This window comes from Variovorax sp. CCNWLW235 (assembly GCF_037204085.1).
GTDB lineage: Bacteria > Pseudomonadota > Gammaproteobacteria > Burkholderiales > Burkholderiaceae_C > Variovorax.
This window is the reverse complement of sequence record NZ_JBBCBW010000004.1, coordinates 1-56,429: the sequence shown is the minus strand read 5'-3', so window position 1 is coordinate 56,429 and position 56,429 is coordinate 1. Positions and strand designations below refer to the sequence as shown.

The window sequence follows — 56,429 nt, the reverse complement described above, 5'->3', positions numbered from 1 at the left end:
CTGCTGGTTTTCGACGAGGTCTACAAGACGGCGAACGTGTCGAGCGCGGCCGAGCGGCTGGGCATTTCCCAATCGGCGGCCAGCACGGCGCTGGCCCGGCTGCGAACGCACTTCGGCGACAAGCTGTTCGTGCGCACCTCGCGCGGCATGGAGCCCACGCCCTATGCGCGGCAGATCCAGCCGCTGGTGCTGGACATCCTCGACCGGCTGAACCGGGCCAAGGGCGGGCGCGCCAGCTTCGACCCGGCCACCGCGGCGCGCAGCTTTCGCATCTGCATGACCGACATCAGCGAGGTGGTGCTGCTGCCCGGCTTGCTCGACCATCTGCGGCATGCGGCGCCGGGGGTGCGCATCGAGACCGAGATCATCTCCACCGACAGCGGCCGGCGGCTGGAAGACGGCGCGGTCGACCTGGCGGTGGGCTTCATGCCGCAGCTCGATGCAGGCTTCTACCAGCAGACGCTCTTCATGCAGAACTTCGTTTGCCTGGCGGCGCGCAACCATCCGCGCATCGGCGAACGGCTCACGCGCAAGCGCTTCGAGACCGAGGCGCATGCGGTGGTGGCCTCGTCGGGCACCGGCCACGCCATTGTCGACAAGACCATCGCACGGCTGGGGCTGAAGCGAAATGTGGTGACCAGCCTTTCGAGCTTTCTGAGCGTGGCGCGCATCGTGGCGCACACCGAACTCATCGTGATCGTGCCCAGCATCCTTGGAAAGGTGCTGGCCACGCAGGAGCCGGTGAAGCTGCTGGAGCCGCCCTTCGAGTTGCCCGCCTATGCCGTGAAGCAGCACTGGCACGAGCGGTTCCATGCGGACGCCGGCAACGCATGGCTCCGGCGCACGCTGGCAGAGCTGTTCGGCGGGGGCTGAGCGTGCGCGCGGCGCCGACCGGCGGCGCGCATTTGCGGTGCCGGGCGCTCGCATAATCGGGGTTCCCACCAACACAGCCCACGAAAAGGCGGCGCATGTCCTCCATCACACTTCGATTTCTGGCCGAGCCCAGCACCGTCAACTTCGGCGGCAAGGTTCATGGCGGCACCGTCATGAAGTGGATCGACGAGGCCGGCTACGCATGCGCCACCAGCTGGGCCAAGCGCTACTGCGTGACGGCGTTCATCGGCAGCATCCGCTTTCACCACCCGATCATGATCGGCGACCTGGTCGAGGTGGAAGCCCGCCTGGCCTACACCGGCACCACCAGCATGAACATCTCGGTGGAGGTGCGCAGCGGCGACATGAAGGGCGGCACCATGGACAAGACCACCGAATGCCTGATCGTCTTCGTCTCGGTCGATTCGCACGGCCGGCCGCTGCCGGTGCAGGCGTACGTGCCGGGCACCCCCGGCGAAATGGCGCTGGCCGAAAGGGCCAAGGCCCACCTGGAAGCCAGCCGCGCAGCCGGAAAGGCCTAGCCCCGCGAAGGCTGCGTTCATAGACGTGAAGCTCTAAAGGCAGAGGCGTCTTGCGGCTAGAGTAGCCCGATTGTTTTCACAGGAACATTTCGCATGGCTACCCAGGACGACGAGAACGGCAGCAACAAGGGCGCCGACCGCATCAAGGATTCCGCGCAGCAGATCTGGCTGGCAGGGCTCGGTGCCTTTGCCAAGATGCAGCAGGAAGGCAGCAAGGCTTTCGAGGCGCTGGTGAAAGACGGCGCCGGCATGCAGAAGAAAACCCAGGCCGCCGCCGAAGAAACGCTTGCGCAGGCGCAAACGCGCATGGCCGGCTTTGCGAGCGAATTCGGCACCAAGGCCGCCGGCCAGTGGGGCAAGCTCGAGAACATCTTCGAAGAGCGCGTGGCGCGCGCCCTCGAAAAGCTGGGCCTGCCTTCGGCCGCCGACTATGCCGCGCTGCAGGCCCGCGTGGCGGCGCTCGAAGCCGAACTGCAGCGCAGCGAGAAAAAGCCGGCCACCGCCCCCGCGCGGGCAAGCCGCAAGACGGCGGGCCGCAGTGCGGCGCCCGCTGCCGCCCCCAAGAAGACCGTGCGGCGCAGCACCAAAGCCGGCTAGGCACGCGAGCCCGGCCACGGCCGGGTGCCTGCCCCCTTCTTTTTGCGGCACTGCACAACGCGTGCTGCCGCAAAACATTGCCCCGCGTTGTTCAAGGTGCGGTGCACATACGCTAGAGTGTCCCCACAAGAGACAAAACGGGGACTGACATGGCCAAGAAGGCGCCACGCCGCACAGCGCAACGCATTCTCGAAGCCGCACTGGAGCTGTTCAACCGCTTCGGGGAGCCGAACGTCTCCACCACGCTGGTGGCGGGCGAGCTCAACATCAGTCCCGGCAACCTCTACTACCACTACCCCGCCAAGGAAGAGCTGATCAACAAGCTCTACGAGAGCTACGAGGCCGAGCTCAACGAGCTCCTGCATGCCAGCGAAGGCGTGCACGACGTGGAAGACGCCTGGTTCTTCATGCACAGCCTGTTCGAGCTGATCTGGCGCTACCGCTTTCTCTACCGCGACCTGAACGACCTGCTCAGCAAGAACCGTCACCTGGAGACGCAGTTCCAGCTGGTGCTGAAGAACAAGGCGCGCGCCATCCGCGTGCTCATTGCAGGGCTGAGCCGGTCCGGGCACCTCGACATCGACGCGCACGAGGTCGACACGCTGGCGCAGAGCATGGTGGTGGTGCTGACCTACTGGCTGAGCTACGAATACGTGCGCAACCCGCGCGAAGCGCTCGAACCCGCGCATGCGCAAGGCGCCCTGATGCGCGGCGGTCAGCACACGCTCCACCTGCTCGCGCCCTATCTCGGGAGAGACCAGCGGAGGCATTTGCTGACACTCAGCAACGCCTACAGCGGCGAAGATCCGGCAAGCGATGCGCCGTCGGTTGCACCCATCGATCTGGCGGCCTAGATGACCATGCCCCACCCAGACTTCAAACCGCTTTCGCTGATGTCCGCCGGCCCTGTTGCCGCGGCGGCACCGGCGGAACCCTGGACGCCGCTGCCCTACGCCGACGTGCCGCGCTACGACGCGAGCACGCTGCTGTCGCAGTGGCTGCGCCTTCATGCCGGCCACCCCTTGCCGCCGCCCGAGAAGGAGCATCCGCTGGCGGACGGCTGGGCGCTGTACCACAGCGGAGAGTTCGAACGCGCCGCCGCGCTCGGCCTGCTACACGGCCCCGAGGGCCTGGTGCTGGCCAACCAGGCCACCGCCATCTATGCCAACTACCTCGAGCCCCGCGAGGCGGTGCGGCTTTCGATGTTCCGCCAGGTTATCGAACGCGCCGGCGCGCAGGCCACCGCCGAGCCCGACAACTGCCAGGCGCTTTACTGGCAGGCCTACGCCCTCGGCCGCTACAGCCAGGGCATCAGCGTGGCGCGGGCCTTGGCGCAGGGCCTGGGCAGCAAGCTCAAGGGCGCGCTCGAACGCGTGATCGAGCTGCAGCCGGACCACGCCGACGCGCACATCGCACTGGCCGCCTTCCATGCCGAAGTGATCGACAAGGTGGGTGCGCTGGTCGGGCGCATGACCTACGGCGTGCGGGCCGAAGCATCGGTCGAGCTGTTCGAGCGCGGCCTCGCGCTGAACCCCCATTCGGCCAGCGCGCTGATGGAATACGGCCGCGCGCTGCTCATGCTGCATGGCGACGCGCGCATGGGCGAGGCCACGCAGCTGTACGAAAAGGCCGCGGCGCTGGAGCCGGTGGATGCGAAGGAACGGCTCGACGTGGAACTGGCGCGGGCGGGACTCGCCGACTGACGCGCCGGAGGGCTGGTACCCGCAGGTACCGCGCCACTTAAGATGCGTACTCTTCGCTTTTCAACAGACCGCCCATGTCCGACCTCAACGCCCAATTCGAAGCCGCCCAGGCCAACTCCAAGCTGCTGGCCGAGCGGCCCGACAACCCGACGCTGCTCAAGATCTACGGCCTCTTCAAGCAGGCCACCGAAGGCAACAACACCGCCAAGAAGCCCAGCTTCAGCGACATCGTCGCGCGCGCCAAGTGGGACGCGTGGACCGCGCAAAAGGGCTTGAGTGCCGACGAGGCCAAGCAGAAGTACATCGACCTGATCGAGTCGCTGCGCGGCTGACCTCCACCCTTCAGCCGACGATCCCGCGTTCGTGCAACGCGGCGATCTGCTCGGCGCTCAGGCCGATCTCCTTCAGCACGGCATCGGTGTCCGCGCCGAGCGCAGGTGCGTTATGCCGGTGGCCGGCCGGCGTGAGCGACAGCTTGGGCACGAAGCCCGGCACGGCCAGCGTGCTGCCGTCCGCCATGCGCACCTGCTGCAGCATGCCGCGCGCGGCGTAGTGCGGGTCGGCCGCAATATCGGCAATGGTGTAGATGCGACCCGCCGGCACGTGCGCGGCATCGAGTGCGGCAAGCACTTCGTCGACCGTGCGCTGCGCGGCCCATTCGCCGATGGCGGCATCGAGCATTTCCACCTGCGCCACCCTGCCGGTGTTGCCGGCCAGCGCCGGATCGGCGGCGAGGTCGGGCCGGCCTATGCATTCCATCAACCGGCGGAAGATGCTGTCGCCATTGCCCGCCACGATGGCATAGCCGCCGTCGGCACAGCGGTAGGCGTTGGTGGGCGCAATGCCGGGCAGCGCGCTGCCGGCCGCCTCGCGCACCGCACCGAACGCGCTGTATTCAGGCAGCAGGCTTTCCATGCAGTTGAAGACGGCCTCGTAGAGCGCCACGTCCACCACTTGCCCCCTGCCCTTCGGATATTCGGCGCTCACCGTGGCGTGGCGGTGCTGCATGGCCATGAGCACGCCGATCACGCCGTGCAATGAAGCCAGCGTGTCGCCGATGGAAACGCCCACGCGCACCGGCACGCGTCCGGGCTCGCCCGTGAGATGGCGCAGCCCGCCCATGGCCTCGGCCACCACGCCGAAGCCGGGGCGGTCGCGGTAGGGGCCGGTCTGGCCGTAGCCGCTGATGCGCAGCATCACGAGCGCGGGGTTCGCGGCCAGGAGCTCATCGGGCCCCAGGCCCCAGCCTTCCATCGCGCCGGGACGGAAGTTCTCGATCAGCACGTCGGCCTCGGCCGCAAGCTGCCGCACGATGGCCTGGGCTTCGGCCTGGCGCAAGTCGAGCGCCAGCGAGCGCTTGTTGCGCGACTGCACCTGCCACCAGACCGAAGTGCCGTCTTTCAGCAGGCGCCACGTGCGCAGCGGATCGCCCGCGCCGGGCGGCTCGATCTTGACGACCTCGGCGCCGAAATCGGCCAGCGTGCGTGCCGCGAAAGGCCCGGCGATGAGTTGGCCGAGCTCGACGACCTTGAGGCCGGCCAGGGGACCGGCGGCTGCTGGTTTGGCGGGCGAAGAAGAGGTGTGGGTCATGACACCCGAGTGTGCCGTGGCGCCAGGCGGCGCTCGTGGGGCGGGAAAACACCTATGAATTCTTGACAAGGCATCTCCGGTCTTTTCCGCAGTGCAGCAATCGCCTTGCAGGAACGGCTCTCCCCCGAGGAGAAAGCGGCTTGCTGCACCGCAATGCGTGCGTGTTGCATCTCACCTGAACGTCAAAAAAGTATCAGTTTCGGTCTCTAACTCTGGTTGTGGGCGTCCGGGACGATTCGTACAGTCCGCCCACTGTCATACGCTGCAAACCACAACAAGGAGACGAGAAAACGCCATGCAACCCGATCTGGAAATCGTCGAAGTCCGCGGAGATGAATCGTTCACCGCCTGGGCGCACGGCTATCCGTATCGCACGGTGCGCTGGCATTTCCATCCCGAGTACGAAATCCAGCTGATCGTGGAAACGCGCGGCGTGTACTTTGTGGGCGACCATGTCGGGCACTTCGAGCCGGGCAACCTGGTGCTGATGGGCCCCGACCTGCCGCACAACTGGATCAGCGACGTGCCCGCGGGCCAGAGCGTCGAGCGGCGCGGCATCGTGATCCAGTTTCCGGCCGGGCTGGTCGACCGGATGGCGGGCACCTTTCCGGAGTTCGCCCGCATCGTCCCGCTGCTGGCCGAGGCCGGCTCGGGCCTTCTCTTTTCGGCGGAAACAGCCGTCACGGCCAAGCCGATCATGGAAGCGCTGCTCGAAGCACGCGGACTGCGCCGCGTGATCCTGCTGCTGTCGCTGCTCGAACTGCTGGAAGGCAGCAACGACCGCCAGCGGCTCGCGAGCCCGGCGTTCAAGCCCGATCCCAAGGCCTTCATGTCGCACGCCATCAACAACGTGCTGGCGCACATTGCGGCCAACCTGGGCGACGACCTGCGCGAGCCGATGCTGGCCGAGCTGGTGGGCCAGAGCCCGAGCGCCTTCTCGCGCTCGTTCCGCAAGCACACGGGCCAGTCGTTCGTGCGCTATGTGAACCGCCTGCGCATCAGCCGCGCCTGCGAGCTGCTTACCAGCAGCGAAAAACCTGTGCTCGACGTCTGCATGGACGTGGGCTTCAACAACGTGTCGAACTTCAACCGCCAATTCCTGCTGCACAAGCGCATGCCGCCGACGAAGTTCCGCAGTTTCCATCGCATGCAGGCCGCGGCCTCGCGTGCGGCAAATCCGCCGTAGCCGGCTTTCTTCCCTGTTCCCGTGCCCTCATCGGCGCGGCGCTCCGAGCGCCGCGTGGGGGCGCCTTTGCCCCGAGTTTTTCGACAGCCATCACAAACCAGGAGACACAGCACCATGAAGAATTTTCTCAAAGCCACCGCCATCCTTGCCGCGCTGGTCTGCGGCGCCTCCGGCGCGCAGGCGCAAACGCCCAAGCAGCCGCTGCGCATCGGCATGACTTTCCAGGAGCTGAACAACCCCTACTTCGTGACGATGAAGCAGGCGCTCGAGGAAGCCGCGGCCAGCATCGGCGCAACCGTGGTCACCACCGACGCGCGGCATGACGTTTCCAAGCAGATCGGCGACGTGGAAGACATGATCCAGAAGAAGATCGACATCCTGCTGCTGAACCCGACCGACTCCACCGGCGTGCAGTCGGCGGTGCGCTCGGCCAAGAAGGCAGGCGTGATCGTGGTGGCGGTCGACGCCAACGCGCAGGGGCCGGTCGATTCGTTCGTGGGCTCGAAGAACCTCGACGCGGGCCGCCTGGCCTGCGAATACCTGGCGAAGAACATCGGCGAGAAAGGCGACGTGGCCATTCTCGACGGCATTCCGGTCGTGCCGATCCTCGAGCGCGTGAAGGGCTGCCGCGAAGCACTCGCCAAGTACCCCGGCATCAAGGTGGTGAGCACGCAGAACGGCAAACAGGAGCGCGCCACCGCGCTCACCGTGACCGAGAACATCCTGCAGGCCAACAAGGATCTGAAAGGCATCTTCAGCGTGAACGACGGTGGCTCGATGGGCGCGCTCGCCGCCATCGACGCAAGCGGCAAGGACGTGAAGCTCGCGAGCGTGGACGGCGCGCCCGAAGCCATCAAGGCCATGCAGAAGCCCAACTCGAAGTTCATTGCCACCACCGCGCAATACCCGCGCGACCAGATTCGCCTGGCCATCGGCATTGCGCTGGCCAAGAAGTGGGGCGCGAACGTGCCGGCCGCGGTGCCGGTGGATGTGAAGCTGATCGACGCCGAGGGCGCGAAGACCTTCAGCTGGTAACCCGCGCCGGCCATGAGCTCCCCCGCAGAAGAAGGCCTCGAGATGCTCCGGCTGGAAGGCGTGTCCAAGCGCTTTCCGGGCGTGAAGGCGCTGTCGGGCATCGACCTGTCGATCCGCAAGGGCGAGGTGCATGCGCTGCTCGGCGAGAACGGCGCGGGCAAGTCGACGCTGATGAAGATTCTCGGCGGCATCTACCAGGCCGACGAGGGCCGCATCTTCATCGAAGGCCGCGAGCGGCAGTTCGCGGGCTACGCCGATGCGATTGCCGCGGGCGTGGGCATCATCTTCCAGGAGTTCAGCCTCATTCCGTACCTGAACGCGGTGGAGAACATCTTTCTCGGCCGCTATCTGAAGAACCGGTTCGGGCTGCTCGACAGGGCCGCCATGAAGCGCTCCGCGCGGGCGATCTTCGAGGAGCTGGGCGTGCAGATCGACCTCGACGTGCCGATCTGCCGGCTCTCGGTGGCGCAGCAGCAGTTTGTCGAAATCGGCAAAGCGCTGTCGCTGAAGGCGCGGCTGCTGGTGCTCGACGAGCCGACCGCCACGCTCACGCCCAATGAGGCGGGGCATCTGTTCAAGATCATGCGGGAGTTGCGCGCCAAGGGCGTGGCAATGATCTTCATCTCGCACCACCTGGATGAGATCTTCGAGGTGTGCGACCGCATCAGCGTGCTGCGCGACGGCGCGAATGCAGGGCATGCGGAGGTGGGCGCGACCGACGTGAATGCGCTGGTCGAGATGATGGTCGGCCGCAAGATCGAGCACAACTTTCCGCCCAAGCCGCAGCCTGCGCCGCGCGGGCGCAAGGTGCTCGAGGTGCCGGAGATCCAGCTCGCCAAGGGCGGGCCGGTGAACAGCTTCGATCTGCACGAGGGCGAGATCCTCGGCTTTGCGGGGCTCGTGGGCTCGGGGCGCACCGAACTCGCGCTGGGAATGATGGGCGCCGACCGCGTGCACCGCAAGACGGTGCTGCGCAACGGAAAGCCGGTGCGGCTCAACGACCCGACGCAGGCGCTGGAGAACGGCATCGGCCTGCTGCCGGAGAGTCGAAAGGTCGAAGGGCTGATTACCGACTTCACGATCCGCTTCAACATTTCGATGAACAACCTCGGCAAGCACAAGAGCGCCGGGCTGGTGAGCCAGAAGTCGGAGAAGCAGTCGGCCGCCGAACTCTCGAGGCGCGTGGGCGTGAAGGCACCAGGCATCGAGACGCGCGTGGCCACGCTCTCGGGCGGCAACCAGCAGAAGGTGGTGATTGCGCGCTGGCTCGACCACGACTGCGAAGTGCTGATCTTCGATGAGCCGACGCGCGGCATCGACGTGGGCGCCAAGGCGGAGATCTACAGCCTGATGCGCGACCTCACGCAGCAGGGCAAGGCCATCATCATGATTTCGAGCGAGCTGCCCGAGATCGTGGGCATGTGCGACCGCGTCGCCGTGTTCTCGGGCGGATCCATCGTGGCCACGCTCGAGGGCGACTCCATCAACTCCGGCGACATCATGCGCCACGCAACGACAGGGGGCTCGCAATGAATGCAACCGCCATCCACCCCACATCGCCCACGCCCGACGGCGGATTGTTCACGCAGCTTCGCCGCTCCACGGCCTTTCTGCCGCTGGTCGGCCTGGTTGCGATCTCGGTCTTCATGATCGTTGCAACCGACAACTTTCTATCGTGGGGCAACCTGCAGAACATCGCGCTGCAATCGTCGATCAACGCGATCATCGCGGTGGGCATGACCGCCGCCATCCTCACCGGCGGCATCGATCTCTCGGTGGGCGCGGTGGTGGCGCTGTCGGGCACGCTGGCCTCGGGAATGATGGTGCAGTTCGGGCTGCCGCCGATGCTTGCGGTGCCGCTCGGGCTGGCGGTGGGCGTGGTGATCGGCCTCTTCAACGGCTACTGCGTGGCTTACCTGCGCATGCCGCCGATCATCGTGACGCTGGCCACCATGGGCATTGCACGCGGCATCGCGCTCATCTACACCGGCGGCTACCCGATCGACGGATTGCCGGAGTCGTTCGCCTTTCTCGGCGGCGGCGTGCTGGCGGGCATCAAGGTGCCGATCCTCATCATGCTGGCCACCTACCTGGTCGCATATGTGCTGCTGAACATGGCGCCGTTCGGCCGCTATGTGTATGCGATCGGCGGCAATGAGGAAGCGACGCGGCTCTCCGGCGTGCGCGTGTCGCGCTACAAGCTGCTGGTGTATGCGCTGAGCGGTTTTACCGCCGCCGTGGCCGGCATCGTGCAGGCGGCGCGCGTCACGAGCGGGCAACCCGGCGTGGGCGTGGGCTTCGAACTCGACGCCATCGCGGCGGTGGTGATGGGCGGCACGTCCATTGCCGGCGGGCGCGGCGCCATCGTGGGCACGCTGGTCGGCGCGCTGCTTCTGGGCGTGCTGAACAACGGACTCAACATGATCGGCGTGTCGCCGTACCTGCAATTGATCATCAAGGGCGGCATTGTCTTGCTCGCGATCTTCATCAGCCGAGAAGCCAAGCGCTGACTCCCCTGTCTTGCTCCTTCCCCTTCCGGGGGAAGGCTGGGATGGGTGCAGGCAGGGCGTGCCCAGTAGTGACGCCGCTTGCCCCCACCCCTGCCCTCCCCCGGAAGGGGAGGGAGAAATTTCCAACACCCCTCTGACCACAAGGAACCCATGTCGTACCAAAAACTCCAGCCCGGCGCATCGGGCGCGATCGGAAAGCTCGCCGCCATGCAGGCCGTCGTCTGCCATGGCCCGAAGGACTACCGGCTCGAAACCGTCGACGTGCCCGCCATCGGCCCGAACGAGCTGCTGATCTCCATCGCGGCCTGCGGCATCTGCGCCTCCGACTGCAAATGCCATTCGGGCGCGAAGATGTTCTGGGGCGGCGACGGCCAGCCCTCTTGGGTCAAGGCGCCCGTGGTCCCCGGCCATGAATTCTTCGGCTACGTGGAGGCACTCGGCGAAGGCGCAGCCGAACACTTTGGCGTGGAGAAAGGCGACCGCGTGATCGCCGAACAGATCGTGCCCTGCGACAAGTGCCGCTTCTGCACATCGGGCAAGTACTGGATGTGCGAGGTGCACAACATCTTCGGCTTCCAACGCATCGTGGCAGACGGCGGCATGGCCGACTACATGCGCCTGCCGCCGACCTCGCGCGTGCACAAGATTCCCGATGGCATTTCGCTGGAAGACGCGGCCATCATCGAACCGCTCTCGTGCGCGATCCACACGGTGAACCGCGGCGACATCCAGCTCGATGACGTGGTGGTGATCGCAGGCGCCGGCCCGCTCGGGCTGATGATGGTGCAGGCGGCGGCACTCAAGACGCCGAAGAAGCTGATCGTGATCGACCTCGTGCCCGAACGGCTCGCGCTCGCGAAGCAGTTCGGCGCCGACGTGACGATCAACCCCAAGACCGAGAACGCCGACGCCATCGTCAAGGGCCTGACCGAGGGCTACGGCTGCGACGTCTACATCGAGACCACGGGCGCGCCCATCGGCGTGACGCAGGGGCTGGACATGATCCGCAAGCTCGGCCGTTTTGTCGAGTTCAGCGTGTTCGGCTCGGAGACGAGCGCCGACTGGTCGATCATCGGCGACCGCAAGGAGCTCGACGTGCGCGGCGCGCACCTGGGCCCCTACTGCTACCCGATTGCCATCGACCTGCTGGCGCGCGGGCTCGTCACGTCCAAGGGCATCGTGACGCACGACTTTCCGTTGACCGAGTGGGAGCGCGCCTTCAAACTGGCCAACTCTCTCGATTCGATCAAGGTGCTGCTCAAGCCGCAGCCCAAGTCCTGAAAGACGGTGTTGCCATGAAGTACGTGATCGGCGTCGACATCGGCACGCAGAGCACCAAGTGCCTGCTGGTCGGCATCGACGGCAAGGTGCTTTCGCAAAGCAGCATGGCCTACCAGCCGGAAACGCCGAAGCCGCTGTGGGCGCAGCAAGACTGCGAGGTGTGGTTCAACGCGGTGTGCGAGAGCGTGCGCGCCTGTGTCGCGAAGAGCGGCATCGCGCCAGCCGATATTGCCGCCATGTGCGTGAGCAGCCTCTACGGCGGCGCGGGCATTCCGGTCGACGAGGCGATGCAGCCGCTGCATCCCTGCCTGATCTGGATGGACCGCCGTGCCACCGCAGAGGTCGACACGGTGAACGCGACCGTCGACGTGGCGCGGCTGCAAGCGATTACCGGCAACGGCATCGACAGCTACTACGGCTTCACCAAGATGCTGTGGATTCGCGAGCACCTGCCCGATGTGTGGGCGAAGACGCGCTACTTCCTGCCGCCCAACAGCTATGTCAACTGGCGGCTCACGGGTGAACTCGCGGTCGATCACAGTTCGGCCGGCAACATCGGCGGTGTGTACGACGCGGTGCAGCGCAGCTGGTCGGAAGAAGCACTCGGCATGCTCGGCATCCCGGCGCGCATGATGCCGCCGCGCCTGGTCGAATCGAGCGACGTGGTCGGCGGGCTGAGCGCCGAATGGGCCGCGAAGCTGGGTCTCGCCGAAGGCATGTCGCTCATGGCCGGCGGCGTGGATGCGGCCGTGGCCACCTTCTGCGCCGGCGTCACCGGCAGCGGCGACCACGTCGCGATGATCGGCACCAGCATGTGCTGGGGCTTCGTGAGCCCCACGGTGGATGCCCGCCACAAGCTCATCACCATGCCGCATGTGTACCGGGGCGCAGACCGCAGCTACGTGTTCGGCGGCGCCATCACCGCGGGCGCAGCCGTCACTTGGTTTCGCGAAACCTTCTGCCAGGCCGAAATGGCCGAGGCCGCACGCACCGGCGAAGACGCGCACGCACTCATCGAACGCAAGGCCGTCGACGTGCCGCCCGGTGCGGAAGGCCTGGTCTTCCTGCCCTACATGATGGGCGAGCGCAGCCCCATTTGGGATGCACAAGCCAAGGGCGCGTTCATCGGCCTCTCGCTTGCGCACAGCCGCGCGCACCTGTACCGCGCGGTGCTCGAAGGCGTGAGCTTTGCGCTGCAGCACAACATCGAGGCCGGCCGGCAAAGCGGCCAGCCGCTGGACAACCGACTGATCGTGGTCGGTGGCGCGGCGCATTCAAACCTGTGGATGCAGATCGTCGCGGACATCACGGGCTACCCGGTATTCACTATCGAGGAAGAAGTCGAGGCGGCCCTCGGCGCTGCGATGCTCGCGGCGCTTGGTGCCGGGCTGGTCGATGCGGCGACAGCCGAACGCGGCTGGGTCACGCTGGTGGAACGCGCGCGGCCGCAACCTGAAGCGCAGGCTGTCTATCGCAAGCGCTTCGATATCTACAAATCCCTTTATCCCGCATTGCGCGACGCGATGCACGGACTGAAATGAATTCCTGTCGTGTTCGCCGTGCTGGAAGGCATTCTGGGTGCGCACCCGCCGACGGGGTACCTTTCTCCGCGAATGTCCCCCGGCCTGCGGCCTCCTCCTTTATTTCGCTGCGCAAGGCACCCCATCGACGGGTGCGTTATGAACGGCGGTCGTTGATCGGCCGAGCACCATGAGCGTGCCCTAGTGCACAGGGCATCGGGTGCTCCGCGCAGCGAAATAAAGGAGGAGGGGCGCAGCCCCGGGGGACATTCGCGGAGGGGAGTACCCGGTGGCCTTTGCACCCGCCCTGAATGCATCCCAGCGCACCCCACGCCACCACACTGAACAACAACCGACATGAAAACCTCCTTCGATTTCTCCGCCAAACGCGCCCTGGTCACCGGCGCCAGCAGCGGCATCGGCCGCGCAGTAGCAGTACGGCTCGCACAATCAGGCGCATCGGTAACGACCGTGGGCCGCAATGCCTCAGCACTCGACGCCCTGCACACAGAAGCCGGCTGCACCCCACTGGTGATCGACGTCGAAGATACGGTCGCACTGGAACGACGACTCGCAGACTTGCCGGCCTTCGACCTCGTGGTGAACTGCGCCGGCATCGCACTGCTCGAATCGGCGTTCGACTTTCAGCCCAAGAACTTCGATGCCGTGATGGCTGTCAACGCGCGCGCCGCGGCGTTGGTGGCCTCGCGCTGCGGCAAGGCGATGGTCTCGGCCGGCGTGCGCGGCAGCATCGTCAATGTGTCGAGCCAGGCTTCACTGGTCGCACTCGATGCGCACCTTTGCTATTGCGCGTCGAAGGCTGCCATGGATGCGATCACGCGTTCGCTATGCCTTGAATTCGGACCCTATGGCATTCGCGTGAACAGCGTGAACCCCACCGTCACGCTCACGCCCATGGCCGAACAGGCCTGGGCCGATCCCGCAAAAAGCGCGGCTGCGCTCAAGAATATTCCGCTCGGGCGGTTTGCGCAGGTCGACGAAGTGGTGGCGCCGATCTTGTTTCTGCTCTCGGGCGGCGCATCGATGATCAGCGGTGCAGCGCTGCCGGTGGACGGCGGCTACACCATCGTCTGAAGCTGCTGCAGCGAAGAGTCGTCAGGCAAAGCGGCTTTTGCCGCCGGGCGCATCGAGCAGCGCGTCGAGGTTCTTCGCGATCTTCTGCTCGATCTGGTCGCTGAAGCTGCTGAACAGAAAACCCAGCGTGGCCTCCAGCGTGAGCGTGTTGGCAGTGACCTCCACGGTGCCGTCGATGCCGGCGCGGCTGAACTGCGCAACGTCGCTGGTCTCGCCCTCGGTGTAGGTGCATTCCAGGCCGTAGTCCTGCTCGACCTGCTGCATCCACTGGCGTGCGACTTCGCGTGCGCCGGCAATGCCCAGCGCGTGGTTTCGTTCGATATGGATGTCAGGCACCGTGATCTCCGTGGTTGTCTTGGTTCTTGCGGATGGAATTGTTGTTCGTCTGCAGGATGCCGGTGGCCGTTTGCAATGCGTGGCGCCGCTCCTCCATCGTCGGCAGCGCGGCAATGCGGCGCACCTCCTTGTAGAAGCGCGGCCAGTTGCGGCCCTCGCGCTCGAACAGCGCCTCGAAACCCGGAACCAGGTCGTCATACGCACCCTGGGCTGCGAAGGTCGCATTGTTGGCGCGTGCCACCCAGAGGTCGTAGGCACCCTGGCGCGGGCCCAGCCATTCTGCGCGCAGCCGGGCGTAGCGCTCGCGAAAGTCGTCCATGGCCGCCTTCTTCATGGCGTCGACCGCCGGCCAATCGTCCGCCTTGGCCTGTGCGGATTCATAGACCTGGCTGAGAGCCCGGCGCGTGTTGAGGGCCAGCGCGCGGAACTGCTGGCGCTGCGCATCGAAGCGCGCATATTCGCTTCGCGCGGCGTCGCTGGCCTCGCGCTGCAACCACAGGGCGCCGCCGATGCGCTCCACCGCCGTGGCGTACGACTCGTTGAAGACCGTGTCGCCCGGCACGTAGAGCACCTGGTGCGCGAGTTCGTGGAACACGATGCGCGCCAGCTCGCCTTCGGGGTAGCCGATGAAGGTGGAAAGCAGCGGGTCGCCGCCGGCCCAGTTCATCCAGCCCAGCGTGGAATACGCCGGCACGGGGTAGACGGCGGTTTCCAGGCCCTTGGCGCTTTGCGCCTCGGCTTCGGCCTTGGCCGCGGCCTCGTCGTAGTAGCCGCGGTACCCCACGCAGCCGGCCACCGGAAAGCACCAGTTCTTGAGCGTGAGCGAATACGGCGGCGCGGCCACCACGTTCCACACCGCGGCGCGGCGGCGCAGGTCGGCGTACGCGGTGTAGCTCGGGTTGTCGGGCAGCGCCAGTTCGGTCACGGCAAAGCGGCGGATGCGCTGCGCGAGTTCGAGCTTGGCTTTAAGCGGCTCGGAAACCGCCGGATCGGCCAGCCACTCGGGCACCGGCTTGGCGGCCCGCATGATGCCGATGTGGCCGCTGGCCGACTGCCAGTAGTACCCAAGGTCGGCGCAGCCGCTGAGCAGCAACAGCCCGGCGGCCAGGGCGAATGCGGGGGCAGCCCTCACCCCAACCCTCTCCCGGAGGGAGAGGGAGCAACGCGCTCCACTTCGACCAGGCAGTCGTAAAACGTGGGTCCGCGGCCGATGTCGGTCAGGCGCTGGCTGGTGAGCTGGTTGACGTTGGTGCCATCCATGCCGAGCTTGCGCCACCAGATGCCCATGCCGTGCACTACGCCGGGCCGCGCGCGGCGCGAGACTTCGGCGCGGCAGCGGTGCTCGCCGCGGCTGTTGAACACGCGCACCGTGGCGCCGTTCTCGATGCCGCGCGCGGCGGCGTCCGACTCGTGAATCTCGAGCAGCGGCTCGCCTTCGATGGCGCGCAGGCTCGTCACGTTGACGAAGGTCGAGTTGAGGAAATTGCGCGCCGGCGGCGAAATCATTGCCAACGGAAATTCGGCCGAGCCGCCCGCCGGCTCGTAGTTGGGCACGTGGTCGGGCAGCCCGTCCATGCCCTGCGCCTGAAGCCGTGCGCTGAAGAATTCGCAGCGGCCCGAAGGCGTCGGAAACTTGCCGTCGGCAAAAGGCGCTTCGGGCAGTGGCAGGCTGGTGAAGCCTTGTGCGAGCAGCTCTTCGTAGTCGATGGCCCCGGGCGCAAAAGCGGTGCGGCACAGCGACTCATCGTCTTCCGAGAAGCAGGGCTCGTCGAAGCCCATGCGGCGCGCCAGCTCGCGGAAGATCCAGGCGTTGCTGCGCGCCTCGCCGCGCGGCGCGACCGCGGGGCGGTTCAGCAGCACGTCGGTGTGGCCATAGCTGCAGTGGATGTCCCAATGCTCGAGCTGGGTGGTGGCCGGCAGCAGGTAGTCGGCGTAGTCGGCGGTATCGGTCTGGAACTGCTCCAGCACCACGGTAAAGAGGTCTTCGCGCGCAAAGCCCGCCACCACCTTGCCCGACTCGGGCGCCACCGCGACCGGGTTGCTGTTGTAGACCACGATGGCCTTCACCGGCTTTGCCTGGGCGAGCAGCGCGTCGCCGATGGTGCTCATGTTGATGGTGCGCGGCTGGCGGCCCGCGAGCAGGTCGGGGCGCTGCAGCGCGGCACGATCGGCCGGATAGTGGCCCGAACTGCTCAACAGGAGCCCGCCCGCGCGGTCGCGCCAGGCGCCCACGAGAGCGGGCAGGCAGGCAATGGCGCGCGCCGCGTTGCCGCCGCCGCGCACGCGCTGCATGCCGTAGTTCAGGCGAATGGCGGCCGGCTTGGTGGTGCCGTAGGCCTGCGCCAGCGCCACGATCTGCGCCTCGGGCACGCCGCACACGGCGGCGGCGCGCGACGGCGGCCATTGCAGGGCACGCTCGCGCAGCTGCTCCCACCCCAGGGTGTGGTTGGCAATGTAGTCGTGGTCGAGCCAGTCATGCACGATGAGTTCATGCATCAGCGCCAGGGCCAGGGCCGCGTCGGTGCCGGGCAGCAGGGCGATGTGCTCGTCGCACTTGTCGGCGGTTTCGGTCTTGCGCGGGTCGATGCACACCAGCCGCGCCCCGGCGCGCCGGGCGGCCTGGGCATGGCGCCAGAAGTGCAGGTTGCTCGCTATGGAGTTGCTGCCCCAGATCAGGATCAGCTTGGCCTCGGCGAAAAACTCGATCCGCATGCCGATCTTGGCGCCCAGCGTGTAGACCATCGCCTCGCCGCCGGCCATGGAACAAATGGTGCGGTCCAGCAACGTGGCGCCCAATTTGTGGAAAAAACGCCGATCCATGGACTCGCCCTGCACAAGTCCCATGGTGCCTGCGTAACTATAAGGCACAATTGTTTCTGGATCTGTCTGCAATGCACGGAGATGCGCGGCGATGTCGTCAAGAGCGGCGTCCCAGCTTACGGGTTCGAACTGGCCGCTGCCTTTGGGACCGATGCGTTTCATGGGCTGCACGAGGCGCTCGGCATGGCTGTTGCGCTCGATGTAGCGTGAAACCTTGGTGCAAAGGACGCCGCCGGTGTGCGAATGGGCCGGATTGCCCTGCAGCTTTATGGCCACGCCGTCCTTGACGGTGGTGACCAAGGCGCAGGTGTCCGGACAGTCGTGCGGGCAAGCGCCCAGAACCGTGGAAGTTTCGGTGGGGAGAACAGCAGTTGTAGAGACCGGGGCATCGTCCATCCGGCAAGTCTAAAGTTTTCCAGGTAGTGCGCGGCATTGCGCAAAAGAGGTTTTCACCATGATGAATCGCAGACATTTTTCACTGGCCACCGGCGCGGCGGCGCTGGGTGGTTTCCAGCTGGCCCGGGCGCAGGGCGACACCCCGCTGGTTCTGGGCCAATCGGCGCCCTTCACCGGCCCGGCTGCGCAGCTCGGCATCCAGTTTCACCAAGGCGCCAAGCTGTTCCTGGACCAATACAACGCCCAGCCCGGCCGCCGCCAGGTGGTGATCAAGAACCTGGACGACGGCTATGAGCCCGACCGTTGCGCGGCCAACACGCAAAAGCTGATCGAGGAAGACGTGTTCGCGCTGTTTGGCTACATCGGCACGCCCACCAGCATGGCGGCGCTGCCGCTCGCGGTGAAGGACAAGGTGCCTTTCATCGCGCCGTTCACCGGCGCGATGTCGCTGCGCGAGCCTTTCCAGAAGAACGTGTTCCACCTGCGCGCCTCGTACAACGACGAGACCGCGCTCATCGTGAAGCAGCTCACCCATCTGCACCTGAAGAAGATCGCGGTCTTCTACCAGAACGACGCCTACGGCAAGGCCGGGCTCGACGGCGTGACGCTGGCGCTGTCGCAGCAGGACCTCAAGCCGGTGGCGCTGGCCACGGTGGAGCGCAACTCGGTCGACGTGGCCTCGGCCGTGAAGAGCATCGTGGCGGCGCGCCCCGACGCGGTGGTTCAGGTGGGTGCCTACAAGGCGTGCGCGGCTTTCATCCGCGAGGCCCGCAAGGCAGGCTACGGCGGCACTTTCTTCAATGTGTCGTTCGTGGGTACCCAGGCGCTGGCCGACGAGCTGGGCAAGGGCGGCGCGGGCGTGATGGTGACGCAGGTGGTGCCCTCGCCCTACAACCCCGCCAACGCGATCACGCGCGAGTTCAGCGACGCGGTCAAGAAGGCCGGCGCTGCGGCGAGCGCCAATTTCTCGAGCATGGAAGGCTACCTTGCCGCCAAGGTGCTGACCGAGGGCCTGCGCCGCGCGCCGGGCAGGGCCTCGCGCGAAGGCCTCATTGCCGGGCTGGAGAGCATCGACCGCCAGCAGTTCGGCGGCTTCGAGGTGTCGTTCTCGCCCAAGAACCACGTCGGCTCGAAGTTCGTCGAGCTGTCGATGATCACCGCGGACGGCAAGATCAGGACCTGACCACCGGGGCATCGCGCCCCACTTCTTGCTTCTTGCGTCAGCTGCTCAAGCCGTCCACGGCCTGGAACATGGCCTGGCGGGCCTGGCTGACGACCTGGCCGCGCCAGGCGTCGGTGTCGGTATAGAAGGCATCGCGCATTTGCGCGCGAATGCCGTCGGCCAGCTCGGCCGGCGCGTCGGGGTGCTTGTGCAGCCAGTGGTCGGCGCGCAGCGCGCCCAGAACGTCGAGCATGGGCAGCGTGCCGTATTCGAGCGCAATGCCGGTGTATTCGGCCTGCGGGCATTCCTGGTACACCGCTTCGCTGATGAGGCCGCTCAACCGCGCCGAGGTGGAAGAGCCGTCGTAGATCGACGTCACCGGCGCCGCGGGCGCGCCCCACCAGGCATTGGCGCGCGCGTAGGCTGCCTTGTCGTCCCGTCCCGCGAAGATGCGTTCGCCGATGCCGTTCGGCCCGAGCCCGGTGTGCAGATCGATCCAGCCCAGCCGGCGCGTGCCGGCCGCATGGCGGCGCAGCACATTGCGCAGCGTCTTGTTGCTCCAGGTTTGCGCCTTGCCGCCAAAGAACAGCCCGTCGTCGAACTGATATTGCCCGCCGGTGACAGCCGCCTGGAAAGCAGCGACGCCATGCTTTTCAATCCACTGATCGACCGCGGCCTGGTTCTCGGGCGTGGGCGGCCAGGCGTCGGGCAACAGCAGCGGATGCAGCTTGGCATAGGCCTGGTTGACCGGCAGCGGCTTCGAGAAATCGACGAAGTTGCGATTCAGGTCGACGTTCTCCTGCGTGACACGCCGCCCGTACGAAAAGCCGTGCGGGTTGAGTGCGTGCACGTACAGCACCGCAACACCCTGCGCCTTGGCCTTCTCACGCCACTCGGCGTCGTGCAGCGCAAACACCTGCACGCCGCTGCCGCAATGGCCCTCCACGCCATGGCAGGCGCTGGAGACGATCAGCAGGCGCTCGGCGTTGGCATCGCCGTCGAGCGCCACGTCCATCGAAAGCTCTTCGCCGCCCTGCCCCTTGGCCGGATGCGCATGCGGCTCGACTGTGAGGCCCGCGCTCACGCAGGCCTGCAGGAATTTCTGGCGCGCCTGGGCGTAGCGCGGCGAAAACGCCTCGCCGATGCCGATCAAGATGCGCTTCCTTCGGGCTTGAGGAACTGCTCGGCCAGTTGCACCCAGCAGGTGGCGCCCAGGGGAATGAGGTCATCGTTGAAGTCGTAGCTCGCGTTGTGCAGCGTGCACGGCCCTTCGCCGTGGTGCACGTCGCGGTGCGAGCCGTCGCCGTTGCCGATGAAGGCATAGGCGCCCGGCTTGGCCTGCAGCATGAAGGCGAAGTCTTCCGAGGTCATGGCGGGTTCCTGCCGCAGCACGTTCTCGGCGCCCACGATCTCGCCCATCACGCGGCGGGCAAAGTGGGCCTCGGCCTCGGTGTTGACCGTCGGCGGGTAGTAGCGCTCGAAGCGGAAGTCGCAGGTGGCGTCGTGCGCCGCGCAGATGTTCTCGGCAATCTTCTTCATGCGCGCTTCGATCATGTCGAGCACCTCGATGGAGAAGGTGCGCACGGTGCCCGTCAACTCGCAGTTGTCGGGAATCACGTTGTTGGCCTCGCCCGCGTGAATGGTGGTGACCGAGATCACGGCCGAATCGGTCGGCTTCATCTTGCGCGTGAGAATGGTCTGGAAGGCCTGCACGATCTCGCAGGCGATCGGCACCGGGTCGATGCCGGTCTGCGGCAGCGCCGCATGGCCGCCCTTGCCGATCACGTTGACATAGAACTTGTTGCCCGACGCCATCACCGGCCCCGGGCTCACCGCGAACTGGCCGGCCTTCATGCCGGGCCAGTTGTGCATGCCGAACACCGCGTCCATGGGGAACTGCTCGAAGAGCCCTTCCTTGATCATTTCGCGCGCGCCACCACCGCCCTCTTCGGCCGGCTGGAAGATCAGGTACACCGTGCCGTCGAAGTTGCGGTGCTTGGCCAGGTGCTGCGCCGCGGCCAGCAGCATGGCGGTGTGGCCGTCGTGCCCGCAGGCGTGCATCTTGCCGTGGTGCTTGCTGGCATGGGCGAAGGTGTTGAGCTCCGTGACCGGCAGCGCGTCCATGTCGGCGCGCAGGCCAATGGCGCGGTTGCTGGTGCCGTTCTTGACGATGCCCACCACGCCGGTGGTGCCCAGGCCGCGGTGAATGGGAATGCCCCATTCCGTGAGCTTGCCTGCCACCACATCGGCGGTGCGGACTTCTTCGAAGCAGAGTTCGGGGTGGGCGTGAAGGTCACGTCGCACGGCGGCGATGCCGGCCGCCTGCGTGACAAGCGAATCGATGAGTTTCATGGGGCACAGTCTAGACTTTGCGGCTCACCGCCGCAAAGACCGTGCCGGGTAATTTCGCACTCCCCCAGGCTTCGCGCACTTCGTGTCGCTTCTCCCTCCCCCTCGCCGGGGGCAACACCAGCGGCCCGGCAAAGCCGGTTCCGCGGTGTTCCCCGCAAAAACTCAGCGCCCCATGCTCTTCAGGTAGTCGGCGCGCGCGGCAATTGCCGTGTCGGTGAAGTCAGTGAAAACGCCGTCCACGCCGAGCTTGTAATAGATCGCGTACTCGTTCTTGCCGTCCTTGTTGTAGTCGGCCGCCAGTCGGCGCGACTCGTTGCGGAAGGTGAACGGGTGCACGAACAGGCCGGCCTTGTGGGCATCGGCCACCAGCGTGGTGGGCGAAACCGAAGTGGCATCGGCATCGTTGATCTTGCCGTCCTTGTTGACGTCGATCGGCTTGCCGTCGGCGCCGACGCTGCCCTTGATGCTCACGATGTAGCGCTTCCACGGGCCGATGCCGTCGGCATAGGTCTTGATTTCGGCCAGGCCCGCGGGCGTGACCATGACGTCGAAGTTGCGCTTGTCGCCCGCCTTGGTCCATTCGTAGGGACGGTCGACCGGCACGGCATAGGTCATGGCGCCGGTCTTCATGTCGATGCCGTCGCCGTCGATCAGTTGGATGAGCCGGGTGTTCAGGCCCTTGCTCTTCATGTACTTGAGGCTGCCGGGCTCGAACGACTGCACATAGATGGGCGCGGTCTTGCTGTTCCAGCCGGCGGCATTGATGGCGGCAATGACCTTGTCTTCCATCGGCAGGCCCAGGTCGCGGAAGTAGGTCGGGTTCTTGGTCTCGGGGTAGATCGCGATGGTGCGCCCGGTTTCCTTCGACTTGGCCTTGGCAAAGTCGATGATCTCCTAGAAGGTGGCAATCTTGAACTTGCCGTTGAACTCCTGCGCCCGCTCTGCGTCGGTCGAAATGCCGCCCAGCGTCTTGATCTCGGCCAGCGTGAAGTCGTTGCTGAACCAGCCGGTCTGGGTTTCGCCGTCGACCTTGATGGTCTTCTTGCGCGAGGCGAAACGCGGGTGCTTGGCCACGTCGGTGCTGATGGCCAGGTTGGGGTCGTGGCGGGCAATGAGCACGCCGTCCTTGGTGGAGACCAGGTCCATCTCGATCACGTCGGCACCCAGTTCGATGGCGCGCGCGTAAGACTCGAGCGTCTGCTCCGGCAGCAAGCCCGAGGCACCGCGGTGCGCAATGACCAGCGGCGGCTGGCCGTCGAGCGTCAGCAGCTTTCCGGGCGAGCCGGCGGGGCCGGTGGTACCGCAGGCGGCAAGGCAGAGGGCTGCGGTTGCAGAGAGAGCCAGCTGAAGGGTGCGCATCGTCTTTTTCTCCATCCAAAAGAGGCGCAGGGTACCCGCTTCGCATGACAGCACCGGCAACTGCGGCGCGCGGCGCCGACTTCTTGGACAATCTGTTGCATGCCCCATACGCTTTCCCCTCAAAGCCTCGCCCTGGCCCAGGCGCTCGTGCGCATGAATACCATCAGCGCGAACAGCAACCTCGAACTGATCGACCTCGCGCAGAGCCACCTGGCCGCGCTCGGCGTCAAAAGCCGCATCACCTACAACGCCGAACGCACCAAGGCCAACCTGTTCGCCACCCTCGGCGAAGGCAAGCCGGCCGGCGTCATCGTTTCGGGCCACACCGATACGGTGCCCTGGGACGGGCAGGAATGGAGCGTCGACCCGCTCTCCGCCGTGGTGCAGAACGAGCGCCTCTACGGCCGCGGCTCGGCGGACATGAAGAGCTTCATTGCCATCGCCCTTGCCAACGCCAGGCGCTTTCTCGAAAGCGACTCGCCTTACGCGGTGCACTTCGCGTTCAGCTATGAAGAAGAAATCGGCTGCTTCGGCGTGAAGGAACTCATTGCCGACATGCGCGACGCCAACATCAAGCCGCTGGCCTGCATCGTGGGCGAGCCCACCAGCATGGTGCCGGCCATTGCGCACAAGGGCGTGTACCGCTACAAGTGCTGCGTGCGCGGCAAGGAGGCGCATTCGTCGCTCACGCCGCATTCGGTCAACGCCATCGAGATGGCGGCCCGCGTGGTCGGCAAGGTGCGCGACATGGCCGAGGGCTTCGAGCGCAGCGAACAGCGCTACGAAGGCTTCGACGTGCCCTTCAGCACCGCGAGCGTGGGCCAGTTCCACGGCGGCATTGCCGACAACGTGGTGCCGCGCGATGCCGAGTTCCGCTATGAATTTCGCGACCTTCCCACGGCCGACGCAAAGCGTATGCAGGCCGACGTGCTGGCCTATGCCGCGAGCATCGAGCCCGCGATGAAGAAGGTGGCGCCCGATGCGGGCTTCAAGTTTGAAACGATCTGCGAGATCCCGAGCTTCCTTGGTGCGGCGGACGACCCCATCACGCTGCTTGCCCAGCGCCTGGCGGGCGAAGACCGCACCACGCTGGTGGCCTTCGGCACCGAAGCGGGCCTTTTCAAGAATGCCGGCATCCCCACCGTGGTGTGCGGCCCGGGCAGCATCAACCAGGCGCACCAGCCCGACGAGTTCGTGAGCCTGGAGCAACTGGCGCGCTGCGAACTGTTCATGGAACGCCTTGCGGCCACGCCGACCATTGGCTGAAGACCACCACGGCAGCGGCGCGCTGCAACGCATGAAGCGCGTCGCGCTCGGCCTGCTGTGCGCCGCGGCGCTGCTCTATGCGCTGGCCAGCGCGCTGCACGGCGAGCACGTGGCCTGGGGCTACGTGGCCGCCTTTGCAGAGGCCGCGATGGTCGGCGCCATTGCCGACTGGTTTGCGGTGGTGGCGCTGTTCCGGCACCCTCTCGGTCTGCCGATTCCGCACACGGCCATCATCCCCAGCAACAAGGACCGCATCGGCGCCAAGCTGGCCGGCTTCATCTGCAACAACTTTCTCGGCACCGAGCAGGTGCTGGCCAAGCTGCGGGCGTTCGACGCAGCCGGCCGCATCGCCGACTGGCTGGCCCGCCCCGCAAGCGGCGAAAAGCTCGGTGAATGGGGCGTGGCCGCCACGCGCTACGGCCTCTCGGCATTCGACGACGAGCGGGTTCGCGCCTTCATGGGCCGTGCCGCGGCCGCGGGCCTGGAGAAGATCGACCTCTCGCGCCTGACCGGCCAGGCGCTGGACGCACTCACCGCGGGCGGGCGCCACCAGGCCCTGCTCGACGATGTGCTGCAGCAGGTGGCCGGTCTGCTCGAAGGCGAAGAGGTTCAGGCGCACATCACCGAAGCCATTGCGCGCGAGATAAAAACGCTGCGCTACGTGGGGCTCGACCAAGTGGCGGCCAAGCTCGCCACGCGCAAGATCGTGGCGGCCGTGGCGCGCACCATTGCCGAGTTGGCGGCCGAGCCCGGCCATCCGATGCGCAAGCGCTTCGACCACTTTGTCGACGACTTCGTGGTGCGGCTCAAGCTCGACCCCGAGTTCCAGCAGCGCGGCGAACAGATCCGCGCCGAGCTGATGGCGCACCCCGCCCTCGGCGACTACCTGCATGGCCTGTGGGGCGAACTGCTCGCGTGGCTACATGACGACCTGGGCCGGGGCGATTCGACGATCCGCCGGCGCATCGCGTCGATGGCCGGCGCGCTGGGCGCGCGCCTGCAGGCCGACGAAGCGATCCGCCGCTGGATCAACGAGCAGATCGAGGCCGCCGCGCCGCTGGCCATCGAGCGCTACCGCGAAGACATCCGCCGCTACATCGAGGAGCGGGTTGCCGAATGGAATGCGGAGGAGATGACGGTGGAGCTCGAACGCAACATCGGCCGCGACCTGCAGTTCATCCGCATCAACGGCACGCTGGTGGGCGGGCTGGTGGGGCTGTTGATCCACACGGCGACGCAGCTGCTGCGCGGGTAATCCACAGCGGAAGAAAGTCCGCATGTCTTGACACATGTAGTGGCACATGTCGCAGTAGAGACTGCGCCGCATCCCCCTCCTCCTTCTAGACTGCGCGCGCAACCACAAGAAGGAGAAGGCATGCCCCGTCGCCTGTTGCGCGCTGCCGCCGCGCTGACCGCTACGCTCGCCCTGCTGGGCGCCTGCAGCACCGTTGTCGCACCGCCGCCCACCACCCGGCCCGCGTCATGGGCCGCACCCGAGGCGCTGGTGCCGCCGTCCTCCTTCTCGGGAGTGCACGGCCTGGCCATCGACCAGAAGGGCCGGCTGCTCGCCGGCTCCGTGCTCGGCAACACGCTCTGGGAGGTGGACCGCACCACCGGCGCGGCCAAGGTGCTGATCGATGCGCCCGAAGGCCAGGCCGACGACATCGCGGTCGGCCCCAAGGGCGAGCTGGCCTGGACCAACTACCTCATGGGCATGCTGCGCTACCGCGAGAGCGACGGCGCGCCGATGCGCGTGCTCGCCAAGGACCTGCCCGGCCTCAACTCCCTCGACTTCGACCGCCGCAACAACAAGCTCTACGCCTCGCAGGTGTTCCTGGGCGATGCGCTCTGGGAGATCGACCGCGAAGGCCAGAAGCCGCCGCGGCTCATCAAGAAGGACATGGGCGGCTTCAACGGCTTCGAGGTCGGCCCGGACGGCATGCTCTACGGGCCGCTGTGGTTCAAGGGCCAGGTCGTGAAGATCGACCCGGCCAACGGCCAGATGACCGTGATTGCCGATGGCTTCAAGATTCCCGCAGCGGCCAACCTGGACGGCAAGGGCAACCTCTGGGTGGTCGATGCGCGCAGCGGCGAGCTGGTGCGCGTGGACCTGGCCACCGGCCGCAAGACCGTCGCGAAGCAACTGCGCCCGTCGCTCGACAACCTGGCCATTGCACGCGACACGCCCGACGGCACCATCTACATCTCGAACATGGCCAACAACGAGGTGCAGGCCTTCAACCCCGCCACCGGTGCGCTGCGCACGCTCACCAGCGGCAAGCTCGCGGCGCCGGCGGGTCTGAAGATGGAGGGCCACACGCTCTGGGTGGCCGATGTGTTCGGCTTTCGCCAGGTGGATGTGCGCACCGGCGAAGTGCGCGACGTGTTCCGCATGCAGCGCGATCCGGACCTCGACTATCCCTTCGCCATCGGTCTCTCGGGCAAGCTGTTTGCGCTGACCTCGTGGTTCACAGGCACGGTGCAGCTGGTCGACCGCCAGACGCTGCGAACCGTCGAGACCATTCACGGATTGAAGGCGCCTTTCGACGCCCTGCCCATGGCCGACGGCAGCGTGATCTATGCCGAGATCGCCACCGGCAGCATCACGCGCGCCCGCGGTGCCAAGTTTGCAGACAAGCAAGTGCTCGCTAGCGGCCTGAGCGGCCCGGTGCAGATGATCATCGGCCAGGACGGCGCACTCTATGTGACCGAGGCGGCGGGCAAGCTGACCCGCATTCCGCTCGACGCGAGCGCGCCGCTCCGTGCCATTGCGGAGGGACTGGCGCTGCCTGAAGGCCTGGCGCAAACGCCTTGGGGCAGCTTCATCGTGGCCGAGAGCGCGGCGCGCCGGCTGGTGGAAATCGACCCTGCGAACGGCTCACGCCGCACCGTGGCGGAAAACCTGCCGATCGGCCTGGCCGCGGGACCCGGATTGCCGCCGCCTTATGTGGTGACGGGCGTTGCCGTGGGCGGCGACGGAAGCATCTACGTGGCGGGCGATCGGAACAGCGCGATCTACCGAATTCGTCCGCAACGGTGAGGTGTGAGAAGGTAAACAAAACCCCATCGAATTCGATTTACTTTTAAAAACAACTATTACAGACTGCCCGGCGAACGACTCGTTACAACCCTTTCTGACCCAATCCACGGCGGTGAGTCGTTCTTTTTCTAGGAGAACAAAAGTATGACCCCCCTCGTTGTTGGCCAGTTGCTGTCGCCCGAGTATTCGCTCGGCCTGGTGGCGCTCTCGTTTCTCATTTCGTTCGCGGGTTCCCTGGTGGCGCTGATCTGCGCGGGGCGCATGGTCGGTGCGGACGGCAAACCCAACCTGGCGGTGGTGGCGTGCGCCGCCGTGGCGCTGGGCGGCATCGGCATCTGGTCGATGCACTTCATCGGCATGCTGGCTTACCGGCTGCCGGTGGGCATTTCATACAACGTGCCGCTGACCGTCGTGTCCCTGGTGGCGGCCATCCTCATCTCCGGCATTGCGCTGTACCTGGCGGGCGGGCGAAGCAAATTCAGCAAGCCGGGCTGGCTGGCCGGCAGCCTGCTGGCGGGCGTGGGTGTTTGCGTGATGCACTACATGGGCATGTTTGCCATGAACATGCGCGCCTCGATGGATTTCGATCTCAACATCGTCGGGCTGTCCGTGGCCATTGCCATCACTGCCGCGGGCGCGGCCCTGTGGCTGGCCTTCAACCTGCGCCGGTTGAGCCACAAGGTCGCCGCGGCCGCGGTAATGGGCGTGGCGGTGTGCACCATGCATTACGTGGGCATGAGCGCCGCCAACATGATCTGCACCGCGGCCGCCCCGACCGACGCGCTGGCCATCGGGGGCAGCTACATGGGGCTTTCGGTGTTCGGCACGGCCGGTGCGGTGCTGATCTTCATCTATTGGGTGATCACAGGCACCAGCCTGGACGCACCGGCCGCGCCGCGCCGGGTCCGCACCAGCTAATTGGCGCAAGCCGGGCGCGCACGGGCGCCCTAGAGTCGGTGCAGAGCGAAAGCGATCTGCACTGACTCCTTCATGCCCGCCATCGAATCCCGGCTGCACGCGGCCAGCGAATCCTTCCAGGCCCATCGGGCCGGCATGCTGGCGCTGCTTGCCGAAGTCCGGTCGCATGAGGAGCGCTCCGCGGCGGCGTCGAATGCCTCGGCCGAGCGCTTCGCCAAGCGCGGGCAACTGCTGCCGCGCGAGCGCCTGGCGCTGCTGCTCGACACCGGCGCGCCTTTTCTGCCGCTGGCTTCGCTGGCCGGCCTGGGCCACGACAACGAAGACCTCGGCAAGAGCGTGCCCGGCGGCGGGGTGATCGCGGGCATCGGCCGGGTGGCGGGCGTGCGCTGCATGGTGAGCGCGTCCGACTCCGGCATCGACGCCGGTGCGCTGCAGCCGATGGGCCTGGACAAGCAGCTGCGCATGCAGGAGATCGCACTCGAAAACAAGCTGCCCTACGTCCAGCTGGTGGAAAGCGCGGGCGCCAATCTCATGCAATACCGCGTGCAAGACTTTGTGCGCGGCGGCGGCATCTTCCGCAACCTGGCGCGGCTCTCGGCCGCGGGGCTTCCGGTGGTGACCGTGACGCACGGCTCCTCGACCGCGGGCGGTGCCTACCAGACGGGCCTTTCAGACTACATCGTGATGGTGCGGGACCGCACCCGCGCGTTCCTGGCCGGCCCGCCGCTGCTCAAGGCCGCCACCGGCGAAATTGCCACCGAAGAAGAACTGGGCGGCGCCGTGATGCACACGCACACCTCGGGGCTGGGCGACTACCTGGCAGAAGACGACCGCGATGCCATTCGCATCGCGCGCTCGATCCTGGGCGGCATCGATTGGGCACGCGACGAAGCCCCGCGCAAATTTGCACCGCCGCTCTACAAGGCCGAAGAGCTTCTCGGCATCATGCCCGGCGACGGGCGGCGGCCGGTCGACATGCGCGAGGTGATTGCGCGCATTGCAGACGGCTCCGAGTTTCTCGAGTTCAGCGAGCACTACGGCAGCGCCACCGTGTGCGGGCACATCCGGCTCGAAGGCCACGCGGTTGGCATCGTCACCAACAACGGCCCGATCGATTCAGACGGAGCCACCAAGGCCACGCATTTCATCCAGGCCTGCTGCCAGTCGCGCACGCCCATCGTCTACCTGCAGAACATCACGGGCTACATGGTGGGCCGCGCGCACGAGGAGGCCGGCATCATCAAGCACGGCGCCAAGATGATCCAGGCGGTGACCAGCGCCACCGTGCCGCAGATCACGCTGCATTGCGGCGCCTCTTACGGCGCGGGCAACTACGGCATGTGCGGCCGGGGCTTCGCGCCGCGCTTCTGCTTTTCGTGGCCCACCGCGCGCACCGCCGTGATGGGCGGCGAGCAGGCGGCAAGAACCATGGCCATCGTGATGGAAGCGGGCATGGCGCGCAAAGGTGCCGTCGATCACGCGAAGATCGACGCGATGCAGCAGCAGATCGTCGAGCGCTTCGAGCGGCAGATGAGCGTGTTCACCACCAGCGCGCTGCTGCTGGACGACGGCGTGATCGACCCGCGCGACACGCGGGCGGTGCTGGCCGAAGTGCTCTCCGTTTGCCGAGATGCCGATGCGCGCATGCCGCAGCCCATGCAGTTCTCGGTGGCGCGGCCATGAGCTTCAGCAAGATTCTCATAGCCAACCGCGGCGAGATCGCGGTCCGCGTGATGCGCACCGCGCGCGCCATGGGCTGCCGCACGGTGGCTGTGTATTCGACGGCCGACGCCGATGCGGAACATGTGCGCCAGGCCGACCAGTCGGTGTGGATCGGCGAATCGCTGCCCGCGCAAAGCTACCTGAACATTGCCGCCATCGTCGACGCCGCGCTTGCAAGCGGCGCGCAAGCGGTGCATCCGGGCTACGGCTTCCTGGCCGAGAACGCCGCGTTCGCACAGGCCTGCCGCGATGCGGGTCTGGTCTTCATCGGCCCCTCGCCCGAAGCCATTCGCGCGATGGGCGACAAGGCCGGCGCGAAGCGGCTGATGCAGGCGGCCGGCGTGCCGTGCATTCCCGGCTACCAGGGTGAAGACCAGAGCCAGCCCACACTCGCCGCCGAAGCCGCGCGCATCGGATGGCCCGTGATGATCAAGGCAACGGCCGGAGGCGGCGGACGCGGCATGCGCCTGGTGCCGTCGGCCGCGGCCTTTGCCGAGCTGCTGCAGAGCGCGCAGTCGGAAGCGCTCAATGCCTTCGGCAATGCGGCCGTGATCCTGGAGCGTGCCATCGAGGCGCCGCGCCACATCGAGATTCAGGTGTTCGCCGACCGGCACGGCAGCGCCATTCACCTGGGCGAGCGCGACTGCTCGGTGCAGCGGCGACACCAGAAGGTGATCGAAGAGTCGCCCTCGCCGGCCGTTTCCGCAGCCTTGCGCGAACGCATGGGCGCAACGGCCGTCGCCGCCGCAAAGGCCATCGGCTACGAAGGTGCGGGCACGCTGGAGTTCTTGCTCGATGCCGACGGCCGCTACTGGTTCATGGAAATGAACACGCGGCTGCAGGTGGAGCATCCGGTGACCGAAGCCGTGACGGGGCTCGACCTCGTCGAGTTGCAGTTGCGCATTGCGGCCGGGGAAGTGCTGCCACTCACGCAACAGGATGTGCGCATGAGCGGCCACGCGATCGAAGTGCGCCTGTGCGCCGAAGACCCGCGGCAGGGTTTTCTGCCGCAAAGCGGCACGCTCGCCGCGTGGCGTCCGTCAGCCGCCTTGCGCACCGAGCACGCGCTGCGCGATGGCGCTGCGGTGCCGCCCTTCTACGACTCGATGATTGCCAAGCTGGTGGCGCACGGCCGCACGCGCGACGAAGCCCGGCAACGGCTGCTCGCCGGCCTGCAAGACACGGTGGCGCTGGGCGTTGCCACGAACCAGCAACTGCTGCAGCGCGCGCTGGCGCACCCGGTGTTCGCGAGCGGCGCGGCGACCACCGCCTTCATCGCCGAACAGCTCGACGACTTGCTCGCGCCCAACGCCGCGGCCGAAGCGCGCGCCACGTTGCTCGCTGCGCTGTTGCTCCAGCTGGGAGAGCACGGCTGGCCCTCGCCGCTCGCGCACAGGCTGCCGAATGCATTGCGCTTTGCGCTTGATGGAACGAACTGCCAGGCGCGCGTGCAGCCTCTTGGCGCGGCCCGTTTCGACATTTGCATCGGCGACCAGGCGCCCGTACGTGTCGACTTGCTTGCACTGCCTGGCGAAGGGCATGTGCGCTCCTCTTGCAACGGGTTGGCCGAACAAGCGGTGGTGGCGCACGGACCGACGGGGCGCCTCTTCTTTCATTTTCGCGGCCGGCCGTTTCAGCTCGACAACCTCACCCACGTTGCGGTAACGCGCGAGGGTGCCGCTGCCGCCGACGGGCTGCTGCGCGCCTCGATGAACGGCCGCGTCATCGCGCTGCTCGCGGCGGAGGGCGACACCGTCGCCGCCGGCCAGCCGCTCGTCACGCTCGAGGCTATGAAGATGGAACATGTGCACTGCGCGCCGCGCGCCGGCCGGCTGGCCGCGCTGCATGTGGCGGTTGGCGCACAGGTGGCCGCGCGCCATGTTGTGGCGGAAATAGCCGATGCCTGACAACGCTGCTTCTGCGCAGATATTTGTTGAAAGCCGTCCGATGAACTCGCCCTCCCGGTACCGCTCCGTTTTTTCGCCCGGCGTTTTTGCCGGCCAGGTGATCGTCGTGACCGGCGGCGGCTCCGGCATCGGGCGCTGCACTGCGCATGAACTCGCTTCGCTCGGCGCTCAGGTGGTTCTGGTCGGCCGCAATGCAGAGAAGCTCGAGTCGGTGCGGGCCGAAATCACCGATGACGGCGGCAAGGCGAGCACGCAGCCCTTCGACATCCGGCAGGAAGAGGCCGTGCGCAACGCGGTGGCCGCCATCGCGGCCGAGCACGGACGCATCGACGGGCTGGTGAACAACGCGGGCGGCCAGTACATCACGCCGCTCGCGGCCATTTCGGCCAAGGGCTGGGAGGCGGTGATCCACACCAATCTCACGGGCGGTTTTCTCGTGGCACGCGAGTGCTTTCTGCAGAGCATGCAGGCGCACGGCGGCGCCATCGTCAACATCGTGGCCGACATATGGGGCTCGATGCCCAACATGGGCCACAGCGGTGCGGCGCGCGCCGGTATGGTGAGCTTCACCGAGACCGCGGCGCTCGAATGGGCGGCGAGCGGCGTCCGCGTGAACGCCGTGGCGCCAGGCTACATCGCATCGAGCGGCATGGACCACTATCCACCCGAAGCCGGCGACATGCTGCGCGCGATGCGCAGCACGGTGCCCATGGGCCGCTTCGGCAACGAGGCCGAGACCTCCGCCGCCATCGCCTTCCTGCTGAGCCCCGCGGCAAGCTTCATCAGCGGCAGCGTGCTGCGCGTGGATGGCGCTCGGCCGCAGGTGCGCATGGGCTGGCCCATGGCAGCGCCAGACGCGCAGGTGCAGCAGCGCCGGGCCGTGCGGCCGTTCGACGGCTTTCACCGGGCCCAGACGCCGCGTGTTTTCAAGGACGCCGACGAACCGAACGACTGACTGGAGACAACCGCATGCAGTACACCCACGAGCACCTCGAGATTCAGAAGACGCTGCGCCGCTTCATCGATGAAGAGATCAATCCGCATGTCGACGAATGGGAAGAAGCCGAGATCTTTCCCGCGCACGATGTCTTCAAGAAGCTCGGCAACCTGGGCATGCTGGGCCTGAACAAGCCCGAAGCCTTCGGCGGCGCCGGGCTCGATTATTCGTATGCAATGGCCATGGCGGAAGCGCTGGGCCATGTGAGCTGCGGCGGCGTGCCGATGGCCATCGGCGTGCAGACCGACATGTGCACGCCCGCGCTCGCGCGCTTCGGCAGCGACGAACTTCGGCGCGAGTTCCTGGCGCCCGCCATTGCGGGCGACATGGTCGGCTGCATCGGCGTGAGCGAGCCCGGCGCGGGCAGCGACGTGGCGGGCCTCAAGAGCCATGCGCGCAAGGACGGCGGCGACTACCTCATCAGCGGCCAGAAGATGTGGATCACCAACAGCCTGCAGGCCGACTGGATGTGCATGCTGGTCAACACCGGGGATGGACCCGTGCATCGCAACAAGTCGCTCGTGATGGTGCCCATGGACAGTCCCGGCATCGAGAAGGCGAAGAAGATCCGCAAGATCGGCATGCATTCGAGCGACACGGGCCTCATCTATTTCGACAACGTGCGCGTGCCGCAGCGCTATCGCATCGGCGAGGAAGGCCAGGGCTTCGTCTACCAGATGCAGCAGTTCCAGGAGGAGCGGCTGTGGGCCGCCGCCAGCTCGCTCGAACCCATGGAAGACTGCATTGCGCAGACCATCGAATGGGCGCAAGAGCGCAAGCTGTTCGGTGCCACGCTGGCCGACCAGCAGTGGGTGCAGTTCAAGCTCGCCGAGCTCAAGACCGAAGTGGAAGCATTGCGCGCCCTCACCTACCGCGCGTGCGACCTGCATGTGCAGGGCCAAGACGTGCTCGAACTGGCCTCGATGGCCAAGCTCAAGACCGGGCGACTAACGCGCCAGGTGGCCGACACCTGCCTGCAGTTCTGGGGCGGCATGGGCTTCACGCTCGAGAACCGCGTCTCTCGCCTTTATCGCGATGGGCGCCTGGGCTCCATCGGCGGGGGCGCGGACGAAGTGATGCTCGGCATCCTCGCGAAGACGATGGGCATTGCCAAGCGGCCACCACGCGGCTGACGGCGGCTGAAGCGCACATGGACGCCGAACTGCAAGCCGACCGGGCGGCCCTCGCCGACACGGTGCGGCGCTTTGCCGAAGACGAGATCGCGCCGCACGTGCAGGCCTGGGACGACGCGGGCGAGTTTCCCCGGGCGCTGTATGCGCGCGCAGCGGAACTCGGCTTGCTAGGCCTCGGCTACCCCGAGGCGCTGGGCGGCACACCGGCTTCCTATTCGCTGAAGCTCCCCGCATGGATCGCGCTCGCGCGCCACGGCAAGAGCGGCGGCGTGCTCGCAAGCCTGTTCTCGCACAACATCGGGCTGCCGCCCGTGGTGCTGCATGCGAGCGATGCGGTGCGCGGCGAAGTCGTACCGCCGGTGCTGCGCGGCGAGAAGATCGCCGCACTTGCCATCACCGAACCCGGCGGCGGCTCCGACGTGGCGGCGCTGCGCACCACGGCGCGCCGTGACGGCGAGCACTACGTGGTGAACGGCGAAAAGACCTTCATCACCTCGGGCATGCGGGCCGACTGGATCACGGTGGCGGTTCGCACCGGCGAGGCGCGCGGCGCCAGCGGTATCTCGATGCTGCTGGTGCCCGGCAGCGCCCCCGGCCTCACGCGCACGCGCCTCGCGAAGATGGGCTGGCTGTGCTCAGACACCGCGCAGCTTCACTTCGACAACGTGCGCGTGCCTGCGCGCTACCTGCTCGGCAGCGAAGGCGCGGGCTTTCGCATGGTCATGGGCAACTTCAACGGCGAACGCATCGGCCTGGCCGCGGGCGCACTCGGCTTTGCGCAGGCCTGCCTCGACGAGGCGCTGGCCTGGTCACAAGGGCGCAAGACCTTCGGCGCCGCGCTCATCGAACACCAGGCGGTGCGCCACAAGCTGGTGGACATGCAGATGCGCATCGCGTCCACCGAGGCGTGGCTGGAGGCCGTATCGGCGCAAGGCGATGCGCACGAGGCGGCGGGCCGATTCAACGCGCCCGAGTGGGTCGCGCAGGTTTGCATGCTCAAGAATCACGCGACGCAAACCATGCAGTTCTGCGCCGACCAGGCCGTGCAGATCCTGGGCGGCATGGGCTTCATGCGCGGCACCGTCAGCGAGCGCATCTACCGCGAAGTGAAGGTGATGATGATCGGCGGCGGCGCCGAGGACATCATGAAGGAGTTGGCGGCACGGCAACTGGGCTGGCTGTAGCCGCGCGGCTTCAGTCGTTCTGCTCGCTGTCGCCCTGCCGCGCCGCGGCCAATGCGTTCGCCGCACGCAGCTTGTCCTTCTTGCTCGGCCGCTTGCCCTTGATGCCACCCGTGCCCGAGTTGTCGACCACCGGCACCGCCATTTCGGTCGGCTCGAAGCCCTCGATGCGCTCGCGCGGCAGATGGAGCCCCTGCCGCTTTTCGATCACGCGAAAGTGCGCCTCGGTGGCCGCGCTCACGAAGCTGATGGCCAGCCCGCTTTCGCCAGCGCGGCCCGTGCGGCCGATGCGGTGGATGTAGTCGGTGGGCGAGCGCGGCAGGTCGTAGTTGATCACCACGGGCAGTTGCGCAATGTCGATGCCGCGCGCCGCAAGGTCGGTGGCAATCACCACATCCCAGCGGCTCTCCTTGAACTGCGCGAGGATGCCGGTGCGCGTGCCCTGCGCAATGTCGCCATGAAAGGGCACCGCGTACACGCCGTTCTTGTAGAGCTTCTCAGCCACAGTCTGGGCCGCATGCTGCGTGGCGACGAAGACCAGCACGCGGTCCCACTCGTTTTCTTTCAGCAGGTGGCGCAGCAGCTGGGTGCGGCGGTTGGCGTCGACCTCGATCACGCGCTGCACGATAGCGGGCTCGGTGCCGGGCTCGCCCTGCACGTCGATCACCGCCGGGTCGCGCAGCGTGCCGTCGGCCAGCGCCTGGATGGCGGGCGGAAAGGTGGCGGAAAAAAGCAGGTTCTGGCGCTGCGCCGGCAGCAGCGCGAGGATGCGGCCCAGCTCTTCGGCAAAGCCGAGGTCGAACAGGCGGTCGGCCTCGTCGAGCACGAGCATGGACACCGCGCCGAGCTTGAGCGCGTTGTGGTCCACCAGATCGAGCAGCCGGCCCGGCGTTGCCACCACGATGTCGGCGCCGCCGCGCAGGCTCATCATCTGCGGGTTGATCGACACGCCGCCGAAGGCAATGGCGATCTTGAGCCGCTCGGGCAGGTGCTGCGCCAGGCTGCGCATGGTTTCGCCGACCTGGGCGGCCAGCTCGCGCGTGGGCACGAGCACCAGCGCGCGCAGGCGGCGCGGCGACGCTGCGCGCTCGGCGGCCAGGCGCTGCAGCAGCGGCAGGGAAAATGCGGCGGTCTTGCCCGAGCCGGTCTGCGCCGAACCCCGCACGTCGCGGCCTTGCAGAATTGCGGGAATGGCCGCGGCCTGGATGGCGGTCGGCGCGGCATAGCCGCTTTCGGCGGCAGCCTGCACGAGCGCGGGGGCCAGGCCCAGTGAATCGAATGGCATGTGAGCAGACAGAGAAAGATGAACCGGGAACCAACAGGAACCGAAGCGTTGAAGAAGAGATCGACCGAATGACGATGAAGAGCAATCAGTCCACCGCCCTGGTGTATTCCACCGAAGCCGGAGGCCGCATGTGCCCCGAGTGCCGCGCGCCCATGGCGCAGTGCCGCTGCAAGGAGCTCAAGGCGCGCGTTCCGGCCACTGACGGCATTGTGCGTGTATCGCACGAGACCAAGGGCCGCAAAGGCAAGGGCGTGACGGTGGTCAAGGGCCTGGCGCTCGATGCGGCGGCGCTCGCGGCCATGGGCAAACAGCTCAAGACGGCTTGCGGCACGGGCGGCACGGTGAAGGACGGCACCATCGAAATCCAGGGCGACCACCGAGAACTGGTGATCGCGGCCCTCACCAGGCAAGGCCACGTGGTGAAGCGCGCCGGAGGCTGAATCTCGTCATGAAACCCGAAGACCTGCAGCGCCTTGTCACGCTCGAAATGCCCTTCGGCAAGCACAAGGGCACGTTGATTGCCGATTTACCCGGCAATTATCTGAATTGGTTCGCACGCGAGGGTTTTCCCGCAGGTGAAATCGGCCGGCTGCTCCATTTGATGCATGAAATAGACCACAACGGGCTCTCCGGCCTTCTGGAACCGTTGCGAAACCGCCCGCCAAGGCGTGATGTTTCGTAAGAAGCGCGAATTTCATCACCCTTTTTCCAGATCGCATTGATAATCGTGCCTACGTGTCTGTGAGCTTGCCTCCCGTGCACGTAATTCGGTGATCGGTCAGTTTCGCGCCACAGCGCATTTGTTTGTTGTGATTCTGGGACTCCATCGCTTTGTTTTGTTGGTTTGAATTAGGAGTCCCTCAATGGGCAAGAAACTCTACGTAGGCAACCTCGCCTACTCTGTGCGTGACAACGACCTGGAACAGGCTTTCGGCGAGTTCGGCTCGATCGTCAGCGCCAAGGTCATGATGGAACGCGACACCGGCCGCTCCAAGGGCTTCGGTTTCGTGGAAATGGGCACCGACGCTGAAGCGCTGGCTGCCGTTGAAGCCATGAACGGCCATTCGCTCCAGGGCCGCGCCCTGACCGTGAACGAAGCACGTCCGATGGAAGCTCGCCCCCCCCGTACCGGTGGTGGCGGCGGCTACGGCGGCGGCGGCGGTGGTGGTTACGGCGGTGGTGGCGGCGGCGGCTACGGTGGTGGCGGCGGCGGCGGTGGCCGCAGCGGTGGTGGCGGCGGCTACGGCGGCGGCGGCGGTGGTCGCGGCGGCTACTAAGCCCTTCCCCCGAGACCTCGCTCTCAAATAAAAAAGCTCCTTCGGGAGCTTTTTTCGTTTCTGCGCCCATCGCTCGCGCGAAGGCTTGGGCCACCTTGTACGCATTTGTCCTTACCGCGCCGGTCAGCCCAAGGTCAGCCGCGGGCGACGACCCTCACCCGTCCAATCAAGAGGGTCGAGGCAATGCGCATCAAGAGTCAGGCGGACTTCTTTTCAGGAGTCATGTTTACAAGTGTCGGCGGTGCTTTCGCCATCGGCGCCACCACCTACACCATCGGCGACGGTGCCCGCATGGGCCCCGGCTACTTCCCGCTCATGCTGGGCATTTTGCTGGCGGTGCTCGGCGGAGCCATCATGTTCCAGGCCATGGTGATCGAAACCGCCGGCGGCGACCCGATCGGCAAATGGGCCTGGAAGCCGGTGGCTTTCGTGCTGGGCGCCAACCTGGCGTTCGGCGTGCTGCTCGGCGGGCTGCCGAGCATCGGCCTGCCCGCCATGGGAATGATCGTCGCGATCTACGCCCTCACCATCATCTCGAGCATGGCGGGGGAGCACTTCAAGCTGCGCGACGTGCTGGTGCTCTCCACCATCCTGGCGGCCGGCAGCTATGTGGCCTTCATCTGGGCGCTGAAGCTGCAGATCCAGGTCTGGCCTACTTTCATTTCGGGTTGAGGAGCACACCGCCATGGAACTGTTCCACAACCTCGCGACGGGCTTCGGCGTCGCCTTCACTTTCACGAACCTGCTGTACTGCCTGGTCGGCTGCATCCTGGGCACGCTGATCGGCGTGCTGCCGGGCATCGGCCCGGTCGCGACCATCGCGATGCTGCTGCCGGCCACGTACGCGCTGCCGCCCGTATCGGCGCTGATCATGCTCGCCGGCATCTACTACGGTGCGCAGTACGGCGGCTCGACCACCGCGATTCTGGTGAACCTGCCCGGGGAATCGTCCTCCGTGGTCACGTGTATCGACGGCTACCAGATGGCAAGGCAGGGCCGCGCGGGGCCCGCGCTCGCCGCTGCGGGTCTGGGTTCGTTCTTTGCCGGCTGCGTGGGCACGCTGATCCTGGCCGCCTTCGCGCCGCCGCTGACCGAGCTGGCCTTCAAGTTCGGCCCGGCCGAATACTTCTCGCTGATGACCCTGGGCCTGATCGGCGCCGTGGTGCTGGCTTCGGGTTCGCTGCTCAAGGCGGTGGCCATGATCGTGCTCGGCCTCTTGCTCGGCATTGTCGGCACCGACGTCAATTCGGGCGTGGCGCGGTTCAGCTTCGACATCCCCGAGCTCACCGACGGCATCGGCTTCGTGGTGATTGCCATGGGCGTGTTCGGCTATGGCGAAATCATCGGCAACCTCTCGCAGCCCGACGACGAGCGCGAGGTGTTCACGCACAAGGTGAAGGGCCTGTGGCCCACCAAGGACGACTTCAAGCGCATGACGCCCGCGGTGCTGCGCGGCACCGCCCTGGGTTCGGCGCTCGGCATACTGCCCGGCGGCGGCGCGCTGCTGGCCGCCTTCGCGGCCTATGCGCTCGAAAAGAAGATCAAGATGCGCCCCGGCGAAGTCCCCTTCGGCAAGGGCAACATCCGCGGCGTGGCATCGCCCGAATCGGCCAACAACGCGGGTGCGCAGACCTCCTTCATTCCGCTGCTCACGCTGGGTATTCCGCCCAACGCGGTAATGGCACTGATGGTGGGTGCGATGACCATCCACAACATCCAGCCCGGCCCGCAGGTGATGACCAGCAACCCGGAACTGTTCTGGGGATTGATCGCTTCGATGTGGATCGGCAACGCGATGCTGATCGTGCTGAACCTGCCGCTGATCGGCATGTGGATCAAGCTATTGACGGTGCCCTACAAGTTCCTGTTCCCCGCCATCGTGCTGTTCTGCGCGATTGGCGTGTACTCGACCAACAACAACACCTTCGACATCTGGATGGTGGCGGCCTTCGGCTTCATCGGCTACCTGTTCATCAAGCTGAAGACCGAGCCCGCGCCGTTGCTGCTGGGCTTCATTCTCGGGCCGATGATGGAAGAAAACCTGCGGCGCGCCCTGCTGCTGTCGCGCGGCACATGGAGCGTGTTCGTCACGCGGCCGCTGTCGGCGGGCTTGTTGGTCGCGGCGGCGTTGTTGCTCGGCATCGTGCTGCTCCCCTCAATCAAGGCGAAACGCGAAGAAGCCTTCGTCGAGGAATAAGCCCTCGAGCGGTCAGCGCATGAGCAGTTGCCAGGCCATGCCCGCGAGTGCCGATGCAAGCACCACCGGAATCACGCCGGCCTTGAAGCGGAAGAGCGCGATGGCCGCGAGCGCGCCGATGACGGCGGAGGGAAACTCGAAGGGCCCTGACAAGCCCTTCGGCCAGAGCACGTGATAGGCGAAGAAGACCGCCAGGTTGACGATCACGCCGACCACGGCCGCGGTAATCGCGGTCAGCGGCGCGGTGAATTTCAGGTTGCCGTGGGTCGACTCGATGAAAGGCCCGCCCAGCAGAATGAACAGGAACGACGGCAGGAAGGTGAAGAAGGTCACCACCGCCGCGCCCGCAACGCCCGCCGCGAACAGCGCATGGGGGCCGAACAGCGCCTGGCCCCAGGCGCCGACGAAGCCCACGAACGACACCACCATGATCAAGGGGCCGGGCGTGGTTTCTCCGAGCGCAAGGCCATCGATCATCTGCGTGGCGCTGAGCCAGTGATAGTGGTCGACCGCCCCTTGGAACACATAGGGCAGCACCGCATAGGCGCCGCCGAAGGTCAGCAGCGCCGCCTTGGTGAAGAACCACCCCATCTGGGTGAGCGCGCCGCTCCATCCGTACAGCGCCGTGAGCGTGCCCAGCGCGCCGAGCCACAGCAGGAAGAACACCGCCAGCACGCGCGCGAAACGGCCCCAGCTAAAAAGGGCATGCGGCGGCGTCGGCGTGTCGTCGTCGATCAGCGAGGGGCCGGCCGAACCCGCCGCCGCTCCATGCCCGCCGCCAGGCGCGAAGTACGCCGGCGCGAACCGGCTGCCGAAGTAGCCGATGACCCCGGCGGACAGCACGATGATCGGAAACGGCAGCCGCAGCGCGAAGATCGCGACAAAGGCGGCAACGGCAATCGCCCAGAGCCAGGCGTTCTTGAGCACCCGCGAGCCGATGCGCCATGCCGCGAAGAGCACGATGGCCGTGACCGCGGGCTTGACGCCGTAGAGCAGGCCCGCCACCGCCGGCACGTGCCCATAGGCCATGTACGCCCACGACAACCCGATCAGGATGAAGAGCGAGGGCAGCACGAAGAGCACGCCCGCCGCAAGGCCGCCCCGGGTGCGATGCATGAGCCAGCCGATGTAGGTGGCAAGCTGCTGCGCCTCAGGGCCCGGCAGCAGCATGCAGTAGTTGAGCGCATGCAGAAAGCGCTTTTCCGAAATCCAACGCCGGCGCTCCACCAGTTCCTGGTGCATGAGCGCTATCTGCCCCGCCGGGCCGCCAAAGCTGACGAAGCCGAGCTTGAGCCAATAGGCGAAGGCCTGCCAGAAGCTGACGGCTGCGGGGCGTTCAACGGGTGCAGCGGACTCTGGCAATGCCATGAATGGGACTTTCTCGTTGTGCTATTTCAGGAATGCGTCATAGGCGGTCTTCAGGATGAGCGCGCTCACCACCACGATGAACACCACCCGCACGAAACCGGCCCCGTGCTTCAGCGCAACACGCGTGCCCAGCAGGCTGCCCGCCACATTGGCCACCGCCATCACCAGCCCATAGTGCCACCACACATGCCCCTTGACCGCGAGCAGCAGCAGGGCCGCGGCGTTGGTGAGCGTGTTGATGATCTTGGCCGATGCAGAGGCATTCAGGAAGTCGTAGCCCATCCAGCGCACGAACAAAAAGACGAGGAAGCTGCCCGCCCCGGGTCCGAAGAAGCCGTCGTAGAACCCGATCGACAGGCCGATGGCGCAGGCCGCCAGCGTTTCGGCGCGGCCGCTGAAACGCGGTACGTGGTGGCGGCCCAGGTCCTTGCGCGCCAGCGTGTAGAGCAGCACGCCAAGCAGCACGATGGGCAATGCGCGCCGCAGGAAGTCGCCCGGAAACAGAGTCACGCCCCAGGCGCCGAGCATGGACCCCGCGAATCCGAGCAGGGCGGCCGGCCACAAAGCGCCCCAGCGCATCTGAACCCGCTGGCTGAACTGGGCGGCCGCGGCCGCCGTGCCCCAAATAGAAGCGCTTTTGTTGGTGCCCAGCAACGTGGCCGGCGGTGCGCCCGGAAAGACGGCAAACAGCGCCGGCACAAGGATCAAACCGCCGCCGCCCACGATCGAATCGACAAACCCTGCGAGCAGCGAAGCGCCCGTGACCACCAGCATTTCCATGCCAGGATTGTCGCACCCAGGGCGCTACCAAAAGAGGAGCTTCGATGAAAGGCAGGGCGGGCCTGCAAGCGCGCTTCCGTCAGTCAGGAATCGGCAGGCGAACGGGCTGCGCCGGGCAATAAAAAAGGCGCCGACCAGCGGCGCCTTTCAAGTTCAAACACGGCTTCTCGAACGGAAGCCTTGAAGAATTTTTCTTGTAGACCGAATTTTGTCTCCTCGGACCCTCGGCAGCACGAGCTTGGCCCGTTCGCGAGTGGGCAGACTTTAGGCGGTGCACCGGGCCAGTGCATTGGGAATTACCCGCTTTGCCTTACGTTCGAAGGCCTCTTGGCAAACAAAAGTGTTTCGGGGCGTTAATGGCGGGGCTTGGACATGGCACGACTTGTGCACGCAGCGGGTTCGAGCCATTCATGGAGCCCCTCGAACCATGTCCATGTCCGAAAGCGAACGCATCGCCCTTGCCGCACGGCTGCACGTGGCACTGCGGCGAAAGCACGGGCGCGTGACCGACACCGAATGGATGGCCACCAACGCCGAATACGCCGCCGAGATCGTGCGCATGACGCGCGCCCATGCCGCCGAAACCAAGGACGAGGATCTCTACCTGCTCGCCACCCGCCTCGAGCAGGCCATGGAGCCCTTGGCCCGCGCCGCACGGCTGGCCGCGCGCATGCCCGACGGCAATCCGCCAAAGCCCCGGCCGCGGTTTGCTGGCGGCCTGGGCTGATCTTTTTTTGACGCCAAGCGTCCGCCGCCAGGCGCTCAGCCGGCAGCCAGTGCCGCCTTGCGAATGCTCTGCAGCGTGCTGGCCGGCGTGATGGCTTCCGGATCGAGCAGGCAATGCAGCACCGCGGGCTTGCCGCTGGCACGGGCGCGCGCCAGCGCGGGGCCGAACTCCTCCGTGCGGGTCACGCGCTCGCCATGCCCACCGAACACTTCGGCATAGCCCCGGAAGTCGGGGTTCTTCAGCTGCGTGGCGCTCACGCGTCCCGGATAGTGCTTTTCCTGGTGCATGCGGATGGTGCCGTACATGGCGTTGTCCAGCAGCACCACGATGATCGGCAGGCCGTACTGCACGGCGGTCGCGAACTCCTGGCCGTGCATCATGAAGTCGCCGTCGCCCGCGAACACCACCACCTCGCGCTGCGGCCACAGCCGCTTGGCGCCCACGCCCGCCGGCAGGCCATAGCCCATCGATCCGCTGGTGGGCGCCAACTGGCTCGCGAACGAGCGGAACGGCCAGAAGCGATGCACCCAGGTGGCAAAGTTGCCGGCGCCGTTGCAGAAGATGGTGTCGGCCGGCAGCACCTCGCGCAGGTGCTGCATCACCTCGCCCATCTGCAGCGGGCCCGGAATGCGGATGGGGGCCGGATCGCTCCAGCGCAAGAAGTCTTCGCGCGCGGTCTTTGTCTCGGCCTGCCAGGCCGGCGGTGAAGCCGGGCGCAGCGCAGCCACTGCCTCGGCAAACGCCTGCGGCGTGGCGTGGATGCCCAGCGCCGGACGATAGAGCTTGCCGAGCTCGTCGGCATCCGCATGCACATGCACCAGCGCCTGCTTCGGCTGCGGAATGGCAAGCAGCTCATAGCCCTGCGACGGCACCTCCGACAGGCGTCCGCCCACCAGCAGCACCAGGTCTGAATTGCGAATGCGCTCCAGCATGCGCGGGTTCGCGCCAAGCCCCAGGTCGCCCGCATAGCAAGGATGCTCGGCCGACAGCAGCATCTGGCGGCGGAACGAGCAATACACCGGCAGCGAGAACGCCTCGGCAAAACCGGCGAACTGCCGCGTCGCGGCTTCGGACCAGCGGCTGCCGCCGAGGATGACCACGGGCCGCTGCGCTTGCGACAGGCGCTCTTGAAGTTGCGTGATTTGCGTCGCGCCCGGATAGGTTTCGGTCACCGCATAGGGCTGCGCATCGCCCACCGCCGCGGCTTCGGTCAGCATGTCTTCGGGCAACGCAATCACCACCGGCCCGGGCCGGCCCGAGGTGGCGACGTGGAAGGCGCGCGAGACCAGCTCAGGCACCCGCGCCGGATCGTCGATCTGCACCACCCACTTGGCCATGGTGCCGAACACCGCGCCGTAGTCCAGTTCCTGGAAGGCCTCGCGGCCCAGCGCCTCGCGCGCCACCTGGCCCACGAAGAGCAGCATCGGCGTCGAATCCTGGTGCGCGATGTGCACGCCGGCCGCGGCGTTGGTGGCGCCCGGCCCGCGCGTGACAAAGCACACCCCCGGTTGGCCGGTGAGCTTGCCCTGCGCCTCGGCCATCATCGCGGCGCCGCCTTCCTGGCGGCACACCGTCACGTCGATGGAGGCATCGTGCAGCGCGTCGAGCACGGCCAGAAAGCTTTCGCCGGGCACGCAGAAGAGCTGCTTGACGCCGTGGGTGATGAGCTGATCGACCAGGATCTGGCCGCCGGTGCGGGGAGAAGTCATGCTGTGTCCAATGCAATGAAGGTCTTTGTATTCGCTCCTTCCCCCTCTGGGGGAAGGCTGGGATGGGGGCAGGCGGCGCTGGCCGGGCCAACAGCGATTGATACGCCGCTTGCCCCCACCCCCGCCCTCCCCCGGAAGGGGAGGGAGAAATTCATTCGAGAGCTTCGCATGCCGCGGCAATGCGCGCACACGCCTCCTCAAGCTGCGCCATCGACGTGGCATACGAAATGCGGAAGTACGGCGCCAGCCCGAACACGCTGCCCGGCACCACCGCCACTTCAAACTCCTGCAGCAGGTAGTTGCAGAAGTCGCTGTCCGTCTGCAGCAGCGCGCCGCCGCGTGTGCGCAGGCCGAGCACGCCGGCACAGCTCGCAAAGGTATAGAACGCGCCCTCGGGCACGCGGCAATGCAGGCCGGACGCGCGGTTCAATGCGGCCACCACGAAGTCGCGCCTCGCCTGAAAGTCGGCGCACCGCTCGGCCACGATGTCTTGCGGCCCGGTCAGCGCCTCGATCGCCGCGGCCTGGCTCACCGACGACGGGCACGAGGTCGACTGGCTCTGCACCACCGCCATGGCCGCGATCAGTTCGCGCGGTCCTGCGCCGTAGCCCACGCGCCAGCCTGTCATTGCATAAGCCTTCGACACGCCGTTCACGGTGAGCGTGCGTTCGCGCAGCCGCGGCTCCACGGCCGCCGGGGTGGCAAATGCAAGGCCGTCGTAGAGGATGTGCTCGTAGATGTCGTCGGCCAGCACCCAAACCTGCGAATGCCGCAGCAGCACCTCGCACAGTGGCGCGAGCTGGGCCGCGCTGTAGGCCGCGCCGCTCGGATTGGACGGCGAGTTCAAAAAGAGCCAACGCGTGCGCGGCGTGATGGCCGCTTCGAGCTGCACCGCATCCAGCCTGAAGCCGTTGACCTCGCCGCACGGCACGCTCACCGGCACGCCGCCGCAGATCTGCACGATGTCGGCGTAGGACGTCCAGTACGGCGCCGGCAAGATCACCTCGTCGCCCGCGTTCAGGCTGGCCATGAGCGCGTTGAAGATGACCTGCTTGGCGCCCGCACCCACGCTGATTTCATTCAACGCAAAATCCAGCCCGTTGTCGCGCTTGAACTTGAACTGCACCGCGGTCTTCATGGCCGGGCTGCCGTCGAGCACGGTGTAGCGCGTGTCGCCACGCTCCATGGCACGAGCCGCGGCGGCGCGAATGTGCTCGGGCGTGTCGAAGTCCGGCTCGCCCGCGCCCAGCACGATCACCGGCCGGCCGGCGCGCTTCAATGCATTGGCATGGTCGGTGATGCGCAGGATTTCCGACACGCCGATGGCGCGCACGCGCTCCGCGGGCTCGAACGTGCAAGCCGACGCAAGCGCGGAATCGAGCACGGCGGACATCACTTCGCGTAGGCCTCGAGCGGCTTATCGTTGGGCTCGGCAATCAGCTGCTTCAGCGCCGTGCTCATCGGCAGGTTCAGGCTCGTGTTCTTCGGCGGAATCGGCGCGACGAACCACTTGGTGTAGATCTTCTCGAGCTCGCCGGTCTTCATGAGCTTGCGCAGCGAGTCGTCCACCGCGGCCTTGAAGGCCGGGTCGTCCTTGCGGAACAACAGCGCAATCGGCTCCGAGCCCAGCGCCTCTCCAGTGATGCGATAGGCCGTGGGGTTCTTCGAATTCGCGATGATTCCGGCGAGCAGGTTGTCGTCGAGCACAAAGGCATCGGCGCGGCCCGACTCCATCAGCAGAAAGCTCTCGAGATGGTCCTTGCCGAGCATCGTGTTGATGGTGGTGTTCTGCGCGCGCTCGCGCTTGCGCAGCAGCTGCACGGCGGTGGTGCCGGTGGAGGCCGACACGGTGCGGCCCGCCAGCTGGTCGAGCGAGTTGATGCCCGAATCGGCCTTGGTCGCCATGCGCACTTCGCTCACATACGTGGTGAGCGCAAAGGCCACCTGCTGCTGGCGCGCGGTGTTGTTGGTGGTGGGGCCGCAGCCTATGTCCAGCGTGCCGTTCTGCACCAGCGGAATGGTGTTCTGCGCCGTGACGGCCATGTATTCGAGCTTGGCAGAAGGCGCGATGTCCTTCAGCACGCGTTCGCAAAGCTCGACGTGGTAGCCCACGTATTTGTCGTTCGCGCCCAGCATGTAGGCCATGGGCGGCGAGGCCTCGCGCACGCCGAGCACGGCCTTGCCGCTGCTCTTGATCTTGTCGAGCGTGCCGCCGGCAGGGGCTTGCTGCGCCGAAGCGCCGAATGCGAGCGCAAGCAGCGCTGCGGCGGTGGCGAGGGTCTTCAATTGCATCTTCATGTTCTCTGTCTCCTGGTTGTTTTATTGGGGCTCGCGCAGCGTTCTGCCTTGCCGGCGCAGCAGAACGCTGCGCGGCAAGGGCAAAGGCCTGGGTTGGATCAATCTCCGATATCGAAGGTCACGCCTTGTGCAAGAGGCAATGCCGTCGAATAGTTGATGGTGTTCGTCGCGCGGCGCATGTACGCCTTCCAACTGTCGGAGCCGGCCTCGCGGCCGCCGCCGGTTTCCTTCTCGCCGCCGAAGGCACCGCCGATCTCGGCACCGCTCGGGCCGATGTTGACGTTGGCAATGCCGCAGTCGGAACCGGCGCTCGAAAGAAAGCGCTCGGCCTCGCGCACATTGAGCGTGAAGATCGACGACGACAGGCCCGCGCCCACCGCGTTGTGCCGTTCGATGGCATCGTCGAGCGCGCTGTAGCGCACTACATAAAGAATGGGCGCGAAGGTTTCGCGCAGCACCGGGCCGTCGTGCGACTTCAGCTCCACCAATGCGGGGCGCACGTAGTAGGCGTCCTTGGTGCCGATGCCTTCGACGCGCTCGCCGCCGTGCACCTTAGCGCCGATCTCGCGGCTTTCGCCCAGCGCCTTCTGCATGCCGTCGAACGCAGCGCGGTCGATCAGCGGCCCCACGAGCGTGCCAGCCTCGCGCGGATCGCCGACCCGCACATTGCCGTACACCTTGGCGAGCTTGGGCACCAGCGCGTCGTACACGCTGTCGTGCACGAAGAGCCGGCGCAGCGTGGTGCAGCGCTGGCCGGCCGTGCCCATGGCCGAGAACGCAATGGCGCGCAGCGTGAGGTCCAGGTCGGCGGATGGCGTGACGATGGCGGCGTTGTTGCCGCCGAGCTCAAGAATGGCGCGCGCAAAACGTGCGGCCAGCTTCGGTCCCACCTGCCGGCCCATCGCAGTCGAACCGGTCGCCGAGAGAATCGGCACGCGGTGGTCGTCAACCAGCACTTCGCCGATGTCGCGCTGGCCCAGCAGCAGGCCGAGCAGGCCTTCGGGTGCGTCTTCGCCAAAGCGCGCGATGGCGCGCTGCGCGATGGCGTGCGTGGCCAGCGCGGTGAGCGGCGTTTTTTCCGACGGCTTCCACACCACCGGATCGCCGCACACCAGTGCCAGCGCCGCGTTCCACGACCATACGGCCACCGGAAAGTTGAAAGCCGAGATCACGCCGCACACGCCCAGCGGATGCCAGGTTTCCATCATGCGGTGCTCGGCGCGCTCGGTGGCGAGCGTCAGGCCGTAGAGCTGGCGCGAGAGGCCGACCGCGAAGTCGCAGATGTCGATCATTTCCTGCACCTCGCCCGCGCCCTCGGTCGGAATCTTGCCGGCCTCGAGCGTGACCAGGCGGCCGAGGTCGGCCTTGGCGGCGCGCAGTTCTTCGCCCAGCAGCCGCACCAGCTCGCCGCGGCGCGGTGCCGGCACGCTGCGCCAGGCCTTGAAGGCTTCATGCGCCTGGCCGATGGCGGCTGTCGCTTCGGCCGGACTGGTTTGCGGCACCTGTGCAATCACCTCGCCCGTCACCGGCGAACGCACCGTCAGCTCGCCGCCGGTGTAGGCGCTGCGGGGCACGCCCAGGCGCTGCAGCAGCTGTTCGATTTCGGCGGCAAGGGAGACAGGGGCTTGGGCTTCGGACATGGGCGCGCTCCGGCAAGGGAGGAAGAGAGAAAAGGAAACGGCAAGACGGGACCGGCGCAATATCTTCCAATCCCGCGCGCTTGCCTAGTGAAAAAAAGGAAGGACTTGATGCGTTTGCCGAATGAACTCGGCATGCGCCCGGTGAGGGACGGGCTTCGCGCCTACGCGCGAAGCGCTGGCTGGCACCGAAGATCGCGCATCTCACTTTCCGTAGAGCCATGAAAGCGATCCTCACCCTGTACGCCGCAATCCATGCCCTGATGGCTCTCGCATTTGCCGCCGCGTCGCTCGTCCTCGTCGTGATTGCGGCGCGGGCTGGCTGGGGTGCCGTCATGCAGGGGCTCGACCTGCCCGCGGCCGAGGCGATCATCGAGGCGGTGGGCCTGCTGGCAGCCGGCGTCGTGGCGCTGCAGATCTCACAGACCGTGCTGGAAGAAGAAGTGGTGCGCGACGCGCACATCGGCGCGCCGACGCGGGTGCGCCGCTTCCTTTCCAGGTTCATGGTCGTCATCGTGGTTGCCGTCGCGGTCGAAGGGCTGGTTGCGACCTTCAAGGCGCGTGAAGCGCCCGAGCTGATGCTGCATGCCGCCGCCATGCTGGGCTCGGTCGGCCTTCTCATGGCGGGCTGGGGCATCTTCATCCGACTGAACCGCTCCGCCGAGGAACTGGAACCCGAGGCCATGGCAGAAGCCAAGAGCGAAGACCGGAAGCTGAAATGAACGCAGCGCCTATCGGGGCTCCGGCGCGTCCGGCAAAGGAATTTTCTGCCCTGCCGGCGACCCCGCCAGGCTCTGCGCCGGCCTTCTGAGCGTTGCATCGAAGGGGTTGATCTTCGGCCCGATGGCTGCGGCCTCGCGCTTGAGCAGCTCGACCACGGTGGGCATGCGGTCGGCGTTGAGCCGGTCCGCGATTGTGCCCACGCTCAGCGCGGCCACCGCGCGGCCCTCGCGGTCGAGAATGGGTACCGCCACGCCGGCCATGCCTTCGAGCAGGCCGGTGTTGCGCCCCGCATAGCCGGCTTGGCGCACGCGCTCGATCTCGGTGCGCAGATAGACCTCGTCGTACACGCCGTACTCACGCACGCGCGACAGATTGAAGCGGATCACTTCCTCGCGCTCGGCCTCCGGCAGAAACGCCAAGATGGCGAGCGCGCCCTGCCCCACGCCCAGCGCAATGCGCCCGCCGATATCGCCCGTGAACGAACGAATGGGAAACGGCCCTTCGCTACGGTCGAGGCACACCGCGTCGAAGCCGCTGCGCGCCAAAAGAAAGATGCTGTCGCCCAGGCTGGCACACAGGCGCAGCAGCACCGGGCGGCAAATGGAACGCAGGTCACCCGGGTTGCCGGCACTGGCCGCCAGCGCGAAGAAATCGATGCTCAGGCGGTAGAGCTTGCTGCGCTCGTCCTGCTCGACCATGCCCTCGGCCATGAGCGACTGCAGCAGGCGGTGCGTGGTTGCCTGCGTGAGGCCCACCGACCGTGCAATTTGCGTCACGCGGCCACCTTCGGCCTGCACCGCACCCAGCGCGCGAAGCACTGAAAACACACGCGGCACACCGCCGCTCGCGGCCGCGGGGCTTTCCATGGCTTCTCCTGTGGAATTCTTTGGGTCCATTGTTCGCATGATATTCCGTTGAACGGAATAAATCATAGAAAGATTCTGATTAATGGAATACCCGAGGCGAGTTGGCGCAATCGTTGCAATAGAGTGAATTGAAAGTTCTCTCTTGTCCATGGCGCGCACCAAGGTGCGGCACGCCGTTCACGACACCGCGCAGAAAGGCTCTTCCATGTCATTCCTACGGCTCACCGACGTGACCAAGTTCTACGGCGCCACGCGCGCCGTGTCGGCCATGAACCTTGCGGTGGAAAAGGGAGAGTTCGTTTCGCTGCTCGGGCCTTCGGGCTGCGGCAAGACCACCACGCTGCAGATGATTGCGGGCTTCGAGGCGGTTTCGAGCGGGCGCATCGAGCTTGCCGGCAAGGACATCACCCATGCCAAGGCCAACACGCGGGGCCTGGGCATCGTGTTCCAGACCTACGCGCTGTTTCCGCACATGACCGTGGCCGACAACGTGAGCTTCGGCCTCGAGATGCGCAAGATGCCCAAGGCCGAGCGCGCTGAACGGGTGAAGCAGGCCCTTGCGCTGGTTCACCTGGAAGCGCATGCCACCCGCTACCCGCGCGAGCTCTCGGGCGGCCAGCGACAGCGCGTGGCACTGGCGCGTGCACTGGTCATCGAGCCGCCGGTGCTGCTGCTGGACGAGCCACTGTCCAACCTCGACGCCAAGCTGCGCGAAGAAATGCAGTTCGAACTGCGCCAGATCCAGCGCAAGGTCGGCACCACCACCGTGATGGTCACGCACGACCAGAGCGAGGCCATGTCCATCAGCGACCGCGTGGTGGTGATGGAAGGCGGCTGCGCCACGCAGATCGACCATCCGCACCGCGTGTACGAGCATCCGAGCACGCGCTTCATTTCCACCTTCGTGGGCAAGGCCAACCTGCTGGACGCACGCGTCACGGACTGCGGCGCACGCAGCTGCCGTGTCGAGATCGGCTCGCTCACCGTCGAGGTCGAAGACACCGGCTACAAGCCGGGCGACCCGGTGCTGATGAGCGTGCGTCCTGAAAAGCTGCAGCTGGTGGAAGCCGGCCGCGGCCGCCTCGATGGCACGGTACGGGAGCGTTTCTTCCTGGGCAGCCAATGGCTCTACCGCCTGGGCACGCCCGCCGGCGACCTGATGGTGCTGAGCCCCAACGACGGCCGCGAAGCACTGGACGAAGGCAGCCCGGTCGGCATCGACTGGCCCGCGCATTGCACGCGCCTGTTGCCGGCCGAAGAGGCGGTGGCGGCATGAGCGGTGCCATGCACAAGGCCACGCCCTGGTGGCTTTCGGCGCCCGCGCTGCTGCTGTTCGCGGCCTTGCTGGTGGTGCCGCTCGCGCTCACGGCGGTGCTGTCTTTCAATGTGTACGACCCGGCCACCGGGCCGAAGACGGGCGAGTTCACGCTCGAGCACTACACGCACGTGTTCACCGACTCGTACTATCACGGCATCTTCTGGCGCACCTTCTGGATCTCGGGACTCGTCACGCTGATCTGCGTGCTCGTCGGCGCGCCCGAGGCCTATGTGCTGAGCCGCATGCGCAACCCGTGGCGATCGATCCTGCTGCTGGTGGTGCTGGCGCCGCTGCTGGTTTCGGTGGTGGTGCGCGCGTTCGGCTGGAGCATGCTGCTAGGGCCCGAGGGCGCCGTGAATGCGTTGCTGGGCCTGGTGGGCATCGGGCCGGTGAAGATGCTCTACACCGAGATTGCGGTGATCGTGGCGCTGGTCCACGTGATGCTGCCGTTCATGGTGATTCCGGTGTGGACCTCGCTGCAGAAGCTCGACGCGGGCGTGGAGAACGCCGCGCTTTCGCTCAGGGCCTCGCACTTCACCACGCTGCGTCGCATCGTGCTGCCGCAGGTGATGCCGGGCATTCTCTCGGGCAGCCTGATCGTGTTCGGCCTGGCCGCAAGCTCGTTTGCGATACCGGGCCTGCTCGGCGGTCGCCGGTTGAAGATGGTTGCAACCGTCGTCTACGACGAATACCTGCACGAGCTCAACTGGCCGCTCGGCGCCGCCGTTGCGCTGGTTCTGCTGGCGGCCAACCTCATCGTGATGCTGAGCTACAACCGCTTGGTCGAAGGCCGCTACAAGAAAGCGCTGGGCTGATCCGATGAGCAAGAACGGCCCCCTCGCCCTCGCGTTCAACGCGCTCGTCATCACCTTCATGCTGGCGCCGCTGGTGGTGGTGTGCATCGTCGCGTTCACGCCCGAAAACACCTTGACCATTCCGACCACGCACTTCTCGCTGCGCTGGTTCAAGGCGGTGTTTGCACACCCCGACTTCATGCAGTCGTTCTGGAACAGCCTGTGGCTTGCGCTGGCCTCGGCCACCATTGCCACGCTGCTCGCGGTACCGGCGGGCATGGCGATCACGCGCTATGCGTTTCCGGGGCGCGACTTCCTGAACGGCCTCTTCCTCTCGCCGCTGATCATTCCGCATCTTGTGCTGGGCGTGGCGCTGCTGCGGCTGTTCGCGCTGGTGGGCGGCACCGGCAGCTTCGGCTGGCTGGTGATGGCGCATGCGCTGATCGTCACGCCCTACACGCTGCGCCTGGTGGTGGCCGCGCTCGTGGGCTTCGACCGCAGTGCCGAGCAGGCCGCGCTGTCGCTGGGCGCAAGCCAGGCCACGGTGTTCCGGCGCATCACGCTGCCGATGATCCTGCCGGGCGTCACGGGTGGCTGGCTGCTGTCCTTCATCAACAGTTTCGACGAAGTGACGATGTCGATCTTTGTCACCTCGCCCAGCACGGTCACGCTGCCGGTGCGCATGTACATGTATGCCACCGAGTCGATCGATCCGCTGATGGCGGCGGTGTCGGCGCTGATGGTGGCGGTGACGGCCATTGCGATGGTGGTGCTCGACCGCGTCTACGGGCTGGACCGCGTGCTGGTGGGGCGGCGGTAGATGAGCTTGCCGACCGTCACTCAACCGCTGCTGCACCGCGTGGCCGAGACCGGCCGCGCCGCGGTGCCCTTCACGCTCGACGGCCGGCCCGCCTCCGCGCTCGCGGGCGACACCGTGCTCACGGCCGTGCTCACGCAAGCCGCCCAGTTGCGCCGCAATGAGTTCAGCGACGAACCGCGTGCCGGCTTCTGCATGATGGGCGCCTGCCAGGATTGCTGGATTGCCACCGAGCAGGGCGAGCGCCTGCGCGCCTGCTCCACCTTCATTGCGCCGGGCATGGCGCTGGTCACGGGAAGGACCGGCGCATGACGGCTCCTTCTTCTAAGTCCCCATTGCAGCCGGTGATCGTCGGCGCGGGGCCTGCGGGCGTGCGCGCCGCACAGGCGCTGGTGGCGCACGGCATTCGGCCCGTGGTGATCGACGAGGCCTCGCGCTCCGGCGGCCAGATCTACCGGCGCCCACCTGCGAACCTGGCGGAGCGCAGCGCGAATGTGCTCTACGGCTTCGAGGCCCGCCGCGCCGATGCGGTGCACACCGCCTTCGACGCCTTGCGCGAACGCATCGACTACCGCCCCGACAGCCTGGTGTGGAACGCGCAAGGCGGCCGGCTCGACGTGTTGCACGGCCCCACGCGCAGCACCTCCAGCGTGCCCTACAGCCAATTGATCGTCGCCACAGGCGCGACCGACCGCGTGCTGCCGGTACCTGGCTGGACGCTGCCCGGCGTCTACACGTTGGGCGGCGCGCAGGTGGCGCTCAAGTTCCAGGGCTGCGCCATCGGGCAACGCGTGGTGTTCATGGGCACCGGTCCGCTGCTCTACCTTGTCGCGTACCAGTACGCCAAGGCCGGAGCAAAGGTTGCTGCGGTTCTGGACACCTCGCGGTTCGCGGACCAGCTTGCCGCCACACCCGCGATGCTGCGGCAGCCGGCGGTGTTCGCCAAGGGCGTGTACTACGTGGCCTGGTTGCGCGCACACGGCGTGGCGCTGCATGGCGGCGTGCGGCCGTTGCGCGTGCTCGGCGATGCCGCCGAAAGCCGCGTGGCCGGCGTGGCGTGGCACGACGGACGCGAAGAGCGCACGCTCGCCTGCGATGCCGTCGGCTTCGGCTATGCGCTGCGCTCCGAAACCCAGCTGGCCGACCTGCTGGGCTGCCGCTTCGAATTTTCGCCGCTGCACCGTGCGCACCTGCCCGTGCGCGACGCGGCCGGCCGCTCCAGCGTGCGGGGCGTGTTCCTCGCGGGCGATGGCGCCGGCATCATGGGTGCCGATGCGGCCGAATGGGCCGGCGAACGCGCCGCGCTCGCGCTTCTGGCCGACGGCGGCGTGGCCGTCGACACCGCACGCGCGGCAATGCTCGAACGCAGGCTGCACAAGCTCGGCACCTTCCGCCAGGGGCTGGAGCGAGCATTTCCGGTGCCGCACGACTGGGCTGCGCATGCGCCCGATGAACTGGTGGTGTGTCGCTGCGAGAACATCACCGCGGGCACGCTGCGCCAGACTGTTGCCGAGCAAGGCGCCGATGAAATGAACCGGCTCAAGGCGCTCTCTCGAGTAGGCATGGGCCGCTGCCAGGGCCGCATGTGCGGCGTGGCGGCGGCAGAGATCCTTGCGCACGCCACGGGGCAGCCGGTGCAGCAGGTCGGCCGGCTGCGCGGGCAGGCGCCGATCAAGCCGATTCCGATTCACCTGGCCACCCCGGCGCCTTCGACCGAAGGAGCCGGCGCATGACCAATCGCAAGACATTGCGCACCGACGTCGCCATCGTCGGCGGCGGCATCGTCGGCGCATCCGCCGCGCTCGCCTTGCGAAAGATGGGCATCGGCGTGGTGCTGCTGGAGCGCGACCTGTGCGGCTCGCGCTCCAGCGGCGTCAACTACGGCGGCGTGCGGCGCCAGGGCCGTCCGGTGAGCCAACTGCCGCTGGCGCAGCGTGCGCACCGCATCTGGGGCAACCTGCGCGAAACCATCGGCACCGACGGCGAGTACCTGCGCTCGGGCCACTTCAAGATCGCGCGCAGCGAAGCCGACATGGCATCGCTGGAGCAGTACCGCAAGAAAAGCCGCGACTTCGACCTGGGGCTCGAGCTGATCTCGGCGGCCCGCCTGCGCGAGCGCTGCCCCTGGCTCGGCACGCGCGCGGTGGGCGGCTCGCTGTGCGCCGAAGACGGGCAGGCCAACCCGCGGCTGGTGTCGCCGGCCTTCGCGCTCGCGGCGCAGCGCGCGGGCGCGCAGATCTTCGAGCGCCACAAGGTCGACGAAGTGATGCACGACGGCAAGGGCTTCTTGCTACGTTCGGGCAATGCGCTCGAAGTGCATGCGCCGGCGCTGCTCAATTGCGCGGGCGCATGGTCCGGCCCCATTGCCGAATATTTCGGCGAGGCCGTTCCCCTGCGCTCGAGCCACCCGGTGATGGCGGTGACCGAACCGGTGCCGCACTTCATGGACTGGAGCCTTGGCGTCGAGGGCGGCGGCATCTATTGCCGGCAGGTGGCGCGCGGCAACCTGGTGCTCGGCGGCGGCAGGGGCATTGCGCTCGATGCAGATCGCGCCCGCGCCGACCGCGACGCCATCGCCACGCTCGCTGCGCAAGCCGTCGAACTGCTGCCCACGCTGCGGCACGCGCATTTCATCCGCACCTGGAGCGGCACCGAAGGCAACCTGCCCGACCACCAGCCGGTGCTCGGGCCGAGCCGCACCACGCCCGGGCTGTTCCACGGCTTCGGCTTTTCGGGCGCGGGCTTCCAGATAGGTCCCGCAGCCGGCGAAGTGCTGGCCGAACTCGTGCGCGACGGACGCAGCAGCACGCCGATCGAGAGCTTCTCGATCGAACGCTTCTTTGCGGCGGCCGCAGCAGCAGAAGACGAAGCAGCAGACAAGACCCCCACCCCCACCTCACCCTGAAAGGAAAACACCATGTCCCGTTTTCAGAAGAAGCCCTTCTTTTTCTCCCTTCGCCGGAGCTTGCTCGGTGCGGCGGCGGTGGCCGCGCTCGCGGCCGGCGGCACCGCCGGCGCGCAGACCAAGACGCTCTACATCGGCATGAACGGCGGCACCATGGAGAAGGCATACACGCAGTACGTGTTCCCCGCCTTCGAGAAGCTCTACGGCGCCAAGGTAGTGGTGGTGCCGGGCACTTCGTCCGACATCCTTGCAAAGGCGCAGGCCAACAAGGACCGCCCGCAGATGCATGTGATGTTCCTGGACGACGGCGTCATGGTGCGCGCCATCGGCATGGGCCTGTGCCAGAAGCAGCGGCCCAATCCGTCACTCGCCGAGATCTACCCGGCCGCGCGCTTCAAGGACGACATGGCCAGCGGCGTGAGCCTGGGCATGACGGGCCTGGCCTACAACGCCAAGATGTTCAAGGACAAAGGCTGGGCGCCGCCCACCTCGTGGATGGACCTGGCCGACCCCAAGTACAAGGGCAAGGTGGTGTTCCAGTCGATGTCGTCATCGTCCTTCGGGCTGCATGGCTTCCTGATGTTCAACCGCATCCAGGGCGGCAACGACAAGAACGTGGAGCCGGGGTTCAAGGCCTGGCCCACCACCGTGGGCCCGAACGTGCTCGAGTACATCCCGAGTTCGGCCAAACTCTCTGAAATGGTGCAGACCGGCGAAGCCGCGATCTTTCCGCTGACGCCCACGGCCGTGGCCGCGCTGAAGACCAAGGGCATTCCGGTGGAGTACGCGCCGCCGAAGGAAGGCGCGGTGGTGCTGATGGTGGGCCAGTGCGTGATTGCCAACAACAGCGAACCCGAGCTGTCGCAAAAGCTCGCCGAGTTCTTGCTGAGCCCGCTGGCTCAGGCCAACGTATTGCAGTATGGCGCGCAGATTCCCACCAACCCCAAGGCACCTGCCGTGGGCGATGGGGTGAAGCAGGTGGCCGACATCAACCAGTGGATGAAGACTGCGGTCACCATTGACTGGGACAGCATCAATGCGAATCGTCCTGCTTGGAATGCGCGTTGGAACAAGACTATTGAGAAGTGATTGATGCGTGAGTTTTAGGGGCGGCTGTGTTCAGGGCGCTGTGTTCAGGGCGGCGCACCCGCCGACGGGGTACCTTTCTCCGCGAATGTCCCCCGGCCTGCGGCCTCCTCCTTTATTT

Annotated in this window: 51 protein-coding genes and 1 pseudogene (1 of these 52 running past the window's edge); 37 read left to right on the top strand and 15 right to left on the bottom strand. The window is 66.7% G+C overall.

What is annotated here, in order from left to right; all coding sequences use genetic code 11:
• From V9L21_RS06535 to V9L21_RS06510, 6 genes are all read left to right on the top strand, one after another.
• Positions 1–873, top strand: the 3' portion of a protein-coding gene (locus V9L21_RS06535; protein WP_337310201.1) for a LysR family transcriptional regulator. It extends 24 nt beyond the left edge of the window; the window shows 873 of its 897 coding nt (coding positions 25–897); its start codon lies off the left edge, out of view; it ends in the stop codon at positions 871–873.
• Positions 874–968: 95 nt separating this feature from the next.
• Complete coding sequence (locus tag V9L21_RS06530) at positions 969–1,415, top strand: acyl-CoA thioesterase (protein ID WP_337310200.1); 447 nt, start codon at positions 969–971, stop codon at positions 1,413–1,415.
• A 93-nt stretch (positions 1,416–1,508) separates the two neighbouring features.
• Positions 1,509–2,012, top strand: a complete 504-nt coding sequence (locus V9L21_RS06525) for a phasin family protein (RefSeq protein WP_337310198.1) — start codon at positions 1,509–1,511, stop codon at positions 2,010–2,012.
• A gap of 149 nt (positions 2,013–2,161) precedes the next feature.
• Complete coding sequence (locus V9L21_RS06520) at positions 2,162–2,866, top strand: TetR/AcrR family transcriptional regulator (protein ID WP_126747777.1); 705 nt, start codon at positions 2,162–2,164, stop codon at positions 2,864–2,866.
• A 6-nt stretch (positions 2,867–2,872) separates the two neighbouring features.
• Complete coding sequence (locus tag V9L21_RS06515; protein WP_337310553.1) at positions 2,873–3,715, top strand: hypothetical protein; 843 nt, start codon at positions 2,873–2,875, stop codon at positions 3,713–3,715.
• Between the two features lie 74 nt (positions 3,716–3,789).
• Positions 3,790–4,047 carry an acyl-CoA-binding protein gene (locus tag V9L21_RS06510; protein WP_337310194.1) on the top strand — a complete coding sequence of 86 codons (258 nt, stop codon included), beginning with the start codon at positions 3,790–3,792 and terminating at the stop codon, positions 4,045–4,047.
• Positions 4,048–4,057: 10 nt separating this feature from the next.
• Here the strand turns inward: V9L21_RS06510 and V9L21_RS06505 are convergent, their stop codons facing one another.
• Entirely contained in the window at positions 4,058–5,305 is a 1,248-nt protein-coding gene (locus V9L21_RS06505; protein ID WP_337310192.1) for a CaiB/BaiF CoA transferase family protein, read from the bottom strand.
• A gap of 295 nt (positions 5,306–5,600) precedes the next feature.
• Here V9L21_RS06505 and V9L21_RS06500 point away from each other — a divergent pair, with 295 nt between their 5' ends.
• From V9L21_RS06500 to V9L21_RS06470, 7 genes are all read left to right on the top strand, one after another.
• On the top strand, positions 5,601–6,491 hold the full coding sequence (locus V9L21_RS06500; protein WP_337310190.1) for an AraC family transcriptional regulator: 891 nt from the start codon (positions 5,601–5,603) through the stop codon (positions 6,489–6,491).
• Positions 6,492–6,605: 114 nt separating this feature from the next.
• Positions 6,606–7,526, top strand: coding sequence for an ABC transporter substrate-binding protein (locus tag V9L21_RS06495; RefSeq protein ID WP_337310188.1), 921 nt, complete (start codon positions 6,606–6,608; stop codon positions 7,524–7,526).
• Positions 7,527–7,538: 12 nt separating this feature from the next.
• A complete protein-coding gene (locus tag V9L21_RS06490) occupies positions 7,539–9,059 on the top strand; it encodes a sugar ABC transporter ATP-binding protein (protein ID WP_337310186.1) in 1,521 nt (506 codons plus the stop codon).
• A complete protein-coding gene (locus V9L21_RS06485) occupies positions 9,056–10,036 on the top strand; it encodes an ABC transporter permease (protein WP_337310184.1) in 981 nt (326 codons plus the stop codon). Before V9L21_RS06490 ends, V9L21_RS06485 begins: the two co-directional genes overlap by 4 nt.
• A gap of 150 nt (positions 10,037–10,186) precedes the next feature.
• On the top strand, positions 10,187–11,317 hold the full coding sequence (locus V9L21_RS06480; RefSeq protein ID WP_337310182.1) for an alcohol dehydrogenase catalytic domain-containing protein: 1,131 nt from the start codon (positions 10,187–10,189) through the stop codon (positions 11,315–11,317).
• Between the two features lie 14 nt (positions 11,318–11,331).
• Entirely contained in the window at positions 11,332–12,858 is a 1,527-nt protein-coding gene (locus V9L21_RS06475; RefSeq protein WP_337310180.1) for an FGGY-family carbohydrate kinase, read from the top strand.
• A gap of 336 nt (positions 12,859–13,194) precedes the next feature.
• Positions 13,195–13,932: an SDR family oxidoreductase gene (locus tag V9L21_RS06470; RefSeq protein ID WP_337310178.1), complete on the top strand. Its 738-nt coding sequence runs from the start codon at positions 13,195–13,197 to the stop codon at positions 13,930–13,932.
• Positions 13,933–13,953: 21 nt separating this feature from the next.
• Here V9L21_RS06470 and V9L21_RS06465 read toward each other — a convergent pair whose 3' ends face one another.
• The 3 genes from V9L21_RS06465 to V9L21_RS06455 are packed head-to-tail and all read right to left on the bottom strand — an operon-like array spanning position 13,954 to position 17,484.
• Positions 13,954–14,268 (bottom strand): polyhydroxyalkanoic acid system family protein, encoded by a 315-nt coding sequence (locus tag V9L21_RS06465; protein ID WP_337310176.1) that lies wholly within the window; start codon positions 14,266–14,268, stop codon positions 13,954–13,956.
• Entirely contained in the window at positions 14,261–15,400 is a 1,140-nt protein-coding gene (locus V9L21_RS06460) for an aminopeptidase (protein ID WP_337310174.1), read from the bottom strand. Before V9L21_RS06460 ends, V9L21_RS06465 begins: the two co-directional genes overlap by 8 nt.
• Positions 15,397–17,484, bottom strand: a complete 2,088-nt coding sequence (locus V9L21_RS06455; RefSeq protein WP_337310172.1) for a molybdopterin-containing oxidoreductase family protein — start codon at positions 17,482–17,484, stop codon at positions 15,397–15,399. The genes V9L21_RS06460 and V9L21_RS06455 overlap by 4 nt, the downstream gene beginning before the upstream one ends.
• A 58-nt stretch (positions 17,485–17,542) precedes the next feature.
• On the opposite strand from V9L21_RS06455, the gene V9L21_RS06450 reads away from it, so the two are divergent.
• Positions 17,543–18,667: an ABC transporter substrate-binding protein gene (locus V9L21_RS06450; RefSeq protein WP_337310171.1), complete on the top strand. Its 1,125-nt coding sequence runs from the start codon at positions 17,543–17,545 to the stop codon at positions 18,665–18,667.
• Between the two features lie 37 nt (positions 18,668–18,704).
• On the opposite strand, the gene V9L21_RS06445 is transcribed toward V9L21_RS06450, so the two are convergent.
• The 3 genes and pseudogenes from V9L21_RS06445 to V9L21_RS06435 form a co-directional block, all read right to left on the bottom strand.
• Positions 18,705–19,799: a M14 family metallopeptidase gene (locus tag V9L21_RS06445; RefSeq protein WP_337310168.1), complete on the bottom strand. Its 1,095-nt coding sequence runs from the start codon at positions 19,797–19,799 to the stop codon at positions 18,705–18,707.
• Entirely contained in the window at positions 19,796–20,998 is a 1,203-nt protein-coding gene (locus tag V9L21_RS06440) for a M20 aminoacylase family protein (RefSeq protein ID WP_337310167.1), read from the bottom strand. The genes V9L21_RS06445 and V9L21_RS06440 overlap by 4 nt, the downstream gene beginning before the upstream one ends.
• A 162-nt stretch (positions 20,999–21,160) precedes the next feature.
• A pseudogene (locus V9L21_RS06435) lies at positions 21,161–22,357 on the bottom strand (glycerophosphodiester phosphodiesterase).
• A 99-nt stretch (positions 22,358–22,456) separates the two neighbouring features.
• Here V9L21_RS06435 and argE point away from each other — a divergent pair.
• The 9 genes from argE to V9L21_RS06390 all read left to right on the top strand — a co-directional run bounded on the left by argE (position 22,457) and on the right by V9L21_RS06390 (position 34,524).
• A complete protein-coding gene (gene argE / locus V9L21_RS06430; RefSeq protein WP_337310165.1) occupies positions 22,457–23,623 on the top strand; it encodes an acetylornithine deacetylase in 1,167 nt (388 codons plus the stop codon).
• A complete protein-coding gene (locus V9L21_RS06425) occupies positions 23,616–24,878 on the top strand; it encodes a DUF445 domain-containing protein (protein ID WP_337310163.1) in 1,263 nt (420 codons plus the stop codon). Before argE ends, V9L21_RS06425 begins: the two co-directional genes overlap by 8 nt.
• Before the next feature lie 120 nt (positions 24,879–24,998).
• On the top strand, positions 24,999–26,663 hold the full coding sequence (locus tag V9L21_RS06420; protein ID WP_337310161.1) for a hypothetical protein: 1,665 nt from the start codon (positions 24,999–25,001) through the stop codon (positions 26,661–26,663).
• A gap of 144 nt (positions 26,664–26,807) precedes the next feature.
• On the top strand, positions 26,808–27,581 hold the full coding sequence (locus tag V9L21_RS06415; protein ID WP_337310159.1) for an MHYT domain-containing protein: 774 nt from the start codon (positions 26,808–26,810) through the stop codon (positions 27,579–27,581).
• A 72-nt stretch (positions 27,582–27,653) separates the two neighbouring features.
• Entirely contained in the window at positions 27,654–29,264 is a 1,611-nt protein-coding gene (locus V9L21_RS06410) for an acyl-CoA carboxylase subunit beta (RefSeq protein ID WP_337310157.1), read from the top strand.
• On the top strand, positions 29,261–31,210 hold the full coding sequence (locus V9L21_RS06405; protein ID WP_337310155.1) for an acetyl/propionyl/methylcrotonyl-CoA carboxylase subunit alpha: 1,950 nt from the start codon (positions 29,261–29,263) through the stop codon (positions 31,208–31,210). Before V9L21_RS06410 ends, V9L21_RS06405 begins: the two co-directional genes overlap by 4 nt.
• A 40-nt stretch (positions 31,211–31,250) precedes the next feature.
• On the top strand, positions 31,251–32,165 hold the full coding sequence (locus V9L21_RS06400; protein WP_337310153.1) for an SDR family oxidoreductase: 915 nt from the start codon (positions 31,251–31,253) through the stop codon (positions 32,163–32,165).
• 14 nt (positions 32,166–32,179) lie between these two features.
• On the top strand, positions 32,180–33,340 hold the full coding sequence (locus V9L21_RS06395) for an acyl-CoA dehydrogenase family protein (protein ID WP_337310151.1): 1,161 nt from the start codon (positions 32,180–32,182) through the stop codon (positions 33,338–33,340).
• A gap of 17 nt (positions 33,341–33,357) precedes the next feature.
• Positions 33,358–34,524 (top strand): acyl-CoA dehydrogenase family protein, encoded by a 1,167-nt coding sequence (locus tag V9L21_RS06390; protein ID WP_337310149.1) that lies wholly within the window; start codon positions 33,358–33,360, stop codon positions 34,522–34,524.
• Between the two features lie 10 nt (positions 34,525–34,534).
• On the opposite strand, the gene V9L21_RS06385 is transcribed toward V9L21_RS06390, so the two are convergent.
• Entirely contained in the window at positions 34,535–35,806 is a 1,272-nt protein-coding gene (locus V9L21_RS06385; RefSeq protein WP_337310147.1) for a DEAD/DEAH box helicase, read from the bottom strand.
• 74 nt (positions 35,807–35,880) lie between these two features.
• Between V9L21_RS06385 and V9L21_RS06380 the strand changes: the two genes are divergently transcribed.
• The 5 genes from V9L21_RS06380 (at position 35,881) to V9L21_RS06360 (ending at position 39,280) form a co-directional block, all read left to right on the top strand.
• Complete coding sequence (locus V9L21_RS06380) at positions 35,881–36,246, top strand: translation initiation factor Sui1 (RefSeq protein ID WP_337310552.1); 366 nt, start codon at positions 35,881–35,883, stop codon at positions 36,244–36,246.
• A gap of 8 nt (positions 36,247–36,254) precedes the next feature.
• Positions 36,255–36,488 carry a DUF3820 family protein gene (locus V9L21_RS06375; RefSeq protein WP_157611531.1) on the top strand — a complete coding sequence of 78 codons (234 nt, stop codon included), beginning with the start codon at positions 36,255–36,257 and terminating at the stop codon, positions 36,486–36,488.
• Between the two features lie 181 nt (positions 36,489–36,669).
• Positions 36,670–37,083: an RNA recognition motif domain-containing protein gene (locus tag V9L21_RS06370; RefSeq protein WP_337310143.1), complete on the top strand. Its 414-nt coding sequence runs from the start codon at positions 36,670–36,672 to the stop codon at positions 37,081–37,083.
• Positions 37,084–37,266: 183 nt separating this feature from the next.
• A complete protein-coding gene (locus V9L21_RS06365) occupies positions 37,267–37,755 on the top strand; it encodes a tripartite tricarboxylate transporter TctB family protein (protein ID WP_337310141.1) in 489 nt (162 codons plus the stop codon).
• 13 nt (positions 37,756–37,768) lie between these two features.
• A complete protein-coding gene (locus V9L21_RS06360; protein ID WP_337310139.1) occupies positions 37,769–39,280 on the top strand; it encodes a tripartite tricarboxylate transporter permease in 1,512 nt (503 codons plus the stop codon).
• Positions 39,281–39,292: 12 nt separating this feature from the next.
• On the opposite strand, the gene chrA is transcribed toward V9L21_RS06360, so the two are convergent.
• Together chrA and V9L21_RS06350 are read right to left on the bottom strand one after the other, a co-directional pair.
• Positions 39,293–40,648, bottom strand: coding sequence for a chromate efflux transporter (chrA, locus tag V9L21_RS06355; protein WP_337310137.1), 1,356 nt, complete (start codon positions 40,646–40,648; stop codon positions 39,293–39,295).
• A 21-nt stretch (positions 40,649–40,669) separates the two neighbouring features.
• The gene (locus V9L21_RS06350; protein ID WP_337310135.1) at positions 40,670–41,428 is read right to left on the bottom strand and encodes a TSUP family transporter; all 759 of its coding nucleotides are present in this window, start codon (positions 41,426–41,428) and stop codon (positions 40,670–40,672) included.
• Between the two features lie 427 nt (positions 41,429–41,855).
• On the opposite strand from V9L21_RS06350, the gene V9L21_RS06345 reads away from it, so the two are divergent.
• Complete coding sequence (locus V9L21_RS06345) at positions 41,856–42,155, top strand: hypothetical protein (RefSeq protein WP_337296572.1); 300 nt, start codon at positions 41,856–41,858, stop codon at positions 42,153–42,155.
• Positions 42,156–42,190: 35 nt separating this feature from the next.
• Here the strand turns inward: V9L21_RS06345 and V9L21_RS06340 are convergent, their stop codons facing one another.
• From V9L21_RS06340 to amaB, 4 genes are all read right to left on the bottom strand, one after another.
• A complete protein-coding gene (locus V9L21_RS06340) occupies positions 42,191–43,864 on the bottom strand; it encodes a thiamine pyrophosphate-binding protein (protein ID WP_337310133.1) in 1,674 nt (557 codons plus the stop codon).
• Between the two features lie 151 nt (positions 43,865–44,015).
• Positions 44,016–45,257 carry a pyridoxal phosphate-dependent aminotransferase gene (locus V9L21_RS06335; RefSeq protein ID WP_337310132.1) on the bottom strand — a complete coding sequence of 414 codons (1,242 nt, stop codon included), beginning with the start codon at positions 45,255–45,257 and terminating at the stop codon, positions 44,016–44,018.
• Positions 45,257–46,162: an amino acid ABC transporter substrate-binding protein gene (locus V9L21_RS06330; RefSeq protein WP_337310130.1), complete on the bottom strand. Its 906-nt coding sequence runs from the start codon at positions 46,160–46,162 to the stop codon at positions 45,257–45,259. The genes V9L21_RS06335 and V9L21_RS06330 overlap by 1 nt, the downstream gene beginning before the upstream one ends.
• Before the next feature lie 98 nt (positions 46,163–46,260).
• Positions 46,261–47,802 (bottom strand): L-piperidine-6-carboxylate dehydrogenase, encoded by a 1,542-nt coding sequence (gene amaB / locus V9L21_RS06325; RefSeq protein ID WP_337310127.1) that lies wholly within the window; start codon positions 47,800–47,802, stop codon positions 46,261–46,263.
• A 218-nt stretch (positions 47,803–48,020) separates the two neighbouring features.
• Between amaB and V9L21_RS06320 the strand changes: the two genes are divergently transcribed.
• Complete coding sequence (locus tag V9L21_RS06320) at positions 48,021–48,521, top strand: hypothetical protein (RefSeq protein WP_337310125.1); 501 nt, start codon at positions 48,021–48,023, stop codon at positions 48,519–48,521.
• A gap of 9 nt (positions 48,522–48,530) precedes the next feature.
• Here V9L21_RS06320 and V9L21_RS06315 read toward each other — a convergent pair whose 3' ends face one another.
• Entirely contained in the window at positions 48,531–49,388 is an 858-nt protein-coding gene (locus tag V9L21_RS06315; protein WP_337310123.1) for an IclR family transcriptional regulator, read from the bottom strand.
• 205 nt (positions 49,389–49,593) lie between these two features.
• Between V9L21_RS06315 and V9L21_RS06310 the strand changes: the two genes are divergently transcribed.
• Genes V9L21_RS06310 through V9L21_RS06280 form a run of 7 tightly spaced genes read left to right on the top strand, consistent with a single transcriptional unit; the run spans position 49,594 to position 56,311 of the window.
• The gene (locus V9L21_RS06310) at positions 49,594–50,664 is read left to right on the top strand and encodes an ABC transporter ATP-binding protein (protein ID WP_337310121.1); all 1,071 of its coding nucleotides are present in this window, start codon (positions 49,594–49,596) and stop codon (positions 50,662–50,664) included.
• Positions 50,661–51,521 carry an ABC transporter permease gene (locus tag V9L21_RS06305; protein ID WP_337310118.1) on the top strand — a complete coding sequence of 287 codons (861 nt, stop codon included), beginning with the start codon at positions 50,661–50,663 and terminating at the stop codon, positions 51,519–51,521. Before V9L21_RS06310 ends, V9L21_RS06305 begins: the two co-directional genes overlap by 4 nt.
• 4 nt (positions 51,522–51,525) lie before the next feature.
• Positions 51,526–52,320, top strand: a complete 795-nt coding sequence (locus V9L21_RS06300; RefSeq protein ID WP_047784138.1) for an ABC transporter permease — start codon at positions 51,526–51,528, stop codon at positions 52,318–52,320.
• The gene (locus tag V9L21_RS06295; RefSeq protein WP_337310115.1) at positions 52,321–52,629 is read left to right on the top strand and encodes a (2Fe-2S)-binding protein; all 309 of its coding nucleotides are present in this window, start codon (positions 52,321–52,323) and stop codon (positions 52,627–52,629) included.
• Positions 52,626–54,050 (top strand): FAD-dependent oxidoreductase, encoded by a 1,425-nt coding sequence (locus V9L21_RS06290; protein WP_337310113.1) that lies wholly within the window; start codon positions 52,626–52,628, stop codon positions 54,048–54,050. Before V9L21_RS06295 ends, V9L21_RS06290 begins: the two co-directional genes overlap by 4 nt.
• Positions 54,047–55,222, top strand: coding sequence for an NAD(P)/FAD-dependent oxidoreductase (locus tag V9L21_RS06285; RefSeq protein ID WP_337310111.1), 1,176 nt, complete (start codon positions 54,047–54,049; stop codon positions 55,220–55,222). Before V9L21_RS06290 ends, V9L21_RS06285 begins: the two co-directional genes overlap by 4 nt.
• A gap of 12 nt (positions 55,223–55,234) precedes the next feature.
• A complete protein-coding gene (locus V9L21_RS06280) occupies positions 55,235–56,311 on the top strand; it encodes an ABC transporter substrate-binding protein (RefSeq protein WP_337310109.1) in 1,077 nt (358 codons plus the stop codon).
• Positions 56,312–56,429: the final 118 nt, after the last annotated feature.

Coding starts and splice junctions, on each gene's coding strand:
- V9L21_RS06295 (WP_337310115.1), top strand. CDS start 52,321: ATGAGCTTGCCGACCGTCACTCAACCGCTGCTGCACCGCGTGGCCGAG.
- V9L21_RS06495 (WP_337310188.1), top strand. CDS start 6,606: ATGAAGAATTTTCTCAAAGCCACCGCCATCCTTGCCGCGCTGGTCTGC.
- V9L21_RS06395 (WP_337310151.1), top strand. CDS start 32,180: ATGCAGTACACCCACGAGCACCTCGAGATTCAGAAGACGCTGCGCCGC.
- V9L21_RS06515 (WP_337310553.1), top strand. CDS start 2,873: ATGCCCCACCCAGACTTCAAACCGCTTTCGCTGATGTCCGCCGGCCCT.
- V9L21_RS06350 (WP_337310135.1), bottom strand. CDS start 41,428: ATGGAAATGCTGGTGGTCACGGGCGCTTCGCTGCTCGCAGGGTTTGTC.
- V9L21_RS06345 (WP_337296572.1), top strand. CDS start 41,856: ATGTCCATGTCCGAAAGCGAACGCATCGCCCTTGCCGCACGGCTGCAC.
- V9L21_RS06330 (WP_337310130.1), bottom strand. CDS start 46,162: ATGAAGATGCAATTGAAGACCCTCGCCACCGCCGCAGCGCTGCTTGCG.
- V9L21_RS06310 (WP_337310121.1), top strand. CDS start 49,594: ATGTCATTCCTACGGCTCACCGACGTGACCAAGTTCTACGGCGCCACG.
- amaB (WP_337310127.1), bottom strand. CDS start 47,802: ATGTCCGAAGCCCAAGCCCCTGTCTCCCTTGCCGCCGAAATCGAACAG.
- V9L21_RS06455 (WP_337310172.1), bottom strand. CDS start 17,484: ATGGACGATGCCCCGGTCTCTACAACTGCTGTTCTCCCCACCGAAACT.
- V9L21_RS06320 (WP_337310125.1), top strand. CDS start 48,021: ATGAAAGCGATCCTCACCCTGTACGCCGCAATCCATGCCCTGATGGCT.
- V9L21_RS06365 (WP_337310141.1), top strand. CDS start 37,267: ATGCGCATCAAGAGTCAGGCGGACTTCTTTTCAGGAGTCATGTTTACA.
- V9L21_RS06290 (WP_337310113.1), top strand. CDS start 52,626: ATGACGGCTCCTTCTTCTAAGTCCCCATTGCAGCCGGTGATCGTCGGC.
- V9L21_RS06415 (WP_337310159.1), top strand. CDS start 26,808: ATGACCCCCCTCGTTGTTGGCCAGTTGCTGTCGCCCGAGTATTCGCTC.
- V9L21_RS06315 (WP_337310123.1), bottom strand. CDS start 49,388: ATGGAAAGCCCCGCGGCCGCGAGCGGCGGTGTGCCGCGTGTGTTTTCA.
- V9L21_RS06480 (WP_337310182.1), top strand. CDS start 10,187: ATGTCGTACCAAAAACTCCAGCCCGGCGCATCGGGCGCGATCGGAAAG.
- V9L21_RS06370 (WP_337310143.1), top strand. CDS start 36,670: ATGGGCAAGAAACTCTACGTAGGCAACCTCGCCTACTCTGTGCGTGAC.
- V9L21_RS06475 (WP_337310180.1), top strand. CDS start 11,332: ATGAAGTACGTGATCGGCGTCGACATCGGCACGCAGAGCACCAAGTGC.
- V9L21_RS06410 (WP_337310157.1), top strand. CDS start 27,654: ATGCCCGCCATCGAATCCCGGCTGCACGCGGCCAGCGAATCCTTCCAG.
- V9L21_RS06530 (WP_337310200.1), top strand. CDS start 969: ATGTCCTCCATCACACTTCGATTTCTGGCCGAGCCCAGCACCGTCAAC.
- V9L21_RS06420 (WP_337310161.1), top strand. CDS start 24,999: ATGCCCCGTCGCCTGTTGCGCGCTGCCGCCGCGCTGACCGCTACGCTC.
- V9L21_RS06470 (WP_337310178.1), top strand. CDS start 13,195: ATGAAAACCTCCTTCGATTTCTCCGCCAAACGCGCCCTGGTCACCGGC.
- V9L21_RS06490 (WP_337310186.1), top strand. CDS start 7,539: ATGAGCTCCCCCGCAGAAGAAGGCCTCGAGATGCTCCGGCTGGAAGGC.
- V9L21_RS06305 (WP_337310118.1), top strand. CDS start 50,661: ATGAGCGGTGCCATGCACAAGGCCACGCCCTGGTGGCTTTCGGCGCCC.
- V9L21_RS06385 (WP_337310147.1), bottom strand. CDS start 35,806: ATGCCATTCGATTCACTGGGCCTGGCCCCCGCGCTCGTGCAGGCTGCC.
- V9L21_RS06520 (WP_126747777.1), top strand. CDS start 2,162: ATGGCCAAGAAGGCGCCACGCCGCACAGCGCAACGCATTCTCGAAGCC.
- V9L21_RS06505 (WP_337310192.1), bottom strand. CDS start 5,305: ATGACCCACACCTCTTCTTCGCCCGCCAAACCAGCAGCCGCCGGTCCC.
- V9L21_RS06510 (WP_337310194.1), top strand. CDS start 3,790: ATGTCCGACCTCAACGCCCAATTCGAAGCCGCCCAGGCCAACTCCAAG.
- V9L21_RS06440 (WP_337310167.1), bottom strand. CDS start 20,998: ATGAAACTCATCGATTCGCTTGTCACGCAGGCGGCCGGCATCGCCGCC.
- V9L21_RS06450 (WP_337310171.1), top strand. CDS start 17,543: ATGATGAATCGCAGACATTTTTCACTGGCCACCGGCGCGGCGGCGCTG.
- V9L21_RS06300 (WP_047784138.1), top strand. CDS start 51,526: ATGAGCAAGAACGGCCCCCTCGCCCTCGCGTTCAACGCGCTCGTCATC.
- V9L21_RS06500 (WP_337310190.1), top strand. CDS start 5,601: ATGCAACCCGATCTGGAAATCGTCGAAGTCCGCGGAGATGAATCGTTC.
- V9L21_RS06400 (WP_337310153.1), top strand. CDS start 31,251: ATGAACTCGCCCTCCCGGTACCGCTCCGTTTTTTCGCCCGGCGTTTTT.
- V9L21_RS06285 (WP_337310111.1), top strand. CDS start 54,047: ATGACCAATCGCAAGACATTGCGCACCGACGTCGCCATCGTCGGCGGC.
- V9L21_RS06340 (WP_337310133.1), bottom strand. CDS start 43,864: ATGACTTCTCCCCGCACCGGCGGCCAGATCCTGGTCGATCAGCTCATC.
- V9L21_RS06360 (WP_337310139.1), top strand. CDS start 37,769: ATGGAACTGTTCCACAACCTCGCGACGGGCTTCGGCGTCGCCTTCACT.
- V9L21_RS06335 (WP_337310132.1), bottom strand. CDS start 45,257: ATGTCCGCCGTGCTCGATTCCGCGCTTGCGTCGGCTTGCACGTTCGAG.
- chrA (WP_337310137.1), bottom strand. CDS start 40,648: ATGGCATTGCCAGAGTCCGCTGCACCCGTTGAACGCCCCGCAGCCGTC.
- argE (WP_337310165.1), top strand. CDS start 22,457: ATGCCCCATACGCTTTCCCCTCAAAGCCTCGCCCTGGCCCAGGCGCTC.
- V9L21_RS06390 (WP_337310149.1), top strand. CDS start 33,358: ATGGACGCCGAACTGCAAGCCGACCGGGCGGCCCTCGCCGACACGGTG.
- V9L21_RS06280 (WP_337310109.1), top strand. CDS start 55,235: ATGTCCCGTTTTCAGAAGAAGCCCTTCTTTTTCTCCCTTCGCCGGAGC.
- V9L21_RS06525 (WP_337310198.1), top strand. CDS start 1,509: ATGGCTACCCAGGACGACGAGAACGGCAGCAACAAGGGCGCCGACCGC.
- V9L21_RS06380 (WP_337310552.1), top strand. CDS start 35,881: ATGAAGAGCAATCAGTCCACCGCCCTGGTGTATTCCACCGAAGCCGGA.
- V9L21_RS06405 (WP_337310155.1), top strand. CDS start 29,261: ATGAGCTTCAGCAAGATTCTCATAGCCAACCGCGGCGAGATCGCGGTC.
- V9L21_RS06485 (WP_337310184.1), top strand. CDS start 9,056: ATGAATGCAACCGCCATCCACCCCACATCGCCCACGCCCGACGGCGGA.
- V9L21_RS06375 (WP_157611531.1), top strand. CDS start 36,255: ATGAAACCCGAAGACCTGCAGCGCCTTGTCACGCTCGAAATGCCCTTC.